Annotated in this window: 41 protein-coding genes and 1 tRNA gene (2 of these 42 running past the window's edge); 29 read left to right on the top strand and 13 right to left on the bottom strand. The window is 60.2% G+C overall.

Going from position 1 to position 57,671, the window contains the following annotated elements; all coding sequences use genetic code 11:
* The 3 genes from ACSSV3_RS09205 to ACSSV3_RS09195 form a co-directional block, all read left to right on the top strand.
* Positions 1 to 300, top strand: the 3' portion of a protein-coding gene (locus ACSSV3_RS09205) for a YbaB/EbfC family nucleoid-associated protein (RefSeq protein WP_354324149.1). The gene continues 42 nt to the left of window position 1, outside the view; 300 of the gene's 342 nt are visible here — the last part of the coding sequence; the start codon falls outside the window, past its left edge; its stop codon occupies positions 298 to 300.
* Positions 301 to 508: 208 nt separating this feature from the next.
* On the top strand, positions 509 to 2,917 hold the full coding sequence (gene lon, locus ACSSV3_RS09200) for an endopeptidase La (RefSeq protein ID WP_354324150.1): 2,409 nt from the start codon (positions 509 to 511) through the stop codon (positions 2,915 to 2,917).
* A 139-nt stretch (positions 2,918 to 3,056) separates the two neighbouring features.
* On the top strand, positions 3,057 to 3,329 hold the full coding sequence (locus ACSSV3_RS09195) for an HU family DNA-binding protein (RefSeq protein ID WP_354324152.1): 273 nt from the start codon (positions 3,057 to 3,059) through the stop codon (positions 3,327 to 3,329).
* A gap of 94 nt (positions 3,330 to 3,423) precedes the next feature.
* Here the strand turns inward: ACSSV3_RS09195 and ACSSV3_RS09190 are convergent, their stop codons facing one another.
* The gene (locus ACSSV3_RS09190; RefSeq protein ID WP_354324153.1) at positions 3,424 to 4,326 is read right to left on the bottom strand and encodes a hypothetical protein; all 903 of its coding nucleotides are present in this window, start codon (positions 4,324 to 4,326) and stop codon (positions 3,424 to 3,426) included.
* A gap of 49 nt (positions 4,327 to 4,375) precedes the next feature.
* Complete coding sequence (gene rlmB, locus ACSSV3_RS09185; protein ID WP_354324155.1) at positions 4,376 to 5,167, bottom strand: 23S rRNA (guanosine(2251)-2'-O)-methyltransferase RlmB; 792 nt, start codon at positions 5,165 to 5,167, stop codon at positions 4,376 to 4,378.
* Positions 5,168 to 5,335: 168 nt separating this feature from the next.
* Here rlmB and ACSSV3_RS09180 point away from each other — a divergent pair.
* Together ACSSV3_RS09180 and ACSSV3_RS09175 are read left to right on the top strand one after the other, a co-directional pair.
* A tRNA-Tyr gene (locus ACSSV3_RS09180) sits at positions 5,336 to 5,421 on the top strand.
* A 198-nt stretch (positions 5,422 to 5,619) separates the two neighbouring features.
* Entirely contained in the window at positions 5,620 to 6,831 is a 1,212-nt protein-coding gene (locus ACSSV3_RS09175; protein ID WP_354324156.1) for a tyrosine-type recombinase/integrase, read from the top strand.
* Between the two features lie 239 nt (positions 6,832 to 7,070).
* Here the strand turns inward: ACSSV3_RS09175 and ACSSV3_RS09170 are convergent, their stop codons facing one another.
* Entirely contained in the window at positions 7,071 to 7,727 is a 657-nt protein-coding gene (locus ACSSV3_RS09170; RefSeq protein ID WP_354324158.1) for a lytic transglycosylase domain-containing protein, read from the bottom strand.
* A 124-nt stretch (positions 7,728 to 7,851) separates the two neighbouring features.
* Between ACSSV3_RS09170 and ACSSV3_RS09165 the strand changes: the two genes are divergently transcribed.
* Genes ACSSV3_RS09165 through ACSSV3_RS09150 form a run of 4 tightly spaced genes read left to right on the top strand, consistent with a single transcriptional unit; the run spans position 7,852 to position 14,258 of the window.
* Positions 7,852 to 8,781, top strand: coding sequence for a DUF7146 domain-containing protein (locus ACSSV3_RS09165; RefSeq protein WP_354324160.1), 930 nt, complete (start codon positions 7,852 to 7,854; stop codon positions 8,779 to 8,781).
* Positions 8,782 to 8,821: 40 nt separating this feature from the next.
* Positions 8,822 to 13,063 carry a strawberry notch-like NTP hydrolase domain-containing protein gene (locus ACSSV3_RS09160; protein ID WP_354324162.1) on the top strand — a complete coding sequence of 1,414 codons (4,242 nt, stop codon included), beginning with the start codon at positions 8,822 to 8,824 and terminating at the stop codon, positions 13,061 to 13,063.
* A gap of 53 nt (positions 13,064 to 13,116) precedes the next feature.
* A complete protein-coding gene (locus tag ACSSV3_RS09155; RefSeq protein ID WP_354324164.1) occupies positions 13,117 to 13,530 on the top strand; it encodes an MbcA/ParS/Xre antitoxin family protein in 414 nt (137 codons plus the stop codon).
* Positions 13,527 to 14,258, top strand: a complete 732-nt coding sequence (locus tag ACSSV3_RS09150; RefSeq protein ID WP_354324165.1) for an RES family NAD+ phosphorylase — start codon at positions 13,527 to 13,529, stop codon at positions 14,256 to 14,258. Before ACSSV3_RS09155 ends, ACSSV3_RS09150 begins: the two co-directional genes overlap by 4 nt.
* 233 nt (positions 14,259 to 14,491) lie before the next feature.
* Here the strand turns inward: ACSSV3_RS09150 and ACSSV3_RS09145 are convergent, their stop codons facing one another.
* The 3 genes from ACSSV3_RS09145 to ACSSV3_RS09135 are packed head-to-tail and all read right to left on the bottom strand — an operon-like array spanning position 14,492 to position 16,776.
* Positions 14,492 to 15,898: an exonuclease domain-containing protein gene (locus ACSSV3_RS09145; protein WP_354324167.1), complete on the bottom strand. Its 1,407-nt coding sequence runs from the start codon at positions 15,896 to 15,898 to the stop codon at positions 14,492 to 14,494.
* 6 nt (positions 15,899 to 15,904) lie between these two features.
* Positions 15,905 to 16,426 carry an ImmA/IrrE family metallo-endopeptidase gene (locus tag ACSSV3_RS09140; protein WP_354324168.1) on the bottom strand — a complete coding sequence of 174 codons (522 nt, stop codon included), beginning with the start codon at positions 16,424 to 16,426 and terminating at the stop codon, positions 15,905 to 15,907.
* A 2-nt stretch (positions 16,427 to 16,428) separates the two neighbouring features.
* Positions 16,429 to 16,776, bottom strand: coding sequence for a helix-turn-helix transcriptional regulator (locus ACSSV3_RS09135; protein ID WP_354324170.1), 348 nt, complete (start codon positions 16,774 to 16,776; stop codon positions 16,429 to 16,431).
* Between the two features lie 156 nt (positions 16,777 to 16,932).
* Here ACSSV3_RS09135 and ACSSV3_RS09130 point away from each other — a divergent pair, with 156 nt between their 5' ends.
* The 10 genes from ACSSV3_RS09130 (at position 16,933) to ACSSV3_RS09085 (ending at position 27,582) form a co-directional block, all read left to right on the top strand.
* Positions 16,933 to 17,154: a DUF2188 domain-containing protein gene (locus ACSSV3_RS09130; RefSeq protein ID WP_286866191.1), complete on the top strand. Its 222-nt coding sequence runs from the start codon at positions 16,933 to 16,935 to the stop codon at positions 17,152 to 17,154.
* A gap of 76 nt (positions 17,155 to 17,230) precedes the next feature.
* Positions 17,231 to 18,370, top strand: coding sequence for a patatin-like phospholipase family protein (locus ACSSV3_RS09125; protein ID WP_354324171.1), 1,140 nt, complete (start codon positions 17,231 to 17,233; stop codon positions 18,368 to 18,370).
* A 12-nt stretch (positions 18,371 to 18,382) separates the two neighbouring features.
* On the top strand, positions 18,383 to 19,429 hold the full coding sequence (locus ACSSV3_RS09120) for a cyclic GMP-AMP synthase DncV-like nucleotidyltransferase (protein WP_354324173.1): 1,047 nt from the start codon (positions 18,383 to 18,385) through the stop codon (positions 19,427 to 19,429).
* The gene (locus ACSSV3_RS09115) at positions 19,422 to 21,260 is read left to right on the top strand and encodes a ThiF family adenylyltransferase (RefSeq protein WP_354324175.1); all 1,839 of its coding nucleotides are present in this window, start codon (positions 19,422 to 19,424) and stop codon (positions 21,258 to 21,260) included. Before ACSSV3_RS09120 ends, ACSSV3_RS09115 begins: the two co-directional genes overlap by 8 nt.
* 185 nt (positions 21,261 to 21,445) lie before the next feature.
* Positions 21,446 to 23,434, top strand: a complete 1,989-nt coding sequence (locus tag ACSSV3_RS09110) for a ParB/RepB/Spo0J family partition protein (protein ID WP_354324177.1) — start codon at positions 21,446 to 21,448, stop codon at positions 23,432 to 23,434.
* Between the two features lie 166 nt (positions 23,435 to 23,600).
* Positions 23,601 to 24,542: an ArdC family protein gene (locus ACSSV3_RS09105; RefSeq protein WP_354324179.1), complete on the top strand. Its 942-nt coding sequence runs from the start codon at positions 23,601 to 23,603 to the stop codon at positions 24,540 to 24,542.
* Positions 24,543 to 24,553: 11 nt separating this feature from the next.
* On the top strand, positions 24,554 to 24,976 hold the full coding sequence (locus ACSSV3_RS09100; RefSeq protein WP_354324181.1) for a hypothetical protein: 423 nt from the start codon (positions 24,554 to 24,556) through the stop codon (positions 24,974 to 24,976).
* 302 nt (positions 24,977 to 25,278) lie between these two features.
* The gene (locus tag ACSSV3_RS09095) at positions 25,279 to 26,223 is read left to right on the top strand and encodes a DUF2493 domain-containing protein (protein WP_354324183.1); all 945 of its coding nucleotides are present in this window, start codon (positions 25,279 to 25,281) and stop codon (positions 26,221 to 26,223) included.
* 230 nt (positions 26,224 to 26,453) lie between these two features.
* Positions 26,454 to 26,612, top strand: coding sequence for a hypothetical protein (locus tag ACSSV3_RS09090; protein WP_354324185.1), 159 nt, complete (start codon positions 26,454 to 26,456; stop codon positions 26,610 to 26,612).
* Between the two features lie 580 nt (positions 26,613 to 27,192).
* The gene (locus ACSSV3_RS09085) at positions 27,193 to 27,582 is read left to right on the top strand and encodes a single-stranded DNA-binding protein (protein ID WP_354324187.1); all 390 of its coding nucleotides are present in this window, start codon (positions 27,193 to 27,195) and stop codon (positions 27,580 to 27,582) included.
* A gap of 120 nt (positions 27,583 to 27,702) precedes the next feature.
* Here ACSSV3_RS09085 and ACSSV3_RS09080 read toward each other — a convergent pair whose 3' ends face one another.
* Entirely contained in the window at positions 27,703 to 27,933 is a 231-nt protein-coding gene (locus ACSSV3_RS09080) for a DUF6437 family protein (protein ID WP_354324189.1), read from the bottom strand.
* Between the two features lie 321 nt (positions 27,934 to 28,254).
* Here ACSSV3_RS09080 and ACSSV3_RS09075 point away from each other — a divergent pair, with 321 nt between their 5' ends.
* On the top strand, positions 28,255 to 28,491 hold the full coding sequence (locus tag ACSSV3_RS09075) for a hypothetical protein (RefSeq protein ID WP_354324191.1): 237 nt from the start codon (positions 28,255 to 28,257) through the stop codon (positions 28,489 to 28,491).
* Between the two features lie 99 nt (positions 28,492 to 28,590).
* On the opposite strand, the gene ACSSV3_RS09070 is transcribed toward ACSSV3_RS09075, so the two are convergent.
* On the bottom strand, positions 28,591 to 28,785 hold the full coding sequence (locus tag ACSSV3_RS09070; RefSeq protein ID WP_354324192.1) for a hypothetical protein: 195 nt from the start codon (positions 28,783 to 28,785) through the stop codon (positions 28,591 to 28,593).
* Positions 28,786 to 29,225: 440 nt separating this feature from the next.
* Here ACSSV3_RS09070 and ACSSV3_RS09065 point away from each other — a divergent pair, with 440 nt between their 5' ends.
* The 3 genes from ACSSV3_RS09065 to mobF are packed head-to-tail and all read left to right on the top strand — an operon-like array spanning position 29,226 to position 34,981.
* Positions 29,226 to 29,558 carry a hypothetical protein gene (locus tag ACSSV3_RS09065; protein ID WP_354324193.1) on the top strand — a complete coding sequence of 111 codons (333 nt, stop codon included), beginning with the start codon at positions 29,226 to 29,228 and terminating at the stop codon, positions 29,556 to 29,558.
* A complete protein-coding gene (locus tag ACSSV3_RS09060) occupies positions 29,548 to 32,019 on the top strand; it encodes a type IV secretion system DNA-binding domain-containing protein (protein ID WP_354324195.1) in 2,472 nt (823 codons plus the stop codon). The genes ACSSV3_RS09065 and ACSSV3_RS09060 overlap by 11 nt, the downstream gene beginning before the upstream one ends.
* Positions 32,020 to 32,056: 37 nt before the next feature.
* Complete coding sequence (gene mobF, locus ACSSV3_RS09055; RefSeq protein ID WP_354324197.1) at positions 32,057 to 34,981, top strand: MobF family relaxase; 2,925 nt, start codon at positions 32,057 to 32,059, stop codon at positions 34,979 to 34,981.
* A 35-nt stretch (positions 34,982 to 35,016) separates the two neighbouring features.
* On the opposite strand, the gene ACSSV3_RS09050 is transcribed toward mobF, so the two are convergent.
* The 3 genes from ACSSV3_RS09050 to ACSSV3_RS09040 are packed head-to-tail and all read right to left on the bottom strand — an operon-like array spanning position 35,017 to position 36,398.
* Complete coding sequence (locus tag ACSSV3_RS09050) at positions 35,017 to 35,325, bottom strand: DUF5818 domain-containing protein (protein ID WP_354324199.1); 309 nt, start codon at positions 35,323 to 35,325, stop codon at positions 35,017 to 35,019.
* A complete protein-coding gene (locus ACSSV3_RS09045) occupies positions 35,316 to 35,741 on the bottom strand; it encodes a thermonuclease family protein (RefSeq protein ID WP_354324201.1) in 426 nt (141 codons plus the stop codon). The genes ACSSV3_RS09050 and ACSSV3_RS09045 overlap by 10 nt, the downstream gene beginning before the upstream one ends.
* A 12-nt stretch (positions 35,742 to 35,753) precedes the next feature.
* Positions 35,754 to 36,398: a S24 family peptidase gene (locus ACSSV3_RS09040; protein ID WP_354324203.1), complete on the bottom strand. Its 645-nt coding sequence runs from the start codon at positions 36,396 to 36,398 to the stop codon at positions 35,754 to 35,756.
* 543 nt (positions 36,399 to 36,941) lie between these two features.
* On the opposite strand from ACSSV3_RS09040, the gene zorA reads away from it, so the two are divergent.
* The 6 genes from zorA to ACSSV3_RS09010 all read left to right on the top strand — a co-directional run bounded on the left by zorA (position 36,942) and on the right by ACSSV3_RS09010 (position 54,090).
* Positions 36,942 to 38,867 carry an anti-phage ZorAB system protein ZorA gene (gene zorA / locus ACSSV3_RS09035; RefSeq protein ID WP_354324204.1) on the top strand — a complete coding sequence of 642 codons (1,926 nt, stop codon included), beginning with the start codon at positions 36,942 to 36,944 and terminating at the stop codon, positions 38,865 to 38,867.
* Positions 38,867 to 39,595, top strand: a complete 729-nt coding sequence (locus tag ACSSV3_RS09030) for an OmpA/MotB family protein (RefSeq protein WP_354324206.1) — start codon at positions 38,867 to 38,869, stop codon at positions 39,593 to 39,595. The genes zorA and ACSSV3_RS09030 overlap by 1 nt, the downstream gene beginning before the upstream one ends.
* Positions 39,592 to 40,989, top strand: a complete 1,398-nt coding sequence (locus ACSSV3_RS09025; protein WP_354324207.1) for an EH signature domain-containing protein — start codon at positions 39,592 to 39,594, stop codon at positions 40,987 to 40,989. The genes ACSSV3_RS09030 and ACSSV3_RS09025 overlap by 4 nt, the downstream gene beginning before the upstream one ends.
* Positions 40,983 to 44,741, top strand: a complete 3,759-nt coding sequence (locus tag ACSSV3_RS09020) for an SNF2-related protein (RefSeq protein WP_354324209.1) — start codon at positions 40,983 to 40,985, stop codon at positions 44,739 to 44,741. The genes ACSSV3_RS09025 and ACSSV3_RS09020 overlap by 7 nt, the downstream gene beginning before the upstream one ends.
* 99 nt (positions 44,742 to 44,840) lie before the next feature.
* Positions 44,841 to 48,140 carry an STY4851/ECs_5259 family protein gene (locus ACSSV3_RS09015; protein WP_354324210.1) on the top strand — a complete coding sequence of 1,100 codons (3,300 nt, stop codon included), beginning with the start codon at positions 44,841 to 44,843 and terminating at the stop codon, positions 48,138 to 48,140.
* Positions 48,130 to 54,090: a DEAD/DEAH box helicase gene (locus tag ACSSV3_RS09010; protein ID WP_354324211.1), complete on the top strand. Its 5,961-nt coding sequence runs from the start codon at positions 48,130 to 48,132 to the stop codon at positions 54,088 to 54,090. The genes ACSSV3_RS09015 and ACSSV3_RS09010 overlap by 11 nt, the downstream gene beginning before the upstream one ends.
* Positions 54,091 to 54,175: 85 nt before the next feature.
* Here the strand turns inward: ACSSV3_RS09010 and ACSSV3_RS09005 are convergent, their stop codons facing one another.
* Positions 54,176 to 54,886, bottom strand: a complete 711-nt coding sequence (locus tag ACSSV3_RS09005; protein WP_354324212.1) for a M48 family metallopeptidase — start codon at positions 54,884 to 54,886, stop codon at positions 54,176 to 54,178.
* Positions 54,883 to 57,671 carry the 3' portion of a type I restriction endonuclease subunit R gene (locus tag ACSSV3_RS09000; RefSeq protein ID WP_354324504.1) on the bottom strand. Its footprint extends 448 nt past the window's final position, so 2,789 of the gene's 3,237 nt are visible here — the last part of the coding sequence; its start codon lies beyond the right edge, outside the window; its stop codon occupies positions 54,883 to 54,885. The genes ACSSV3_RS09005 and ACSSV3_RS09000 overlap by 4 nt, the downstream gene beginning before the upstream one ends.

The raw sequence follows: 57,671 nt of genomic DNA, 5'->3' as shown, positions 1-57,671 counted from the left end.
GCAGAAACGATCCAGAAGCAAATGAGCGAAATGCAGGTCAAGCTCGACAGCATCGAGGTTGAGGGTACCGCTGGCGGCGGATTGGTGAAAGTTCGTGCCAGCGCCAAGGGCCGCATTCTCGGTGTGGTGATTGACGACAGCCTGATGAAACCGGATGACAAGCAGATCCTCGAAGACCTGGTTGCCGCCGCCTTTAACGACGCGCGTGACCGGGCCGACCGGGTGTCCGAACAGCAAATGCGCGAGATGCAAGGTTCAATGGGCCTGCCGCCGGGGTTCAACCTGCCCGGCATGGGTTAAGATCAGAGAGCAAACGCAAAGGTTGGCAAAGCGCAATGGCTCCTGGTGGCCCGAAACCAGAGCTTCGCCGGGGTTCAACCTGCCCAGCATGGGGTAAAGTGCCGGCCAGAGTCCACAGCTTAGCCTGCGTGCACCATTGCGGGCCGCGAGCCTGCTACCCATATTCACTGCAAAGGCAGGCCCAATCGGCCGCCGTGGACACAAAAATATGACTCAGACTTTCCCTCTCCTCCCGTTGCGCGATATAGTCGTTTTCCCCGGCATGGTGGTGCCGCTGTTCGTCGGGCGCGATAAATCGGTCGCGGCGCTCGAAGCGGCGATGGCGGCATCCAAGGACATCGTCCTGATTGCTCAGCTTGATCCGGGCTGTGATGATCCCGAGGGCGATGACCTTTATGATGTCGGCGTGATTGCGCAGGTGCTCCAACTGCTGAAACTGCCCGATGGTACCGTGCGTGTGCTGGTTGAAGGTAAGACCCGTGCAAAGCTCTCGGCGCTGGTCGATGAAGGTTCGCACGTCGCCGCCGAAGTCGATCTTATCGATCCCGACACAGTTTCGGGTAGCGAAGTCACCGCGCTGATGCGGCAGGTGGTCGAACAGTTCGGCGAGTATGTGAAGCTCAACAAGAAGCTGGGCGAGGACGCCGGTGTAGACCTGTCCGATGTTGATGACGCGGGCCAGTTGGCCGATACCATCGCCGCGGCAATCAGCGCCAAGGTTTCCGACAAGCAATCGCTGCTGACCGAAACCAGTCCGTTGAAGCGGCTCGAACTGGTGATGGCCTTCATGGAAGGCGAATTGTCGGTCTTGCAGGTTGAACGCCGCATTCGCGGGCGCGTGAAGCGCCAGATGGAGAAGACTCAGCGCGAATATTACCTCAACGAACAGTTGAAGGCGATCCAGAGCGAACTTGGCGGCGGGGACGGTGAAGACGGCAATGAAATCGCCGAACTGACCGAGAAGATCGCAAAGACCAAGCTATCGAAGGAAGCCAAGGCCAAGGCCCATGCCGAGCTGAAAAAGCTGCGTGCGATGCAGCCGATGAGCGCCGAGGCGACAGTGATTCGCAACTATCTCGACGTGCTGCTCGGCCTGCCATGGGGCAAGAAATCCAAGCTGAAGAAAGACATCGCCAAGGCGCAGGACGTGCTTGATGCCGATCACTATGCGCTCGAAAAGGTCAAGGATCGCATCGTCGAATACCTCGCCGTGCAGGCGCGCACCAACAAGCTGAAGGGGCCGATCCTGTGCCTTGTCGGCCCGCCGGGGGTAGGCAAGACGTCGCTGGGCAAATCTATCGCGCGGGCAACGGGCCGCGAATTCGTGCGCCAGTCGCTGGGCGGGGTGCGTGACGAGGCGGAAATCCGCGGCCACCGGCGCACTTACATTGGCTCGATGCCGGGCAAGATCGTTGCCAACCTCAAAAAGGCCGGGACGAGCAATCCGCTTTTCCTGCTCGATGAAATCGACAAGCTGGGACAGGATTTCCGCGGCGATCCGGCCTCGGCGTTGCTTGAAGTGCTCGATCCCGAACAGAACGGCAAGTTCCAGGATCACTACCTCGAACTCGAACTCGATCTTTCGGACGTCATGTTCGTGTGCACCGCGAACAGTCTCGATCTGCCGCAGCCACTTCTCGACCGGATGGAGATTATCCGGTTGGAAGGCTATACCGAGGACGAGAAGGTGGAGATTGCGCAGCGCCATCTGATCGCCAAGCAGGTCGAAGCGCATGGGCTGAAAAATGGCGAATTCATCCTCACCGAAGAAGGCTTGCGCGACCTCATCCGCTATTACACCCGCGAGGCGGGCGTGCGCACTTTGGAACGCGAGATTGCCAAGCTGTGCCGCAAAAGCCTGCGCCGCATCCTTGAAAAGAAGGCTGCCAGCGTCACCATTACGTCCGAAAACCTTGGTGAGTTTTCTGGCGTGCGCAAGTTCAAGCACGGTGTAAGCGAAGACGAAGCGCAGGTTGGTGCAGTGACAGGTCTGGCGTGGACATCGGTGGGCGGCGAATTGCTGACCATCGAAAGCGTCACCACCCCGGGCAAGGGTGAGGTCAAAACCACCGGCAAACTCGGCCAGGTGATGAATGAAAGCGTTTCGGCGGCCTTCAGCTTCGTCAAAGCGCGCGCGCCCGCCTATGGCATCAAGCCGAGCCTGTTTCAGCGCAAGAACGTGCATATCCACCTGCCCGAAGGCGCTGTGCCCAAGGATGGGCCGAGCGCTGGGGTCGGCATGGTGACCTCGATTGTGTCGACGCTGACCGGCATCGCGGTGCGTCCCGATGTCGCGATGACCGGCGAGGTGACGCTGCGCGGACGGGTGCTGGCGATTGGCGGATTGAAGGAAAAGCTGCTCGCCGCGCTGCGCGGAGGGATCAAGACCGTCCTTATTCCGGAAGAGAACGTCAAGGATCTTGCAGAAATCCCGGCCAACGTAAAAGCGGGGCTGGAGATCATTCCCGTAAGCCACGTCGACGAGGTTCTGGCGCGAGCGCTAGTGGAAGCCCCGGTGGCGATCGAGTGGACCGAGGCAGATGACCTTGCGAGCCAGCCGGGCGCTGCCAACGCAGGAACAAATCTGTCTGCTACGGACGTGCCAACCGCGCATTGAGCCGCTAGAACTTCCCCACCAGACGTGATTCGCGGGCTATTTGCCTTTGACAGTCTTGGCAAAACGGTCTCAATTTGCGCGCTTTAAAATTAGCGATTCCCAGCTATCCCAGATTATCCAAAAACAAGGGGGTTCCCATATGAACAAGAACGACCTTATCGGCGCTGTTGCTGACGCAAGCGGTCTGTCTAAAAACGATGCATCTTACGCGGTCGAAAGTGTATTCGGCGCGATCACCAAAGCGCTGGCGGGCGGCGATGAAGTTCGGCTTGTCGGGTTTGGCACTTTTTCGGTGGCCAAGCGCAAGGCATCGATGGGGCGCAATCCGCGCACGGGCGAGCCAATGCCGATCAAGGCTTCAACGCAGCCCAAGTTCAAGGCTGGCAAGGGGCTGAAAGACGCGGTCAACTGATCGCGCCGGCTTACTAATTGCATTGCTAGCAGGGACAAAGGAAACCCCGTCAGCCGACAAGGCTGGCGGGGTTTTGTGTTGGTGGATCGCCCGATCAGCGCGCAGAGGCGATCAGTGCGGTGGGTGCCTGAGTGGTGCGTGCGGTAATGCGCCAGGTCAGCACTTCGCCGCCGTCGGTTGCTGCATCGGGGCCTTCATCCGTATTGTTGGCCAGAATGCGCATTCCCGGCGCGGTGCGCACGGTGAAGGTGCCGTCGATCACCGGGAACCCTGGCATTGTTCCAGCATCCTCGCTGGCGTCTTTCGCGCCTTCATTCGCGCCCATCGCAGCCAGACCGGCGAGTGAACCCATACCCATCATCGCGCCCATCCCTGCATCGGCATTCTGTGCGGCAAAGCCGGGTGCATCGATACGCACCTGACCGCCCTTGCGCTGGATCATCTGGACGAAGGGATTGGTCGGAGGAAAGTCCTCGATCATCGGGAACAGGAAATCATGCCCCAGCGTGCCCGACACGCGGTAGCTGATGTCGAACAGCCCGTCGCCCTTGTGCACCACGCGATCCCAGCCCTTCTGGCGCTTTAAAAGTGCGACCAGTTCTTCTGCTGCCTTGGGATCGGATGGATCGATACCACCCATCATGGCGGCCATCTGTTTGGCCTCAATCTTTTGCCGTTCGGCGCGTTCCTGCGCTGCGGCATCCCATTCCTCACGCTGCACGGCTTCTTCTTCAGGGGAGCAATCACGGCTTTCGTAGGTTTCATCGTCGTAACAGTTGGCGACGAAGGAACCGCCGGATGCTGCGTCCATCTGCGCGAGCTTCGACAGGGTGAGGAAGAAAATCTCGCCATCATAGCTAAAGGTGAAACTGTCCGGCCCGGTCAGTGCCAGTTCGGATGTAAACTTGCCCGGCGTCATGAAACAGCCCGACAATGCGAGCGCAAACCCCGCTAGCACGGCTGCTGTGCGCAAGCGGATGCTTGAAAATATGGTCATGGCAGTCGTCCCCCTCATTGGCGTTCAGCGCAGTCCCCGTGCGCGCCTTTTAACTGCGGGTGGCGACCGCATAAAGCGCAATCGCCGCAGCGTTCGACACATTGAGGCTTTCGATGGCTGACGAGATCGGCAGTTTTGCCAGCACATCGCAATGTCCGGCGATATTGGGCCGCATCCCTTCGCCTTCCGCGCCCAGCACGATGACGAGCGGCCCCGTTGGCATTACCTCGGCGAGCACCGCCTCGGCTTCCCCGGCCAGCCCGATGCGCCAGTACCCAGCTTCGGCCAGTTCATCGAGCGCGCGGGCGAGGTTGACCACTCTGATCCACGGTACGGTCTCCAGCGCGCCCGAGGCGGACTTGGCCAGCACGCCGCCTTCGGGCGGGGCATGGCGATCCTGCGTGACGATCGCGGCAGCGCCAAACGCGGCGGCTGAGCGCAAAATCGCACCGACATTGTGCGGATCGGTCACCTGATCGAGCACCACGATTGGCCGATCAGCCTCTCCCAATGCAACTTCATCAAGGAACCGGTCTTCGAGCGGGGCGCATTCGAGCACCAACCCTTGATGCGGGGCATCCTTCGCTACCAGCCGCCCCAGATCAGCGACATCGGCATATTCAACCGGGAAGCCTTCGGGCAACTCCCCATCAAGGCTGTCGATCCCCTCACGAGTCGCCCACAGCTTGCGGTGCTGGCGTTCGGGGTTTTTCAAAGCGGCCTCAACCGCGTGGCGGCCCCACAGGCGCACCTGCCCGGTTCCGGCCCGGCCCGAACCGCGCCCGCCCTTCATCCGGCCTGCGCGGCCTCTCAGGGCGCGTTTGCGTTCTTCCTTGGGCATCTTTGTTCCTTGCTCGCGATGTTGCGTGCGCTCCCCTGCCAGCAGGGCCATTGACAGGCAAGCACCGCTTCGCCAAAGGGGCGCCTCTCGGCATTGAGCTCGGTTCGGGCTTGTGCATTTTCAGAGCGTAGCGCGCTCAGGAACGCCCCCCGAAACAGGGGACTGTGTGGACAGGTGGCCGAGTGGTTAAAGGCAGCAGACTGTAAATCTGCCCGCGCAAGCGTACGCTGGTTCGAATCCAGCCCTGTCCACCACCCCCTTATCCGCAAGCATCCACAAAACCCCATGGAAATCCTCGTTTTCCTAGGGTAATTTGCCCTTATCTATCCGCACAAAACCGCTCCCGTTTGCACGCAGCCGGAGCCTAGTGTGGGGGTAATGTGGGGGTAAAATCGGTTACCCCCACACTTTGACTACCCCGGTGAGGGGGTAAAGAATGTGGGGGTAAATCGATGGGCAAACTCACAGCAGTTGCGGTCAAGGCAGCCTTGGCGAATCCCGGCACCTATCAGGATGGGGACGGACTTTTTCTAAAAGTGGATAAACGCGGCGGTGCGTACTGGAATCTTCGCGTGCAGCAGGATGGCAAGCGACGGGACATCGGCATCGGAAGCGCCAAGCTGCTGACACTGGCGGACGCGCGTCACAAAGCCGCCGACCTACGCAGGGCGATCAAGGTCGATCAGCGCGATGTTCTGGCGGAGAAGAAAGACGATGCAGCCGCCAAAGTGACATTCCGCGCAGCCGCGACCCAGTACCACTCCGAGAACGAGGCGGGCTGGAAAAGCGCTGTTTATGCGCGCCAGTGGCTTGCGAGTCTCGAGAACTATGCCTTTCCGAAGCTGGGTGACAAGCCGACCGGCAGCATCACCAGTCCCGATATCATCAACGTGCTGACGCCGATCTGGCAGGAAATCCCCGAAACCGCCCGTCAGGTGCGCAATCGGATTTGCACCGTGCTCGATTATTCCCATGCCAAGGGTTGGCGCTCGCGCGAGGCACCTTCTGGCAATGGCAGCCTGAAGGCGGGCAGGGGCCTTCCGCGACAGGTGAAGCAGGCGGAAAACCGCAAGGCCATGCCCTATGTCGCGTTACCCGGTTTCATGATCGCCTTGCGGCGCAAGCCTACTTACACGCGTCTGGCGCTAGACCTTCTCATTCTGACGGGCGTCCGCTCCCAGGAGGTGCGGCTTGCGACATGGTATGAATTCGATCTTGAGCAACGCCTCTGGACGATCCCAGCTGAACATATGAAACGCAACAGGGCGCAAATCGTGCCGCTCTCGGACGCGGCTCTGGCGGTACTCGCGAAGGCGGATGCGATGCGCCTTGAAGGAGCCGAGGTGGTCTTCCCCGGCATGACCGGCAAGGCGATGTCCAACATGACGCTGCTCAAGGTCATGCGCGACATGTGCGAACCCTACCACGTCCACGGCTTCCGCTCCACGTTCACCGATTGGGCCGCAAACGAAGGCTTCCCCGATGCCGTGGTCGAAGCGGCGCTGGCGCACAAGACGCCCGACGCGGTGCAGGCGGCCTATCGGCGCACAACCTATCTCGGCACGCCGGATCAGCCGGGCATGCGGGTGAAGTTGATGGAAGCGTGGGGGCGCTACTGCAATGGTGTGGCAGCTGATGCGGGCAACATTGCGCCGCCGGAGTGAGGGTGGGTACAGCTAGCCCGGAAAATGGCTGAAAGAGCCATACTTCAGATTTGCCTGTCACGGGAATGCTTGCGAGCATCGAATTTACTCTTCGATGCACCAATTCCCTCAGTTACGACCGTCTGGCAAGCATGGGCACATAAGGCCGGGTGAGAACTGCTTACCTTAGCTGACGCGCGACAACTGGGATGAAAGGCGAACTTTCATCGTGAAGTGCACTCGGCAATTTGGAGCGATTGCTAAGAACGCCAATGGCGAAGCACATCGCGGACATATTTGGGCGTCTCGCCATTCCGAGGTATACCGCCCGCGCGTTCGACTGCACCTGGCCCGGCATTATAGGCCGCCAAAGCGAGGTGGACCACTCCGAACTTGTCGAGCATCTGCCTCAGATACCGCGCCGCGCCGAAGATATTGGCCATGGGGTCAAATCGATTCGAGACACCGAGCTCTTGTGCGGTTGCTGGCATCAGCTGACCAAGGCCAGCGGCGCCTGCTGGGCTGACGGCGAGCGGATTGTAGCGGGACTCGGTCCAAACGAGTGCGTCGAGCAGGCCAGTGGGCAAAGAATACTTAGCTTCTGCCGCATATATGTGGGGCAGGTAGCTCGCCCGTCGGAACCCGGATGGGCCAGTTTTCTCCTTGCGCTCGGATTCAGATGGCAGGTTGACCCAGCTATTGTCTGCCACGGTCACGCTCGGTGCTGGGGCGACCTGCACGGATTGCCAGAGCCCATGCTCGACCAGCTGGAAGCCGTTTGATGCTTCGGCAATCCTGATGCCGTCGGAATACCTGGCGGGGACGTCAACTAATGCTGGCATCGGCAATTCCTCGGCATTTGCAGGCATGGCTGATGCGATGGCAATGCCACCCAACAGTAGAGCTCTTTTCATCATCTCTCGATCTTTCTGTAGTCGAATCGCGTGAGAACATATAAAGAACATAGAGCGTAGGAAAATGGTTTGGCGCTGGTGCAGAGCGGAGGCTGCACGGGGACGGCACCTCTATCGGAGTAGGTCGATGCCCCAGCTAAAGAATGCTCATCAACTCGAACGCCGTGCCCGCACGATTGTCGAACGCCTCAACGGAACATGGCGTCATGGCAAAGGCATGTGCTGCTGCCCGGCACACGACGACCGCACTCCCTCGCTGAGCGTGACACTGGGTCGGAAAGCGATCCTGTTTCATTGCTTTGCGGGATGCTCGAACGAGGATGTCATCGTGGCACTGGACCGCCAGGGTGTTCGCAGCCGTGACCTGTTCGATGGTTCTGGCGCGGTGGCCGCTGATCCGCAGGAAAAAAGAGACTTCAATTCCAACGCACGGCGTTTGTGGCACTCGGCGACGGCGATCTCCGGCAGCCCTGCCGAAAGATACCTCGTGCAGCGCGGTCTCCAGCGCGCATCAGACCAGTTCCGTTACCTGGAACGTACGCCGCTTGGGCCGCGCGGGGCGGTCCAATTTCTCCCTGCGATGTTGGCGGCGGTCACGACTGACATTGGCATACTCGCAATACACAGGACATTTCTCGACCTGCCCAGCGGCAAGCTGGTCGGCTTCGAGCGGCCGAAGCGCGCGCTGGGCAGCCTTGGCTGTGGTGCTGTCAGGATTGCGACTCCAGTGCAGGGGCGTCTGGGGCTCGCCGAAGGTATCGAGAGCGCACTTTCCGCAATGCAGTTGTTCGGGATCCCGTGCTGGGCAACACTTGGGAACGAGCGTTTCGGTCTTGTTGCGATCCCGGAGAGCGTGCGCGAGCTCTACTTGTTTATCGACAATGACGCCGGGGGCGCTCTTGCGGAGCAGCGAGCGCTGAAGGCCTACGCTGCGCCCAATCGTGTCATACATTTACGAGCGCCAGCCTCACCCGGTTTTGACTGGAACGATGAGCTAAAGTCCCGGCTTGCCCGAAAACCTGATCCATCGGGCAGAGGGGAGGGGGCCTTCGACTGATTGAGGCCTGCCCGCCGCAGGACCTCGTCAGGAGGTTACCATGTCCAACTCTTCCCTCGCTTTCGCTTTCGATCCACCGTCACCGCCAGTCGTTGTGATGGCGGCTCAGACCATGACTTCTGAGCTTGCCGCAGGCCGCGCGCTATCACGCGGCGACGTAACGCGTATCATGACTGAGCACTTCGGTGGCAGCGATGCTCTCGGGCGTTGGTCAGTTCGTGACGCTCACGCAGCGCTCGAGCTGGCACAGGTTCAATACCTGCAAGCGTTCGATCAAATCCAGCTCTCAACCCCGATCGACGAGGCGGAACAGTTCTTATGCTCCCTCGATGCACGACTTCCGACCCAGACCAACCGCAGCGACGAGCAGATCGAATGGCAGCAGTTCGCAACGCCGCCGCACCTTGCCTGGCTCGCTGCCCGGGCTTGCGCGCTGGCAACCGGCGAGCTTGTGCTGGAACCGTCGGCCGGAACAGGGATGCTCGCAGTCTGGGCCAACAAAGCCGAGACGCGCCTTGCCCTCAACGAGATTTCGCCGCTGCGTCGCGATTGCCTGAGCGCCCAATTCCCGGCTGCCCGTGTGACCGGACACGACGCCGAATTGATCGATGAGCTGCTCGATGTAGCCGTCGTCCCGAGCGTCGTGCTCATGAACCCGCCCTATTCTCACGGAATCGAACGGGGCCACGATGGTCGCACAGGGGCAAGGCATCTGCGCTCCGCGTGGAACCGGCTTGCCCCCGGTGGTCGACTTGTCGCGATCATGCCCGAATGGTTCGACTGCGGGAGGTTTCTAGCCGGCGTGAAGGGGCCAGTTGCGCTGCGGCTCAATGCCGCAGTCGAACGCGCATTCATCAAGAGCGGCACCGGGATCACCACGCGGCTTCTGGTTCTCGACAAGGTGGAAGGCGGCAACGAGCCTGTCGCTATCCGCACGGACGACTTGCGCCAGCTGGCCTATCTTGTCGATGCTTTACCGGCTCGCGCCAGCCTGGAGGCCGCTCCCGAGAAATCTAGCCTTCCGGCTCGTGCTCCATTTCGTCTGGTGGCCGCGCCGCGCAGGCCGCTGCCTACACCAGCCAGGATCACTCCTTCAGCCTCTGCCATCGGGTCGCTCACCTACCAGTCGCTTGAAACCCCTGCGCCGCTCGCCCCTCAGGTCGGCCACTATCTGCCCTATCGCCCGAGCAGGATCGTGATTGATGACGCTGCCGGGCATCCCACGCCTCTCGTTGAGTCCGTCGCTATGGGGTCGATCGCTGCACCAATTCCCGAAGCTGTGCCCCAGCTGCCCGACGGGCTGATTGCCAAGGGACTGCTATCGGCTGCCCAGGCAGAGACACTCATCTACGCTGCAAGCGCCCATGCGCGCGATCTGCCCGGCCGGTTCGAACCCGAGGACAAGGGCTGTTCACTCAAGGCATCTGCGGAAGGCCAGACCTACCGACTGGGATATTTCCTCGGGGACGGAACAGGTGCCGGGAAGGGCCGTCAGGTTGCGAGCGTCATTCTCGACCGCTGGGTGCGCGGGGAACGCCGCCATATCTGGATTTCGAAGAACGAGGCGTTGCTCGAAGACGCACGCCGCGACTGGGCCGCCCTTGGCGGTCTCCCAATCGACATCCAGCCGCTGGCGTCCTGGAAACTCGGCACCCCCATCGCTATGCGCGACGGGATCCTCTTCGTGACCTATCCGACGCTGCGTTCGGGTCGGAGCGACGCAACCCGGCTCGACCAGATCCTCGCCTGGGCTGGTGAGGATTTCGACGGTGTCATCGTGTTCGACGAAGCGCACGCCATGGCCAACGCAGCCGGCGGTGAAGGATCGCGGGGCAAGGTCAAAGGCTCAGAGCAGGGCATAGCTGGAGTCCGCTTGCAAAACCTCCTGCCGCGAGCGCGCGTGCTCTATGCCTCGGCAACCGGAGCGTCCGACGTTAACAACCTCGCCTATGCGACGCGCCTCGGGCTCTGGGGGCCGGAGACCGCCTTTGCCAATCGCGAGGCTTTCGTTGCAGACATTCGCGACGGCGGCATCGCCGCGATGGAACTGGTCGCGCGAGATCTCAAGTCGCTGGGCCTATATACCGCGCGTGCACTCTCTTTCGCGGGTGTCGAATATGAAATCCTCGAGCATTGCCTGACCGAGGATCAGATCGCGGTCTACGATGCCTATGCCGAGGCTTGGGCGATCATCCACGCCAACCTGCGCGAAGCGCTGGAGGCCACGCGGATTGTCGACAGCGAGACCGGCGGGACCCTCAACTCGGGTGCCAAGTCCGCAGCGCTGTCGATCTTCGAGGGAACCAAGCAGCGCTTCTTCGCGCAGCTCCTTCTGTCGATGAAGCTCCCCAGCCTGCTGCCTGCGATCGATACGGCTATTGCCGATGGTTACGCTGTGGTCGTCCAGCTGGTCTCGACGGCAGAAGCCATGCTCAACCGCCGGCTCGCTGACCTCTCGGACGAGGAACGCGAAGCGCTGGAGATCGATCTATCCCCGCGAGAATATGTGATCGACTATCTCGCCAAGAGCTTTCCCGTCCGCCTAATGGCTGTCTTCACTGACGAAAACGGCCATCCTCGCTCCGAGCCGATGAGCGACGAAAACGGCGCGCCGGTACTGTGCCGCTCTGCGCTTGCCGCGCGCGACCGGATGATCGAGCAGCTTTGTGCCCTTCCACCGATCGCGACAGCGCTCGACGCCGTCATCGAACGCTTTGGCGTCGACCAAGTGGCCGAAGTCACTGGCCGCACGCGCCGGCTCATCGTTGGCCGCGATGGTCGTCAGAAACTCCAATCCCGTTCGCCGCGTGCCAACGTCGCTGAAACGCAGGCTTTCATGGACGGTGCCAAGCGCATCCTGGTGTTCTCCGATGCCGGGGGGACGGGGCGTAGCTACCATGCCGATTTCGCGGCCAAGAACCAGGCCCGCCGAGTTCATTTCCTGCTCGAGCCGGGCTGGCGGGCTGACGCCGCAATCCAGGGGCTTGGACGGACCAATCGCACCAATCAGGCATCGGCTCCGCTGTTCAGGCCGGTGACCACCGATGTGCGCGGCGAACGCCGGTTCATCTCGACGATCGCACGGCGGCTCGACAGCCTCGGTGCCTTGACGCGTGGGCAGCGCCAGACCGGCGGACAGAATCTGTTCGATCCGGCCGACAATCTCGAAAGCATTTACGCAAAGGAAGCGCTCCATCGCTGGTTCGGCCTCTTGTTCACCAGAAAGCTCGAGGCGGTCAGCCTTGGGCGCTTTCAAGAGCTTACGGGCCTAAGGGTCGAAGCACCTGATGGTTCAATGGACGATGACCTGCCGTCGATCCAGCGGTGGCTCAATCGTATCCTCGCGCTGCCTATCGCCCTACAGAACGCGATCTTTGACGAGTTCATGGGGCTGGTCGAAGCGCGCATCGATGCCGCCCGTCAGGCTGGGACACTCGATCTTGGCCTTGAGACCATTGCGGTCGAGGACTTCACGGTCTTGTCTGACACTTTGCTGCGCACCGATCCGGCCTCGGGCGCCACCACTCATCTGCTCGAACTGGAAATCGCTAGAGCTTTGAAGCCGCTCACGCTCAAGCGGCTCGAGGAGGTTCACGGCCTCACCGGCCAGCGGCAGCGGCCGGTTCGGAACGCTCGCTCTGGTCGGGTCGCCCTTCTTGTGCCCGCCCGCAGTATTCTTGCCGATGACGGTACGCGCGTGACCCGCTTCGAATTGCTGCGTCCGCTGGGGCGCGGTCACATCACCGAAGATCAGTTGGCTGAGAGCAGCTGGGAGGACATTGCCATCGGCGCTTTCCGCGAGGCGTGGGCCGCCGAGGTGGAAGAGGCGAGGACGAGCCACAAGCGCGAACGTTTGTATCTTGCGACGGGTCTCCTGCTCCCGGTCTGGGACAAGCTCCCTTCGGACTTCGTGAGGGTGAGCCGTATCTCGGCGGCGGATGGTCGCTCGTTGCTCGGCCGTGAGGTTCCTGTCCATTGTGTTTCGGACCTCTGCCTGGCCCTCGGCCTCGAACGCGAGCAAACGCTCTCCGCTGATGACATCGTCCAGACCGTCCTCGCGACGGGCCGAGCCATGGAAATCGCTGGCCGTGAGCAGCTTATGGTCAAACGCAGTCTGGTCAATGGTTCGCAGCGACTTGAACTCGCTGGTTGGAGCGCCGCCCGCCTCGACTGGTACAAGGCCCAAGGGTGCTTCACGGAAATCATCCGCTACCAGACCCGGCTTTTTGTGCCGATCGATGGCGCAGCGAGCGTGATTGCCAGACTGGCATTATCGGTATAGCTCCTTGCCAAATGGCATCATTCAGAATATATGCTGCCATATGGAGAAATGCCATGCTGGCTCTGCAACCCGTTGATACTGCCGTTACCGCCTTCCGGCCCGATCCGATTACGCAAGACGAGGCAGCTGCCATGTTTCGGGCGGTCCTCAATCTGTTTGGCAAATGGGAACTGACCGACGAGCAGGCTGCAACCCTGCTCGACATGCCAGTTCGCTCCTATCGCCGCTGGAAGGCGGAAGGGCCCGGGCGTATTTCGCGCGACGGGCGTGCGCGTCTCTCCAACCTCATGGGCATTCACAAGGCGCTTCGGATCATCTTCTCGGAGGCGACCCGCGGGTATGCTTGGATAAGAGCGGCAAATGAAGCGTTCGGCGGAGCCAGTGCGCTCGACGTGATGATGGGAGGCGAGCTAACCGACCTTATGCGGGTGCGTCGCTACCTCGACGCGACACGCGGTGGCTGGTGAGCGGAACGGCGGATATCCCGGTTTCTCGAGTTGAGTGGAGGGGCGCTGTTCGGATCATCCGGAGCGCCTTTCCGCCAATCGATCTGTTCGAAGATATCGCTGATCCAGCTGACTGGCCGCTGCTGATTGCGGCAGAGCAGAAGACCAATCCCCGCATCATGACGACGATTGGCAATCTCGACCTGGTCCCGGTCGACCGGCGCGCGGGAGGGGCGGGGGCCTCCTACCTTATGGCGCCATTCACCCACGTCAGCACCGACAGGCCAAGCCGCTTTACCGATGGCAGCTACGGCGTTCTCTACGTTGCCGACCGGTTCGAGACCGCGCTGTTCGAGAAAATCTACCACCATGCCCGCTTCATGGCGCGGACCAAGGAAGCCCCTGGTTGGACCTCCCAGTTCCGCGAAATCGTCATGTTAGTTGATGCAGACCTGCATGACCTCCGACATTTGGTGGGTGAGCCAGTTCCGGCGCTCAATGCCGACAGCTATGCTGCGTCCCAAGCGCTCGCGCACCAACTCAGGGGCGCGGGATCGGACGGGATCGCCTACCCGAGCATTCGGCATCCTAGCGGGGAATGCGTTGCACTCTTCTACCCGGACTGCGCGTCAAATCCCGTCCAGGGGCGGCACCTCGACTATCACTGGGACGGCGAGAGCGTCGACCTCGTGCGTGAAGCCGGCTCAGGGGCTGTTTTTCGTATCGTCGATTTGCCAAGCAATGACTGAATAGGAAGCGCCCCCCTTACATGCCGTAAACCCTGCTTCTTTTTAGCCTAGTAAAGGCTGCCATACACCCAGCTCTCGCAAGATGATGCAAATGGGACTTTCGAAGACAAGCCGATCTATGACGTCGAGGATCGACTAGTGGTCGTTGAATGATGGTTGATGTGAAGACTGCCTCCACCCAACCTTTGCGACTGCATGATCCACAGACGCGCAATATTGCGGGAGGAAAAAATTCAAAACCCCATCTGCGCCACCAAAGTGGCAGCCCGTGCGCTACGATCCTGCAAGTAGTTGCGATAGCGAGTGAGAAGGCCGTCGTGATCTGCTCCTTCCTCAATTAACTTCTTCGCTTCCGTTAGAGCAAGCTCGTATGTGAGACAGCCGGATCCATCTCCCGCCAATTGATTTACCAAGCGGAGCTCTATTTCGCCTCTAACCGTTGCGGGAAGAACGCTTCGCGCTTCGGAGTATATCAGGCGTAAGCCAAACCACCGCAGACGCTCGTCTTCTAAGCCTTGTGCGATTTCGAGGCGATCCGGCCATAATGCTTGGTGAAAAGCGTTCATGCGTCCCTCGTCTTCTGGCCCGGGGAAGCCGTCGTAAATTCGCTCCTCCAGATGAGGCGAGAGAGGAAACGGCTCGCGAACAGCGTTGTAAGCCGCGACAAGCCTTGCACGTAGATGCGAGTCAGCCTTTACGCGCCGGGCCTGGCCTTCAATGAGGCCAATCGAACCACCATCCAACATATGTTCGGGAGCATCGAAGAAAGCGGTCAGCGTGGGTGCCGCATTGACCCTGAAGCGACGAATCGGACTGGGCTTTTGCGTGAGGTGGGCCTGAAGCTCGAAATCGCCCATCGCAGCAAGATAGTCTATGTCTTCATTGAGGTTGAGGCAAATTCGGCCGTTTGCTTGGTCAGGGTCAACACCGATACATACAACCGGCGCGTGATAAGCCTGTCCGCCATAGAACTCCGTCAGCACGAAACCATCTTCGGTGTCGACGAAATCCGAAACAGTTGCCTTGTTCGAAAACCGCACGAACCGTTGCCAAAGCTCCGGAGACCGTTGCCGAACCAGTCGGCAGAGCTCGACCGTCGCAAGCACATCTGACATCGCGTCATGCGCTCGAGGATGAGCGACTCCATTCGCCGCTGCCAAGTGTTGCAATCGAAATGTCCTTCGGCCCCCATCGTTGATTGGCACAACGAGCTGCGCTGGCGAGACCGCATCAGCGGCCATCATCAGGCTGAGCGCATCGGCCCTGCAGTTGCGGTGATAGCTTGTTAAATAGGGAGGGTAGAGGCATTGAAAGAGTGCATTGCGCAGCATCTCCTCGTCGAAGCGGATCGAATTAAAGCCGATGAATACGGCCGGACTCCAAGCCATAAGGTTTCGACGAATGTCGCTAACCATCGAGTAGTGCGACGGCAGGTTCGTGTCCGTCAGCCAATCGATCGGCAACCCGTTCGTCCGCAATGCCGAGGGATGGGGTAGCACATGGGGCTGGAGGCGCGAGCGCGCTTCGAAGCGCCCTAATTCATTCAGGTCTCCGTCGGTGCGAACAGCCGCGAAATGGATTATCTGATCGAACCCGCGCTTGAGCCCCGTCGTCTCTGTATCGAAGAATACGAAGCTCAAGGCGCGCTACCAACGAGTTAGCCGAAAGCGCATGGCAGCCGCGCTCACTCTGAACCGACGGGCCAACGCTTCGATCGCTGCCTCGTCCTCTAGATCGACGCCACCGCCTTCCAACGCAACAGCCAAGAGATTGCCGGGGATCAGAAGCTCTGAAGCGAACGCGTTGGCCTCGATTTCCATCGGCTCAGTCCCCAGCGCTGACACATCGTTACGGAATAGGACGCGAATCCCCTTATCGACATGCACGGCTTGGCTGATCGCAGGGGCATGGAGTATGTGATGTGCTAGCTCATGAGCCGCCGAGAACCGCTGTCGGTTCGGATGATGCAGCGCGTTAACTCCGATGATACCGACACCATCTTTGATGTACGCCATGCCCGAGAGGTCCTCGTCGAGCGGTGCATACTGAAGAACGATTTTCCGCGATTTAATTATTCGTTCGATCGGGACTGGTGGCGTCGATACGCCAAACTCCTCGAGGATCGAACGCGCAGATGCACGCGCCCGATCAAAATCCGCATCCGCCATAATCAGGCCTTACCGCGTCGAGGCTGCAACGCGGTTGTGATCAGGTCGGCGACTTGTGCTTCAGCGTGTTGCGAAAGCGTCTGCTGATTGGAAAGCATCATCTTCAGTCCATCCCCTAAAGGCTTTTGCGGCGTCGGCGGCAGGAGTTCCGCCACCTTGGAAAAATCGAGTGCGGCGGCGAGCGCGTAAACGTGATGCAGCAGGATGTTCTGCCTGCCGCTCTCGATATTGGCGATCGACGCACGCGACATCTTCACCTTCCCAGCTAGTTCCGCTTGGGTGAGGCCAAGCGCCTTCCTGCGGGTCGAGACCGCACTGCCAAAAGCCTTGTAGAGCGCTTCGCTTGCCATGGCCGCTGTTTGCGCTGCGTTCTCAAGGATGTCAACGTCGCAAACAAAGTGTGCTTTATACAAACATAGTAACGTGCTCATGACTTGACATATCGGGCAAACTGAACGATCTACTTCGCGAGGGCGCGGTGCCCAGAATGAATCAAAGGATCAACAATGTCGAAAAGGATTCACGTAGTGCCCCACGGCTCGGGATGGGCCACGCGTCGTGAAGGCGCCACCCGCGTGGGGTCGACCCACAGCACCCAAGCAGATGCAACGCAGGCCGCGCGTGGCACCGCCGTTCGCGAACGCGGCGAAGTCATCATTCACCGACCGGACGGTCGCATCCGCGACGCCAATTCGTACGGCAACGACCCCTTCCCGCCGAAGGGCTGACTGGGCACCTCGGAGGCACGCAGGCTCCGGCACGGGGATAGGGCAACTAGGTCGTTACAAAGGAAGCATCGTGTAAATGGGGAACGGCGAAAGACAGTACGGCGCTGAGCGACCATATCGCGTGCTCAGCTTGGACGGCGGAGGGATGCGGGGCATTTATACGGCCGCGTTTCTTGCGCGCCTGACTGATCAGTTCGCGCGCATTCGCGGCGAATCTGCCCTCGATCTGGGACGCGGTTTCGACTTGATCACCGGTACCAGCACCGGCGCGATTGTCGGCTGCGCGCTGGCCGTTGGGCGCCCGATGACGGAAGTGGTGGCGCTTTATCGCGATCACGGCCCCAAGATTTTCCCGCATCGGATCACGGGGAAGCGGAGTGCGATCTACCGAGCGAGCCAAGGCGCACGTTTCGTGCGCGGGGGCGACGAGGCGCTGCGTAAGGCGCTGCGCGGCGTGCTCGACGACATCACTATGACGGACGTGTTCGAAGGTCGCGGCATCTCGCTAGCAATCCCGACCGTGCTGATGAGCGAACACCGCGCCTGGGTCTTCAAGAAAACTCCCAAGAGCGGGGTGCGCGACGATCGCTATCCGTTGGTGGACGTTTGCATGGCGACGAGCGCCGCGCCAATCTACCGCTCGCTCGCCGCCATCGATGACCCGAACGCGCCGGACGGACCCAAGCAGGTGTTCGCCGATGGGGGGCTTTGGGCCAATAATCCGATTATGGTCGGGCTCGTCGACGCGCTGACGGTGGCGCCGCCCGATCGTCCGATCGAGATCTACTCACTCGGAACATGTCCGCGCCCCGAGGGTGATCACCTCGACGCAGAGAGCGCGCACCGCTCCATGCTCGACTGGTCGCTCGGCGCTGACGTCGCGCCTCTTAGCATCTCGGCGCAGGAGTTTGCCTTCGATCACATGGCGAGGCTGTTGACGAACGCCATTAGCAACTGCGGTCGCTCGATCCAGCGCGTGCGCTTTCCCAACAAGCCGGTGCCGGCAAGTATGATGCCGTACCTCGCCCTCGACGACACTCGGCCAGAGGCGATGGATCGGCTGGTCAGCCAGGCGCACACCGACGCCGATCTGACCAAGAGCACTTGCGATGATCCCAACAGCGCCGACGGGCGCATGATTCGCCAACTCATGTTCGATCTACCAGCGATGCCGACCACCGGTGCCGTCTGGCGTCCCGCTTCCACCGATATGTAGAAAGGATAGGTGATGTTCGACTGTGCCAAAGATGTTCGTGCCTACCACGACCAGAATGTGACTCTGCCCAAGAGCGAGCAGGATGCAATGCGCGACCGACGCAACTCCAACCGGACGCGGCTGCGGAACGGGCTGGAGAAGGCCGGCAAGCCCAAGCCGATCGAGTTCGTCAAACAGGGCAGCTACGCCATGAAGACGATGTGCCGCGACCCAGACAACGACTATGACATCGATGACGGGGTCTATTTCCACAAGAAGGATCTGGTCGGTGATCGCGGGGCCGAGATGACGTCTCTACAGGTGCGATGGATGGTGCGCGATGCGGTCGACGACGGCAAGTTCAAGCGTGCGCCTGAGGTGCGATCAAACTGCGTGCGCGTCTTCTATGAGAAGGGTTATCACGTCGATTTGCCGGTCTACCGCCGCGTCGTCACAGAAACCGTCTTCGGCGAAGAGGTGCATTACGAGCTGGCGGCGAGCAGCGGCTGGAAGCGGTCTGACGCCCGCGATGTGTCGAACTGGTACGAGGACCAACGCGCCGCATCAGCCGACGGCATCCAGCTGCGCCGCATCAATCGCGACCTGAAGAAATACGCCCGCAGCCGCTATAGCTGGCGCGGCTCGATCCTAAGCGGCTTTGGCATCTCGGTTCTGACGACCGAGAGGTTTAGCACGAACGACCGCGAGGATCGCGCGCTGTATGACACTATGGTTGCCATCCGTGATCGGCTGAACTGGAACCTCGTCGTCGCCCACCCAGTAACACCAGGGGACACCATCACCAGTGGGGGCGACGATGCCAAGGCTCGCTGTTTCCGCGAGAAGTTGACTGAGGCAATCGACACGCTGGCGCCGCTCTTTGAAGCCGACTGCACACGCGAGAAGGCGCTCAAATGCTGGGACAAGGTGTTCGCGACGACTTTCTTCAGCGAGCGCTTGGAAGATGAGCAGCGCGCCTGTCTAGTTGCTCCGTCGATTATCAGTTCGGCTGCACTGTTGGGCGCGACGTCGGCGGCGGCAAGCGCAGTCAGCAGCGCCGGCGGTGGTCGCCATGCCTAGTGATGCCTTACCACTCGGTTGGCGACACGCAGCGCTTCGTCTTGAAGCGGCCTTGCGCGAGCATGCGGGACAGGCGCCAGAGCGACTCGACGCCACGACGATTGGCGCAGACTATCCAACCCGCGATTGGATCGCGGCCGGTTGGCGGATCAGCGTTGCCTTCTCTGACGGCGTGATCCGACGCATCGACTTGCTGGCGGGAAGGCATTTTCCGACGACGCCGGTGAGAACGGCGCTAGTTGACCACCCTGAGGCACTGACTTGGCCGCATGTCGAGAGCGACGGCGTCCTCTGTCTGCTGCCCAATATGGCCGAGTGGGATCCGGACGATCCGTCGGCGGTCGCTCTGGGCCTCCTTCATCGCTCGATCATCTTGATTGGGGAACTGCTGGAGGGCGGCATAGTCGAGCGCGATTTCCGCGAGGAATTCGTGACCTACTGGGGCTACAAGGCGCATTCACAAGGCAAATCGCTGTTCAGCTTGATCGTGCCAGGTCCGGTCTCGCGGGGAGTGCGGATTTGGCGCGGACAAGGCCTCGAGGTAGTTGGAGAGGACGAAGAATCCTTGGCCGCCTGGGTCCGTCATCGCTTCGGGGACAAGACGCCGATCAAGACTGAAGCGGCGGCCTACCTCTGGCTGGAAACACCGCCCTTGCCGGTCGAGTACCCGGAAACCGCTGCTGATCTTTATCGGATGGCCGAACGAATCAACGATAACGCGCGGATTGTTCTTGAAGACGTGGCGAGCGACGAGCCCGACGAGTTGTTAGCGCTATTGGGCGCGGTCGGGCGCGGCGGCGCTGCGTTGATTGGAGTGAAGGCGCTTAATCCGAAGCGACGCAAAGGCCGGCCACGCGCGCCCGACGAGCCGCTGTCGATCGGGTTCCGACCGGGCGATACGCCACAACCTCTTCTTTTCAGACGCTTCTTCGGCGCGCTTCCGGTCGTACGGACTCAGGTTCAGCGCGCCGACGCTGCTTGGGTGCATGGTCGTGCTCAGGATTCTCGCACGCAACATCTGCTTGGCGCAACGGTTGTCGTTGTCGGCTGTGGTTCGGTCGGCGCACCCGTCGCGTGCGCTTTGGCCCAGGCTGGAGTCGGGCGGATGGTGCTAGTCGATCCTGAGATTCTGGGATGGCCGAACGTCGGCCGTCATCCGCTTGGTGCCACCGATGTAGGCCGGAACAAAGCCGAGGCTTTGGCAGAGCGACTTCAGACTGACTATCCGCACCTCACCGTCGAACATCGTCCGTCGGGTCTCCATCAACTCATCGCGCAAGATGGGGATGTGCTCGCGGCGGCCGATCTGATCGTCGCCGCGACTGGCAATTGGGGTGCTGAAAGCGCCCTCAATCGGTGGCATATCGCGCAAGGCCGCGCGCGACCCATTCTTTACGGGTGGACGGAGGCCCACGCCTGCGCCGGCCATGCGGTCGCTATCGGCGCGGGCGACGGATGCCTGCAATGCCATATCGGACGGACCGGTGCGCCGGATGTGAAGGTGATCGAGTGGTCGGAAGGGGGCGACGCCACCCTAGAGGAGCCAGCGTGCGGCGCACATTTTCAACCATACGGTCCGATGGAACTGGCCTATGTGACGGCGATGATCGCAGACGCGGCGATGGACTGCCTCCTCGAACCGCCTGAGCATTCATTTAGTCGCGCATTCGTCGCTTCGGCGCGCCGTATTGCAGCACTTGGCGGACAAATGACTGAAAGTTGGCGCACTGCTTTTGGCGAACTTGTAGATAGTATTCAAACGGTCGACCGGCGTTGGCCGTCCGCCAGCTGCGCTGCTTGCGGGCCTGGGCTTTTGGACGAAGCTGCCTAGAATTTTGCGGAATTGCCATTCGACGGGAGATCGCGCGACAGTGGTCAACTGCGAACACTTGGTTTGGTTCACGAATTGAAGCGAAATGTGCTTCGAATGGACGAGAGGGGAGCGGGCTTTGCCCTGATTGAGCCAGTTGGGCGTCGATGGTCGGCGTGCCGGGCTCACAATCAGGAGTGTGTCCCATGATCAAGTCGATCCCGCTGAACAAGCTCGTTCAGTCGCCCCGCAATGTCCGCCGCCACGGTGACCCGGCAGCAGATGCTGAGCTCAAGGCCAGCATCGCGGCCCGCGGTCTGCTACAGAACCTCATCGTCAGACCTGCTGCCAAGGGCAAATTCGAAGTCGAAGCCGGGGAACGTCGCCGCCGCGCTATGCTCGCGCTGGCCGAAGAGAAGCTGCTCGCCCGCGAATATGAAGTCACGTGCCTCGTTCTCGAGGACAGTGCTGAAGCGGCCGTAGAGACCAGTCTCGCGGAGAACTTCCACCGCCTCGCCATGAACCCCGCTGACGAAGCCCAGGCCTTCGCGGCGCTCGTTTCAGGTGGGGCGACTGTCGAAGAGGTTGCCCGGCGCTTCGGTCTGACTGTCCGCTTTGTCGAGGGCCGTCTGCGTCTTGCGACGCTTGCGCCCGTCGTGTTCGAGGCGCTCGCCGCCGGAGAGATCACCCTCGACATTGCCAAAGCCTTCGGTGCAACTTCGGACCAGGAAATCCAGACCCGCGTCTTCGAGCAGGTGTCCTCGGGCTACTATGCGCCCAACCCCGACAGCGTCCGGCGCATGGTTCTGTCCGGGACCGTCAGGGGCAGCGATCCACGTGCCCGCCTCATTGGCCGCGATGCCTACATTGCCGCCGGCGGGCGGATCGAGCGTGAGCTGTTCGACAACGACGACAGCGAGTCCTGGGTCGATGTCGCGCTGCTCGAAAGCCTCGCAGCGGCAAAGATGGAAGAGCAGGCCAAAGCCCTCGCCGCCGAGCAGGGTCTTGCCTGGGTCAAGCCCACACTCGATCCCTATGCCAGCCATGATCTGGTCGAAGGGCTGGTCCGGCTTCCAGCCGAACCGGCGCCTTTGTCCGAAGCCGAGGTGGCTAGGCTCGAAGAACTCGATGCGTCTTATGACGAGCATGCGGCGATCCTTGAAGACGAGGACAGTGCCGAGCATGCCGTGGCTGCGGCTGAAGCCGCAATCGCGGCGATCGAACGCGAATGCCAGGAAATCCGCGCACGCCCGCCAGTTATCGCGCCCGAGCTCAAGGCCGAAGCAGGCATGGTGCTGGTGCTCTCCCGCGATGGTACGCCGGTTCTCCAGCCGGTGTTCTACGGCGAGCGTCAGGCTGATCCCGCCGACGCCGACAGCGAGATCGAAGTCGTTTCGGGCGAGGAAGGTTCAGAGAAGCGCCGGACCACCTTGTCCAAGCGCCTGGTCGACGAGCTCGCCATGCAGCGCCGCGATGTTCTGGCGTTGCACGTTGCATCCGACCCCGGGCTCGCGCTCGACATCATGGTCTTCACGCTCGCCGATGCCGATACTCACGACTGGCGGGCGCGCCCTTCGACCACGCTGCGCGCGCCTGTTCCGGCAGGCCCGATCATCGGCTTCGAGGCCAAGGATGCACCTGCAAGCAGCGCGCTTGCCGAGCTCAGGTCCGGTCTCGACGAAAGCTGGCGCGCCGGTGCGGATGCAATGTCCCGCTTCGACCTGTTTCGGGCGCTGCCCGATGAAAGCCGCGTGGCCTGGCTTGGATATGTCGTTGCCCGGTCGCTCGAGGCGAGCCTCAACATGACCGGTGAGCGCCAGCTGCCGTTCCAGGATCATCTCGGCAGCCTGATCGGTATCGAAATGGCGCAGTGGTGGCGCCCGACCGCAGCCAACTACTTTGACCGGGTGCCCAAGCAGGTGATCCTCGACGCGCTGACCGATATCGGCGGCCTCGAGCTCTCCTCGCGCTTCGCCTCGGTCAAGAAGGGTGACCTCGCGATGAGCGCCGAGCGCGTCTTTGCGGGCACCTACATCACCGAGGTCGAGGTTCGCGAGAAGGCCTTGGCGTGGGTGCCTGATGTCATGCGCTTCGCTTGCCCTGCGCCGGATTCAGACGAAGCTGAGATCGACTCCGCTGGAGCGGAGCAGGGCGGTGACGACGAACATCAGTCTCCCCGCGAGCTGGCCGCCTGACCTCCTCCTGACAGGCACCGCCACTCGCACCTGGCGAAGCGGTCCTTCGGCTTATGCCGGAGGGCCGCTTCTCTTTTGGAATGAGAGCAGAGGGGGCTCGGGAACCTGTGGCACTGACCGGCGAGCCCGTCGCCTACTGTCAAATGCCTCAATCAGGAGAACCATCATGGCCTATCGCAAGGGGCAGGGCAGCGGCCAGTCGCCCACCACCCGTATCACCCAGGAAATCATCGCCCGTCTGGAAGCAGGCACTAAGCCGTGGATCAAGCCATGGCGCGGTGTCCCGGTCTCCCGGCCCTTGCGGGCCTGCGGAATCCCGTACCGCGGCATAAATGTCTTTTGGCTCTGGATGGTCGCCGACATGTGTGGCTACGGCTCGCCATTCTGGATGACCTACAACCAAGCCAAGTCGCTCGGCGCCCAGGTCCGCAAGGGCGAAAAGTCGACCATCGCAATCTTCTACAAGAGCTACACCAAGGAGGTGGAAGCCCCCGATACCGGCGAAAAGACTGATGAAGCGCGACGGGTGCTCAAGGCCTATCCAGTCTTCAATGCCGATCAGGTCGACGGTCTGCCCGAGCGCTTCCATCCGGCTGCAACGCTGGAACTGGTCGAGCCCGAAGGGCGCGAGGCCGAACTCGACGCCTTCTTCGCCGGCATTCCCGTCAATCTGCGTCATCAGGGTTGCGAGGCTTACTACGAACCTACCGCTGATCGGGTCACGATGCCGCCGACGAGCCTGTTCGAAGGCTTCGATCACTACTACGCCACGCTCGCCCACGAGCTGTCGCACTGGACGGGCCATGCCAGCCGCTTGGGACGCGATCTCAAGAACCGCTTCGGCACAGCGGCCTACGCTGCTGAGGAACTCGTCGCCGAGCTCTCCAGCGCCATGCTTGGCGCTGAGTTGGGACTGCCGGTGACCCATCTCGACAACCACGCGAGCTACATCGGGCACTGGCTCAAGCTGCTGAAGGACGACGACCGCGCTATCCTGACAGCTGCCGCCAAGGCCGAAGAAGCCTCGAGCCTGCTGCTGAAGCTCGGCGGAAGGGTCAAGCCTGAACAGTCTGACGACGCGTCAGACGATGCTGCGCTTGCGGCCTGAGGGAGGGTGTCATGGGCAGATCGGTCGGCTATCCCAGCGGCGCTATCGTCGCCTTCACGGTGCTCGAGGTCCAAGCCGAAGACGATTGGGAATTCGAGTACGAATGGCTGCGCGAGGACTTGCGCGAGCGGGCCGCCAAAGCCTTCCCTTCACTGATCCCGCATGACGGATGGCGTGGCCAGGAAAACCGGATCCTGCTGCGCAATGCCTATGCGGATTTCGGCGTATCGGTCTACGGCGGGCTGGTGGCCGTCTGGATCGTGGAGCGCGATGACGGGGCCTATTGGGACGCCGATTGGCGCACGGCGCGGTCGCCGCGGGCACAGCGCTGGCTGTCCCAGATCGCATCCCGCTTCGATGCCATGTTTGGCGACTATGACTGCCTCGGGCACATGTCGAACGGCGAGGGAGTCTACACCAAGCGCGCAGCTTGAGCTCCGCGAGTTGGTCACGCCCAGAGCTTTGGGTTGCCATCCCTGACTAAGCTTTGCCGGCCGCTCATGGTCTGTCGCCATGCGAGAGAGGCCCTGGGCCAGCCGCCAGCCTTGCGCAACCCGGGCTAAGCGGGCCCGTGTTGGCCTTGGCCCTTCGAGCTCAAGGCCTGCCCGCGCCAGCCCGCCAAGCCGGGTTCCCCCTGACGGGTGCGCAACCCTGCCTGAAGCTGGCCCTGACGGGCTCTCGCTGGCGCAGCCATGAACGGGTGCGTCGGCCTTACGCCAGTCAGGAGGACAATCCCATGCACACGTCATTTGCCGATCAACTCGCCGGGCTCGACCTTGCCGGCTTCTCGATTGGACCGGCTCCCGTATCGACAAGCGATTTCCCAGTCCGCGACGCGGTGGTCCAAACCCTCGAAGCGGTGTGGTCCGATCTCTTCGCCATGGTCTCCGGCACCGCGCTCGAAGCCGATGCCGAGGACCTTGGCTGGGCCTTCGTGAACATCTTTCACCGCTCTGCGACCCGCAAATCGACTGCCCTCGACCGGGCGACCGACGAGGTCCGCGCGCTAATCGCCACCGCCGATGGATCCGAGGTCCACACCCACGACCTCGAGACCCAGGTCGAGCGGGCGCAATGCGCCGAAAGCGCGATGCTGGCGCTCGAAGAGATGCGCGAAGTTGCAGCCACCCTGTATCTCAACGAGTTCGGTTCCTCATGGAAGCCGGTCTCCAGTTCGCGCTTCAATCACAGCGCCATGATGACTTCTGCGCTCGTCGAAGGTCGCGATTTCCTGCGTGCCCGTGCCGAGGCCAAACGCCGTGCAGCCGTGCCCGAAGGAACGCCCGTCGTGTTCGCGGGCGGGCGCACCCGGCATGCCACCGAAGTCGATGCACTGACCTTCGGCAACAATGTCTGGGCGACGCTCGACAAGGTCCGCGACCGTGTTCCCGACATGGTCCTTATCCATGGCGGCGACACCAAGGGCGTCGACCGCTTGGCATCGAGCTGGGCGGAACGCCGCGGCATCCCGCAGGTCACGTTCTCGCTCGACATGCGGCTCGGTGCCCGTGCCGGGTTCAAGCGCAACGAGCGGATGCTCTCGCTCGATCCCCGCTATGTCGTCGCCTTTCCCGGCAATGGAGTGCTCGAACGTCTGGTCATCGAAGCCAAGGCTCGGCGGATCACTGTTGTTGATCGCCGTGGCCCGCTGGGCACGTCTCCAAAAGCGCCGCCCGGGTGAGCGGTCAAGCATGTAGCAAACGGATATTTCGTTTCGATACTGTGCGACTGGGACCTCGAATGGACCTCGAATACCCCCTTACATGCTATGACATCCTGATCATTGATCTGACTAGAAGTTACAGCGCAAAGGGACATCACTCCGCCAGATCACGCCGTAACCGCTTGACGCCGACGGTCCGTGAGCGCTTCATCGCGTGAGTTTCGCAATGAAGTAAGATGGAGGGCTCCATGGCCAAGAAGGATGACGGAATTCCGCCGATTATTATTCCGGTTGCTCCTGTCCACGGAGGCCATGCCTCACGCAGTCGCGAGGACGCAGCGACAGAAAAACCGGCTCTGGGCGATGACGATAAGGCCCGTTCGAACAACAAGGCCGACCGGCCTTAGTAGTCAGTTCTACGAATCGCTGATGCTTGCGATGGTGGGATCCCGCCTATCGTCAATGGTCTTCCAATGCGCTTGCATCAGGCCGCATTCGTTCTTCCCTTTGGAAGGGTGGACGACGGCAAACATGGCCTGAACGCAGGCCCTCATTCAGCTTTGGCATCGTCGGGAAGGCGCTCCGCTGGCACGATGAGAATGCCGCTCCTGACGTGGCAATTGCGTCAGTAAGTGCACCCGTTTCCGTGCGGAAAAAGTCATTACCACCATCAAAGATAGAGACCACTCGTTGGGCTCGGGTGCAAAATCAATCAGGCCAAGGTCGTCGGCGGCATGGGCAGGGCAAACCTGTTCAAGGCATCCGGCTCCACCCGGCTTCGATACAAACCTTCCCTGAAGCACCCCTGTCGAGACGCGCAACCCCGATCAGGTCCGGCCGAGTTGCCGGTCACGTCATGCTGCGTGCCCGGCTGCCCGCTCCACCCGAACCAGATCGAGGTTTCCCTTCGGTGCGCTTCGCCATGGGCGCTTCCTAGTCGGGTTTGCAGCCGGGATGGACCCGGAATGCTCGATCAGGAGAAAGCCCATGACCAATCTTGTTATCCTCGTTGGCCGCATCGCTCGCGACCCCGAAACCCGCACCACCCAAGGTGGAACCAGCATCACTTCGATCTCGGTTGTGACAGACCGTCCCGCCCGCAAGGACGGCAAGACCTACAAGGACGAAAACGGCTACACCGCCAAGGACAGCGAATTCCACCGCGTGACCTGCTTCAACGGCCTCGGCGAAAATGTCGCCAAGTACTGCACCAAGGGCCAGCTGGTCTCGGTCGAAGGCCGCATCCACTATACCCAGTGGGAAGACGAAAGCGGCACCAAGCGCTACGGCTGCGAGATCATCGCCGACAAGGTGGACTTTCTCACCAAGGGCCGCAGCTCGAACAACGAAGACGCCCCTGACATCGACGAGGACTGAACGTCATCTCGGTTACGACGAGGCCCCGGCGGCACGCGCCATCGGGGCCTTTTGTTGTGCTTACCGGCGTGGTGCGGCGGGGAGGGGCATTGAGCCCACACCCCGCCGCTGTAACATCGATCAGCCGGGGGAGAGGCGCTTGAGGGATTGCTCAATCCCTGTCGCCAGCGCAGCGCGGATCAGCAGTCTCAGCTGTGCAGGTTCGATCACCTCACCGCCGCATTCGAGCAAGACATTGCCTAGCTCTGCTGCTGCATCAGCGCGCAGCTTGGTCTCCTGGGCGTCGAGTTCATCACGCTGTTCGCGCAGCTTCTTAAGCGCGCCAAGAGCGCTCGATTTGGACCTGGCCATATGACATTCCTTCTGTAGGCCGTTGGTCCCCTCCGTGTAGGATAATCCCAATTCAAGGCCGTGTAGGAAAGTGGTTTTTGCCGCGAAGCGCGTTCTTCTTCGGCTGACGTTGGGGGTCTCTCTCGCAGACTTTTGAAGTGTGATGCGGGCTTTGGGGCCGCGTCAAGGACGACGGGGCCCCACCATTTTTATAGGGCTCGCCCTGTAAAAATCGTTTCCCCCATCGCCGCTGCGCGGCCGCTTGCGCGGTCCCTGACCCGGCCCGTCACCCACATCCTGCCGATCCCTGATGCGACGCATCGAACATCAGGAGGAAAGATCATGTGCACTTCACTCAGCTTTGCCGCTCAGGGGTTCAAATCCGATCAGGAGGCCTTTGTTGCCGCCCTCGATCAGGCTCATGCCCGGTCCTATCATAGCTACTTCACGCAATATATTCTGACCGATAATGAGGCAGGGTACATCGCCGTTGATGAAGGTGATTATGGAGCCTTGCCCAGGGCACTGCAGGACCGGGTCATCGACACCGTGCCAAGCAGGCTGAGCGATGAATTCTGACGGCCGACGCGAGGAGGAAGTCCATCAGGGCTTCCTCCTATTCTTTTGCTCGTACGCCCAGGCTCAATCATTTGGCAGCGCGGTGCCGCTTGCAATGTTTCAGGCGTCGAGCTCGGATCGGTCGAGTTCATCGAGGCGTTCTGGCATTTCAAGCACCTTAATCGCCGCTGCCGCAATGGCTTCCGCAATCGTCGAAAAGGTCTCGGCAGAGCTTATCGAGACACCGTAAGAATAGGTGATCGTCCCTTGATAGCCATTGCCTTTGGGTGTTGCGCTCAATGTGACATCGACCATGTCCTGGCTCCCGTCTTCCGTTGCCGTCATCGCCGATCATAGGCTCCGAAGCGACCGATGACCATGCGGCTTTTGCCAGCCGCTGCGCGTCGCGATCCCGCCGAAAATGACGTGGCAAATCTCTCCATCCGATACAGGTCAGATCACGGGTTTCGACCTCGCAGTAGGGAACAAGTAAGGGCACACCGTACGCGACAGGTCGCAGCATCTATGCGGAATATAATCACCAAATAACAATCGGGTAGTCAGAATCTTCCGATATGGCAGCTTCTCAATCAGATTTGGATAGGCCGGAATTCGCCAATCATTTTTGATTGAGCCGCATCACAAATAGCAGAATTCTGCCAATCTCGATGTTCTTGACATGTTCTCAATTCTGATGTAGATGGCACATGCCTTTCGCAGTGCGTTCCGGGCTCCTCATCACAAGGAGTCCGTGCATGACACGGCCAAAATCCCTCCAAGTCCATGTCTCGATCGAACTCGCCGATCGGGTTCGTAGTGCGGCTGAGCGCCGCGATATCAGCGTAAGCGAATGGATCAGATCCCTGTTGCAGCAAGCCTGCGACGAGGATGATCTCAAGGCCGGCCTCAGCGGCTGGATGAACCGGCTGAACCGCCAGTCTGTCTTCACGATGGTTGGCGTCGATGCGCTTCTTGCCGGCCATGCCGATCATGATCTGCGTGAACGTGCGCACCAAGCCTACGCCCGCAAATGCAAGGAACTCGGCCTTTCCCAAAATGCCAACGAGGGAGGCTCAGATGAAGCGTAACCTCGCCAACTTCACGCGCGGTAGCCAGCTCCTCGGGCACTTCGGCTTCATGTTCGCAGCTGGCCTAAAGGGCCCGCTAATCATTGCTGCCGTGGTGATCTCCGCGACGTCCTGGTGGACCCTGTCGTCGGCTCTCACCGACTATGAGATCTACCTCATCTGGATGCGCGTCTATGCTGCGATCTACGGCTTCATGGAGTTCGATCCCGACAAGCGCGTTGCCCTCGAAACGGTCTTTGGCGGCAAGATAGAGATCCCGATCAGCCTTCTTGGCACATTTCCTCCCGTGGTCCGTGCATGGGATCATATGACCGAGCTGCTGGTCAGCGCCGCGTGGCGTTCAGCACTGTTTCTCGTGCCCGCCTTTGTCCTGTTCTACTGGTTCGCCGCACGCTTCGGCGGCAAGGCCAAGGAACGCAAGCACGAGCGCGGCGCGCAGCTTGTCGAATTGGCGGAACTGGTCGGGCTTCTGCGTGAGCATAACCGGGAGCAGCGCAATCGTGAACGCAACGCAGTCATGGGGTGGAAGTGGCGGCTTTGCATGCCCTGGGAGCTGGCGCGGGTCTTTCCCTATCGCCCGGCCCATCTTGCCGGGGTTGTCTATCCCTGGCGGCTTGAACAGAGCCACGCCATGCTCATCGGCACGACCGGTACTGGCAAGACGGTAGCCATCTCGGACATGATCGCAGAGGCCCGCGCCAAAGGTCAAAACTGCGTGGTCTTCGATCTAACCGGCGCCTTCATCGAGCAGTTCTACGACGCGCGGCGCGACATCATTTTGAACCCGCTCGATGCGCGCTGCCCCCAATGGAACCTGTTCGATGAATGCCGCACCGAAGCCGATTTCTGGACCGCAGCCGATGCTCTTGTGCCGCATGATGGCGGCGGCGAAGCGCAGTTCTGGGTGCTTGGCGCCCGCGCGCTGTTTGTGAAGTTTTGCGTCAAGCTTGTGGCCGAAGGCAGGGGTTCAAATGCGGCGCTCGCCCATGAACTGATGACCGCCGACCTCTCCGAGGTCCACGAAATGATGCGCGGGACGATCGCTGATCCGCTCACAGCGCCCGAAGCTGCGCGCATGGCAGAATCAATCCGGGCCGTGTTCAATGTGAACGCCAAGGCGCTGGAGATGTTGCCAACCGAAGGTCGGCGGTTCTCGGTGCGTGAATGGATCGAAGAGGCTGCCGAAAGTCCGGCAGGGAGGGGCTCGATCCTATTCATTTCCTCCCGCTACGTCGACATGAGCGTCGCTTCGCAGATGCTGACGCTTTGGCTCGACACAGCCATGAACACGCTCATGACCACTGAGCGGACCCGTGATCTCAAATGCTGGTTCTTCGTTGACGAGCTTGGTGCATTGCACCGCCTTCCGGCCCTTGAAAAAGGGCTGCAGACGGCGCGCAATTTCGGCGGTGCGATTGTGCTTGGCATCCATGCCTATGCCAAACTCAAGGAAGTCTACGGCGAGAACATGGCGGCGACCCTGGCATCGCTGGCGCGGACCAAACTGATCCTTTCGGTCGCCGAGCGGGATACCGCAATCTGGTGCAGCGACTTTATCGGCCACGAGGAAGTGGTCGATATCGATGAGGGTTACACCTTCGGGTACAACAATGCCCGCGACGCTGTCAGTCTCAGCCGGCGCACGACGATCAAGCCACTGCGGATGCCCGACCAGCTGATGAACCTGAAGAGCCTCCATGGCTACATCAAGTTCCCGGAAGGCTTTCCTGCAGCCTTTATCAAGCTGCGCCCAGTCAATCGGTCCAAGGTCGCCGACGCCTTTATCGGGCGCGGAGCGAACCGCCCGCCTCCGACCACCGAAAGTGGAGCTCCCAAGCCGCCGCGACCGCAACCGGGATGCCCTCCGGCGCATGCGGGATCAGACCATCCCTCGTCGAACGATGATGGGGCTGGGAAATCTACCGCCCGCAAATCTGCTGCAGGGAAACAGGGAGAATTGGCGTTCGATCGCGGCCAGCGTGGTGGTCAGCAGGCAGATCGCCGGGTAGACCCGGAACAGGGGCTTCGCCTCGGCGCTAATAAAGCAGGAAAGACTGCTCCAACCCGCTCCCAAAACGGTCGTTCTGGCCTCGGTAAGGACAGCAAAATACCGGCAGGGAAAAGCGAGGAAAGCCGTGCTGCTGCAGCATCGAAGGGCAAAGGTACGCCCCAAGGCGCTTCCAATCCCTCGCCCCAATCTGGGCGGAAGACGAGCGACGATGCGATCGCGCAAAAGCTGTCGCTACGAGGGCAACAGTCGGAGCCTGGCGCCAACAAGAATGGTGAGATCAAGGCGAAGTCTGACGATCCCAAGCCCAACGATACGAACACCCACAAGGGTAACGCACAGGCAAACCGGCAAAGGGCCTCGGACGCTCGCAAGCTGATGATCGAAGACGGGCTGCCCGAGCGCAGCGAGCCTCCAAGGGACGGTCCCGATCTCGGCGATCTGGAGCTGTAACGTTGTTGCCCTGTGCCGCTCAGCTAGAGGTAGCCCCGTGCTTTCCGTAGCCAACGTCCGCACGGCCGGCGGCGCAGCCAACTATTTTGCCGCTGACAACTACTACACCCGGGCCGATGCTGATCGGTCCGGGGCGTGGTTCGGCAAGGGCGCCGAAGAGCTCGGACTATCGGGCGCTGTCGATGCCAAGACCTTCGAAGCAGTCCTCAAGGGATTTCTGCCTGACGGGGGCCGCGTGGGCAGCGATAATCGTGTTCACCGAGCAGGCACAGATCTCACCTTCTCCATGCCGAAAAGCTGGTCGCTTCTAGCCCTCGTCGGCGGCGACACGCGGATCCTCGATGCTTACGGCGCCGCGGTCCGCGAGACGCTCGCCTGGGCTGAAAAGAACCTTGCCGAGACCCGGATGGAGGTGCGCGGCAAGGAGCGGGTGGTCGCAACCGGCAACCTTGTGGTGGCTCTGTTCCAGCATGACACCAACCGCAATCAGGAGCCCAATGCTCATTTCCACGCCGTGATCGCGAATGTCACTAAAGGCCCGGACGGTAAGTGGCGGGCCCTGCGCAATGATAAGCTCTGGGAGCACAACACTCTCCTCAACGCCATGACCATGGCACGATTCAGGCTCGGCGTGGAGAAACTCGGTTACGAGGTCGGCGAGTTCGGGAAGCATGGCAATTTCGAGGCGGCCGGCGTGCCCAAGGCGGTGCGCGATGCCTTCAGTTCGCGCCGCGCTGAAATCCTCGGGCAGCTTGCGACAATGGAAGGGACGGGGCTTGCCGCTCGCAATGCCGCGAACCTCATGACCCGGGCTAAGAAGGAGGGGATCGAGGACCGCGCTGCGCTCACACAGCAGTGGAAGGACACCGCGGAAAAGCTCGGCTTCGATCCGGCGATGGTCATTGGAAGAGCCAACGCGCGCAGCGCGCAGGACCTCGGCAATGTCAGCGGACTGGGGTCATCGGTTCGCAAGGTGGCCCAGCAGGGGCGAGATCTTGCCCACGCTTTTGCCGAGCGCCTCGGGCTCGTGAAGGACGATCCCTTGATACCCTCGCGGATCGGTCGCCGCCGCGCCGAAGAGGTCGCCGCCATCCATGTGGTCGCCTCGGCGATCCGCCATCTGGGGGAACGCGAAGCGGCTTTCACAAAGGCCGAAATCTATCGGACTGCGCTTGGCTTTGCCTTGCCAACTGCCTTTGACAATATCGAGCGGCGCGTCGATCAGCTCATCCGCCAGGGATACCTTCAGAAGGGCAAGGGCGCGGACCGCGAGCTGCTCACCACCCGCGATGCCATCAGCCTCGAACAGCGCATCATTGCCGGCGTCGATGCGGGGCGGGGCGCTGCACCCGCCATCGTTCCGGCCGATATTGCCGGGAGCCGACTGCAGGCGCTTTCGCAGCTCAAATACGGCCTGACACTGAACGCAGGACAGGAGGGGGCAGGGCGTCTACTGCTCGGATCCAACAACCGCATTGTCGCGATCCAGGGCGTTGCCGGTGCTGGCAAAAGCACGGTTCTGAAACCCGTGGCCGACATTTTGCGTGAGGAGGGCAAGGCCGTGCTGGGGCTCGCCGTGCAGAACACGCTGGTACAGATGCTCGAGCGCGAAACCGGCATTCCCTCGATGACGGTCGCGCGCTTCCTGAGGCAACATCAAGACCTGCTCAAGGGCGAAAGCGGTGCCCGTCTGGCCGAAGCGCGGGCCGAAATGCGCGGGACCGTCGTGCTGCTTGATGAGGCATCGATGGTCGGCAATGCCGACAAGGAGAAGCTGGTTCGTCTTGCCAACCTTCTCCAACTTGATCGCTTTGCCAGCATTGGCGACACCAAGCAGTTGGGGTCGGTCGATGCAGGCAAGCCCTTCGATGTCATGCAGCAGGCTGGCATCGAAACCGCGGTGATGAACACCAATCTGCGCGCGCGAGACGATGCGCTGCGCAATGCCCAACGCGCGGCCCAAGGCGGCCAGATCAGCGAGGCGCTCGCCCATTTGGGAGACAACGTTGTTACTGCTGGCGAGAATTCCGCCGTGGACGCTGCGGCGGCATGGCTCTCGCTGTCTCCGGCAGAGCGCGAGGTGACATCGATCTACGCCTCGGGCCGGGCCTTACGTGGGCAAGTCAATGAAGCGGTTCAGACGGGTCTCAAGGCGAACGGCGAATTGGGGCCTGGTTCATTGCAGCTCGAGGTGCTCTCCCGCGTCAATCTGACCCGCGAGGAACTGCGCTATGCGCGAAGCTATGCCCCAGGCATGCTGCTTGAGGTCGATCGCCGGCAGAGGGGGCAGGGCCTCGCAAAGGGCCAATATGAAGTGGTTGCAACCGATCCATCGCGCGAGCGGGTGACCCTGCAGAACGAGCGCGGACGGCAATTCGAATTTCGTCCTAGCCAGCTCCGCCCCCAAGGCGAAAAGGATCCGCTGCAGCTGTTCGAACGCCGCCAAATTGAAATCCATGATGGCGACCGGATCCGCTGGACTGCGACCGATCACAAGCGCGGGCTACTCAACGCCGATCAGGCGCGCGTTGTGGCGGTCGATGCCACAGGTGTCGCGGTGAAGACCTCGCTCGGCGCAGAGCACCGGCTCGCCGCCAATGATCCTATGCTGAGGCGCCTCGATCTCGCCTATGCGCTCAATGCTCATATGGCGCAGGGCCTGACCTCTGACCGCGGCATCGCCGTCATGGATAGCCGGGAACGCAATCTTGCCAACCAGCAGACCTTTCTGGTGACCATCACCCGGCTGCGCGATGGGCTGACCCTGTTTGTCAACAATCCCGGCAAGCTTGAGGCTGCTGTCGAAAACAATCCCGGCATGAAACGCTCTGCGCTCGAAACCGTGAACCTTCTGCGCGACGCGGCAGCCACCGGTGAGGCCAAGGGGAGAGCGCCTGCTCCCGAGCGCAAACCCCCGGAACTCGACCGCTCGATCACCAAGCCATTTGAGATCGGGCTTTAGCGGCTCGCATTCGATAGATGTCGCGCGTGAGCAATTCAGATCAGGACTTTGATCAGCCAGCCAAGCATGGCTGCGTACCCACCAAGCACCAGAGCTCCCACAAGCAGCGCCTCCCATTTGATGGCTCGTAATTTCGGGCGGGGTTCGTTGGTGGGCCACACAGCTTCGCACATGATTTCATTGAAACCTGTGCGCTGCCCCAAGACATTCACGTCACGCCCGATCAGAGATGCTGCGCCAGTGGGGGTGATGAGCTTCCACTCCCCCCCATCCACGCAGAGCACGAGATCGTGATTTCTCTTATTTAGCCGACCGGAGAGGTTTATCTCGGAGCCTAACGGCATGCTGGACCTTTCCAGTAGCGGTCCCAACGCAGCACCGTGCGCGTGCGGATCATGGCACAGGACAGATCGGCGCCATTTGGTAGGCTGCACCAAGCTGCCGTCCGATTTCCTCCCGCTGAACCTTCAGACCGACAGGTGAGTGTGGGGCCGTTGACAAGCACATGTCCGGTTGAGGCTGTTCCGCGCGCACCGCCGAGGATTTGAACCAGCGCATCGCGCGCTTCGATGGCAGAGCTTTGCGGGCACGGTTGATTGGTGCGGCAGGTGCCGTCAATTTCGCGGGCAGCAATACCGGCAATTCTCAGGCGGGGACCTTCCTGGCACCAAACCGGCCCGTCGCCATCCCAGACATGGGTCGGTGTGCAGGTAAAGGTTTGCCCTGCGGCAACCACGGATGCGGCGAGAAGTGTAAGCATTTCAACGCAGCCTTAGCGCAGTGCGCGGCCAAACCAAAGCACGCGGCCGACAATATTAAGCGCGCGCCTTTCAAGTCCGGGCCAACTTGGGAAGGTGGGATTGTCGCTGAGGACTGATACGCGCTTGCCCTGCGGTTCGATCGCGATGCGTTTGACGCTCAGCATATCGTCCATGCGCAGCACATAGATGCCGTCGCGTAGCCGCGCCTGACCATCTGCAAGATCAATCATGACCTCATCGCCGTCGTGCAAGGTCGGTTCCATCGAGTCCCCGAGGACCCCGATAATCGACAGGTTCGAGGCCTTGCTCGAGGTCAGGCGGCGCAGCCATTTTTCATCGAACCCGAATTGCGCGGATTTGGATTCCATCTCGGCAAGCGCGCCGTGTCCGGCAGAAGCCTCCACGTCGAGTATCGGCACCAGCGCCAGTTCGACCACGGGGCCCGCACGGCGGGCCGGGGCGCCGAGCACCTTCTCGTCCACGCCGAAAAACCGGGCAAGGACCGCGCGGTCCTGTTCATCCAGCTGCTTCGGGCTGCCGCGCCTGATAAATTGCTGGATGTAGGCTGCGTTGCGCCCGATTAGTCTGGAGATCTCGGAATAGTTGCAGCCTCGTTTCTGGATCAATTCGTCCAGGGCTCTACGTGCATCGTCCATGCTACCGCTCCTACCTCATCCATCTAGGAAATTCGATCCTAGACTCTAGGAAGGCTCCCTAGTAAGAACATATCAGGAACACAAGCAAAATGCGAGTCGTTGGTGATGGAGCTACTGGAGCAAATCGAGGCCTATCTTGAGGAGAGTGGGGTGTCGCCCAGCACCTTTGGCCGAATGTCTGTCGGCGACCCACGACTTGTTGCTGACCTGAAAGCAGGGCGTCGTCCGCGGCAGAGAACGCAAGATCGGTTAACAAGCTTTCTTGACGGCGCGGGAATCCCACATCCAAACGAAGCTGCAGATATCAAGACCGATTAGTGGAGCTTCGCAAGGCTGCTTGCCAGCAACGAAACTCCTTTCGAGAAAATTGAGTTATTCTGGGAATTTGAGGGTTGCTCGTCGCATCGTGACTTGGCGTAAGCTGCACGGTTCGATACCACTAGAGACCTCGAGCTCCTTCCTCGGGCGTACCTCGTAAGCTCGCCTTACCTGCGCACCGTTTACTTGGAGCTCCAAATCACTCGATGTGTTCAAGGGGGCTCCGTGGAAATTACAGAATGGCTCGGTCAGGGTCTGATTTATTTCTTCACCGAGATTCCGCTTATCGGTGACGCGATGGCTGCGTTTCTGGCGATCGTGTTGATAGGAACCGCCTTCGCGATATCGTATAGATATCAAAGCAAATATCACGCACCGCTGGCAGAAGCGATTGACGCGCGTGTCCGACTGCTCGACGAAGTGACTGGCGGCAGCATGACCGATGTCGATGAAGCGCGCATAGGCTTTGCAAGGCGCTTCCACGATATCGATGCACAGATGATGGATGCAAGTCACGCCGAGGCGATGCCACTTCGCAGGACCTGGGAAGAGTATCGGGAGACCATCGTCGATCCATCAGCCGATATTTTGCAGAATTCAGCGAGGCCTGAACATTTCTTTGTGAGCCTCGGAGACCGCCATCGCGGATTAAACTGGTTTGCGAATATCTTTATTGCAATCGGACTGCTGATCACTTTCCTTGGCATTATTGCAGCCCTGTCGACCCTCGACTTCAGCGGCGGTGTCGACGTCATGCAGGAACGTCTTAATGAACTCATGAAGGTCGCAGGCGCTAAGTTTTGGGCCTCGGTCGGCGGTATCGTGGCTTCGATCGTCCTGCGCTCTTACGATTATCGTTTTGGCAAACGCATTGACGACGGTCTTTCCATGCTTTGCGACAAGCTTGAGCATGGCATGGCCTATCTGCCACCGCAGCGCATCGCGAGCGATCAGCTTGAGCAGCTGAAAGAGCAGACTCCGGCTCTCAGGACCTTCTCAGAGCAATTGGCGGCTGCACTCGATGGTGCGCTGGAGAAACAGATGGCGCCAATGATCACCCATCTGGGTTCTATCCAGCAGGGCATCGACAAGATCAGCGGTGGCGGCGGTGAGGCCGTCCGGGATGCAATCGCATCGAGCGCGGGCGCCGAAATGGCGGGCCTTGCGAACGCCATCGGGGCGATGACCGCGTCCATGGCTTCGATGTCAGACCGACTGGAGAAGCAGACGGGTGAGGCTGACCGGCAAATTGAAGAGGCGGTACGCCGGTTTTCCCAAGCCTCCGAAGAGATGCGCACTGCGTTCGGCGAGCTTAACCGGAATTTTGGCGTGGTTGCCGACCGCATGCGAGAGGAAAACGAGCAGGCAAGCGCACTGGCACGCCAACGCATGGATGAGCTCCTCAGCAGCCTTGGCTCCACCCTTGACGACATGAAGGCAGGCCTGGCTGCGGCGGCCACTCAACTTGGCGAAGCATCGAGCAACGCCGCAAATGACGCGGCTCGCATTGGCCAGGAGGCAATGGAAAGATCCTTCGCGGAGTTCGTGGAACGCTTTAACGGAGCAGGCGCGCCGCTAGTCACGAGCATGAAGGACGCCGGCAGTGCAATTTCTGTTTCAGCTGATCGGCTATCTTCCGCTCAGACTGCGATCGGCGACCACGCAAGGGCCATCGAGCAGGTCGCCGCTCGCTCGAACGATCTGGCCACAGCATTCGGAACTGTTGCCAATGATGTGGAAGCGGCGGCCGGTCCAGTCCGCCAGTCTGCGGTATCAATTGCCGAAGCCGTGAAATCGGTTGAAGCTGTTGTCACGAAGAATGCGCAGTCGTCCGAAAGTGCCCGTGAAGAGATGCGGCAGCTCGCCGTATCGTTGAGCCAGACGGCGGCCGCTGCCTCCTCTGCCTGGTCTGAGTATCGGGCCAGATTCGAGGAAGTCGATCGATCACTCGGAGCCGCGCTTGAGAAGATCACCGATGCGGCAGGAAGTCACGCGACGAACCTTAATGAACGCGTTGGCCAAGTCGATCGTGCCCTTGGCGAGGGAGTTGCGCAGCTGGCCGGTGCGCTTGAGCCGCTTACAAACCTGCGGGACACTGTTGAGGAGCTAGCCGGAATTCTTGCGAACCAGAGCAGGGAAGCAGCTGAATAATGGAAGGCACCGTTCGCAGAAGACCTCCTGAAGAGGGGGAAAGCTACTTCATGTCGATGACAGACATGATGGTAGGCCTCCTGCTCATCTTTATCATCCTACTGGCTTACTTCGCACTGAATTTGCAGTCGAAGACTGAGGAGCTGACGGGCGCAAATCGAACCCGAGCAGAAATCCTCAATGACCTTCAGCAGTCGTTGAAGGACAAGGGTCTGCAGGTGGAAATCGATACGAAGACGGGCGTGCTGCGTCTGCCAGACGACGTGCTCTTCGACAAAGGCCGCTGGGAGCTGAACGACTTAGGGCAGGCCGCAATCAGCAAAGTCGCCAGCGCCATGGTAGAGGTTCTCCCCTGCTACACCACGTCGGACCTTTGCAAAGATGAGCGCTCCAAGCACCTCATCGACGCCGTCTTTGTTGAGGGACATACTGATTCCGATGCAATGTACGGAGGGATGAACAACTATGGCCTTTCGGTCCGAAGGGCCGAGACGACATTCACCATGCTTCAGCTCAATCAGCCGGCCCTACGAGAGTTCCTAAACAGGCCAGCTGGAGAGCCAGGTTCTGCACCAATCCTGGGTTTGAGCGGCTACGGACCGGATCGACCTATCGCACAAGGTGATAGCGAGGCCGCAAAAAAGCGTAATCGGCGGATCGATTTGCGGTTTTTAATGACCACACCCAGTGCCGGGTTGGACAAAGACATTTTAAGGCAGAAGCCATGAGCTTTCTGCGCGCAGCAATCGATCGGATGGACGCACTCGCCTCTGCCGGGCTTGCAAAGCCCCCGACGACGAAACCTGACTTACAACGGCAGCTTGCCAAGCTTGACGAGAGCATCGGTGAGGCTGAGCCCGTTGTAGAGTTGAAACCCTTTCTGCGCAGCGCGGCCGAGAAGAGCGCAGAGGCGCTTCCGCGCTTTAAGCTCAACCGGGTTCTGCGCGGGGCATGGTGCGATCCGGAGTTCGATACGCTTGGGTCAGCTGCTCTCGACCGGGCCCTCGCGGACCAACGGCGCAGTTCCGATCAAGCCATGATCGATGGTTATCTCACCTATTTTCCTTTCGGCCGGCCAATCATGGAGAAGCTCGCAGGGGCAGCCTCGAGCGCTGCCCAGCGGCACGAGTGGGCATGGCGAGAGAGGTCTCGGAACTGGAACCTATTTGCTCCCTCGCATGGTCCGGCAAAGGTGGCCCAAGCTTTGGTCACCCGCGATCACGATGAGATCTTCCAGCTGATGCGGGAAGTCGGATTGGGAGGAAATTTGGCGGCGAGCGGCTTTGGACAAGCAACCTTCGCCCGATTTTGCATTGCGACTGCAGAGTTGGCGCCTGGCAAGGCAGTCCAGGCACAGCGGAGCCTCTTGCGGCTCTTCGACCAAGAGGCGCTCGCAGGACAGATTGAGCTCGTCGTGCGCGCGCTGCTGGAACCTTGGGTCAATGAAAAGCCCGAGCCCGAGCATCGCAAGGCCATTTCCGGGTTTCTGCTCGACCAGGTTGGTGACCCGCGCCTTCAGCGGCCACGCTGGGAGAGGATTATTCGGTCTCTGGCCGAAAGCATTGGTGAAGAACGCGCACTAACAATCACACAGGTCTTCAAGCGCTGGCTCACAGAAGTCGCAATGCGCGAATTCTTTCGGGCTATCGCCAAGACAACTGATCGGCCCGATCAATGGGCGCAACGTGAAAAGTTCTGGATGGCCTATCTCGACGCAGGCTTGGTTAGTGACGCGTGGCCAGCCCTTGGCATCCGCGCGCGCAACCAGATCGAAGATATCATTCGGCAAAGTGGCGAACGCCCGGAATACGGCATCATCCGAGGAGGGCCTCCGTCCTCTTCCTCGATCATCATGCAGATCGGTGATCTCAGGATTTCTGAATGGAGCGACAATGGGTTATGTAGATTTTGGGCGAGTGATGATGGCAAGGCACCTGGCCTGTATCTAAAATATTACGAAGGTGGCAGCCTTAGGGTAATGACCGGTCGTAGTGACTTTGAACACGCCATGCACAGCTCAAGTTGGCAGGGAAAGTTTGCCGCTCTAATATTCCGAAGAACTTCGATTCAACATCCAGAGTTGGGTCGAGGGACAGTTCGCAGTTGGAATAGCCGGTGGTAGATACAAAGTTCATCGCGACCCAGAAGAGCGATGGCCGCGAGGCCATTACGCTCTTACGCGATCTGCCGGGTGGGCTGTTCAAGCGGGCGTCGAGCGAAACTGTACCGGTCACCGATTGGCCGAGATTTGCTCCAGAGGCTGGTCAGGCGGCGTTGGCGCTCGCCCGCTCATTCGATCAAGAGGGACAAATTCTCGAAGAGGAAGGGGAGATAATCCTTCCCCCTCATATTGCCGCGCAATTGGACGAGTCCGATGCCTTTGCGCTCGGCTTCCCGCCCACCACGCCGCTGACCCTTCAGCTGAATTCGACCGGATCGCTCGCGGAGGGTACCATTACGGTCAATCCGAAGTGGGTTCGTCGCGGCGGCGCGCCTGTTCGTGCTGATGTCGTTGGCGCTCGTGTCCGAGAAGGCGGGCGGGTTAGCCGCATGCCTGAACCAATGTTTTCCGTGTTCCAAGCTGCACAAGGCGTAAAGTCGGCAACTGAGTTCGACGAGCGAAGAGCGGCCTTTGCAGAGCTCCGCGCACTGCTTGGCGATAAAATGGGCGCAGGGATAGAAGCCGATGGTTTCCTCGAACGCATTCGCATAGCTTATGCTGCCAACTTCTCGTTGAACGCGAAGACCGATCACGGTCGCTTCGACTTCGATCCCGTGCTCTTCTCGCGACACGTGGGGGAGACCTCCGAGGGCGACCTCGTTGATGAGCGTGAAGCGTCATTGCTGACCCCGCAGGACAACGCGCACTTCCAACTCAGATTTCGGAGCCAGGAAGGAGGACGCCGCAGTTATCTCCTTTCAGACGGAACGCTGCTTTTCCTTGACCCATTGCTGGGCAAGGCGCTCGACGTAGTCCGTAAAAAACAGGCCGGAAGCTCACAGGAAAAGCGGGAGTTCCTGCGCTCACCTCAGCGGGTTTTGCGCGAAGAACTGAAGCTCGATGCTACCGGCGATGACGAAGCGGCCGACCGCCTGTTCATAGAAACGCAGCAGTTCTCGGAGCGGGTCAGCGGGATCGAGGTCTGGCAAAAGCCGGTCCTGCCCTGGATAAAACCGAAACCCAACAGCTGGCTGCCTGAAAGCTTTGGCCTGCGGATCGGTGATCCACCGGATGCGCGCCACATCCCGCTGGCTCCCGGCGAGGCCGAAGTGCTCGTTGGCGAAATCGAAACAGCCATCGAAACAGGGAACGAGACCGTCGCATGGCGCGACGAGAGGATTCCCGCTACCACAGCGACCCTCCAGGCAACGCGCGGGATTGCCGATCTTGAACGGGAAATTGCCGCAGAAGCAGGCGGCCGTTCGCAATCTGAGAGTGAACGTGAACCGGTCGAGACCTTCTTCCTGCAGGTCGGAGAGAATTTTGAGCAGCTCGATTATGCCCGTTTGCCTCGGGCACAGTTTGTTCACGAATCATTCGAGGTTCCGGCGCTTCCAAAAGGACTGAAGTCCGAGCCAAAGCCTCATCAGTGTGATGCGTTTGCCTGGCTGACGGAAGCGTGGGAACGTAGGTTGCCGGGCGTCCTGCTCGCCGATGATATGGGATTGGGGAAGACATTCCAGGCACTCATGTTCCTGCTATGGTTGCGGTCCAAATCGGCGCATCCCAAACCCGTCCTAATCGTCGCCCCGACAGGGTTGCTGAGGAACTGGCAGGCTGAACTGGCACAGCACGTGGAGGCCGGCCTCATCGGGCCCGTGATCGAAGCGTTCGGCACAAATCTACGCAATTATCGACTGGAGGCTGGAAGCGATATCCGCGGCGGCACCTCTCGGCTAGATTCCAGTGCGTGGGAAGGCGCAGGGATCGTTCTTACGACCTACGAGACGATGCGCGACTATCACATGAGCTTCGCACGCATCCCGTTTGACGCGATCGTATACGACGAAATCCAAAAGCTTAAAAATCCGGCCAGTCAAATGACTCGGGCAGCCAAAGCGCTTAACGGCCGCCTGCAAATTGCAATGACTGGTACACCGGTTGAGAACCGCCTTCAGGATCTCTGGTCAATCGCAGACACCGTGTATCCGGGCTTCCTCGGATCAAGCCGGGAGTTCGAAAGCTGCTACCCCGCCAACGATCTGGAACGTCTTGAAGACCTACAGCGGCGCTTAGTCGAGCGTGACGACGACCTCCCCCCTTTCATGCTGAGGCGCATGAAGGACGAAATTCTCACCGGTCTGCCAAAAAAGACAGCCCGCAAATACTCGGTCGAAATGCCGCCTGTCCAAGCTCAGGCCTATGACCTCGTGCTGGCAAGAGCTCGCGCGCTTCGTGAAAGCGGAGAACAAGGCGCGATGCTCAAAGTACTGCACATGTTGCGCGGCACGTCGCTTCATCCTTCGGCGCCGCGAGGCGTCACCGACATTGGTGCCTATGTCGCCCAGTCGGCTCGCCTGACAAAAACGTTCGAGATTCTGGCTGACCTCAAAGAGCGCGGCGAGAAAGTCCTATTGTTCTGCGAAGATCTGGAAATGCAGGCCTTCTTGGCCATGGCCATCCAGGAGCACTTTGACTTGCCTCACAGGCCGATGTGCATCAGCGGAAAGGTAGCCGGGCACAAGCGGCAAGAGATGGTGAACGCATTTCAGGCCTCCCCGTCTCCCTTTGATGTTCTCATCCTGTCCCCCAAAGCAGGCGGAGTTGGCCTCACGATCACCGCCGCCAATAACGTAATCCACCTCTCGCGTTGGTGGAATCCGGCGGTGGAAGATCAGGCAACTGACCGCGCCTACAGGATCGGTCAGACTCGTCCGGTCACGATACACATCCCGATGGCCATTCATCCGGATGAGGCGATCGGTCCGTCGAGCTTCGACCAGCGCCTTGATGTTCTGATGGAGCGCAAGCGCTCACTGAGTCGTGGTCTGTTGATGCCACCCGAGAGCGAGCGAGACGTCGAGGACTTGCTTGCCGATGTGCTCGATGGGAAGCGGGCCGAGCAGCAGGAGCAGTCTTCAACTGGTCCCATGAAGAGTTCCCCATCCTCAGGTGAGGGGATCATTTACGCTAGTGAGCGCCCCGCTTCCTCGGAGGCGCAGATCAAGCATGAGAGGCTCGACTTGCCGTCAGCCGAGTCTCTGCCTAGCGGGCCCAAGGAGGCAGCAACTCCAGCTTCGGCTGCAAGGCAAGAGGCGCAACCCAGGGAAGAGGCTGAGGACTTCTCGCCAGCGAAGATCGACCGGCCCGCAGTTGGTCGTCCGATCCTCTCGGTGCGATCTCCTATCGAAGCCGCAGAAGCGCGAGCCTCCTACGTTCAGCGAGTGGTCTTCGAGCAGTATGGTCAGCGAGACTGGACCATCTTTGAGCAATATGCCCGCGACGCGCATATCACGCTGCTGGAAATCCAGGATCCGTATTGCTGCGCCGATGGACAAGCGCGCGGGCGGCTTATCAATTTCATAGGTCGCTTTGGTCAGCTCGCCTCAGAAATCACATCTGTCCATATCGTGACCTTTGATGCGGATTCGGTTCAGACCCGAGAACCCGAAGGTACGAACGACCAAAGAAAAGACCTTGAGCAACGCTGGGAACGCATGCTCGCTTCCGTGCCGTTGCGCCTCGTGCAAAAATCACGCCGTTCGGCAGGCGATCTGCACGACCGCTATGTCAAAGCACATCTTTCCAGCGGAGGCTGCGTGATCTGGGATTTGGGACGAGGAATTGATGGCATCATGAACGCGAAGTGGTCGTGCGTGGTCAACGCCTTCTACGATGACGCCCAGCCGCGCTCCTACGCTGTAAACTCGTGAACCTGGCTTCTATCATTGAATCTAAAGCTTTAAGCGTCATCAGTCGGCAAACAGTGAGTGAATGACATCAGTTAGCGCTGAATGTGCGGGGGCAATTCGTTGATCCAGGAACGCGATTACAAGGCTGAGATCGAAGCCGCGCGCGAAAATCCCGTTCAGCTACGCAAGATCGCTGCCGACATTCACCAAGCGGGTGGCCCGCAAATTCTCATGATCCGGGCAATCCAGCTCGCAAAAGCTGCCGAAGCCGGTCCTCATCCGCTTGGTAAAGTGAGCGAAGCTCTGGGCCTGCCGAGGCCGAGTGGCCTGCCACTTTACCGCTATAAGCTAGCGCCTGGAACATTCGAGCGCATTGAGAGAAAGTTGTCGACGGGTCTGCAATCCGAACTGCAACATCCCGCCCTTGCCCCTGCATTTGTTCTCTGGGCCGCAGACTGGTTTCGCCGTTCATATCAGGGCGGGCTTCAGCGGTGGGCGGATATCGAAAATGCCTTAGGACTGCGGCTACCTCAGGATGTTTGGCGCGACCTTACAGACAAGGGGTTCCGCGTCTGGAAAATTGAACCTCTGATCACCAACCATGGGAATCAGCGGCTGTCCAACCTTGCGCGTCATGGCGGATTTCCGGCCGCCGCGATGGCAAACGGAGCAAGCTGGCCCAGAAAGTTTCTCGAACGGGTGATTGGCGAGCTTCTGGGCTCAGACGCGCAAGACATCGGTTCTGCTGTCGTCACTTGCGAGAGGAACGAATACCTGCTCCCGCCGATTTGGCGTAGTCCGGAGATGTACGCAATCTGCGGTGAGCTGGCACTCAAGATCGTGGAGTTGCGGGCTTTCGCTGACAAGGAAGGCCCCGCAGACGACCGCCCCTACTCAGCGCGTCTGGACGAAGCCTACGAAGACTGGCGCGATGAGCTGCCAATGACTTTGGACGGGGCGGCGGCGGCTTTGATCGATACGCTGCTGGAAGCGAAAAAGCTCTCAGGCAGCGGCAGCATCCGCATTGCGCGGGTCATGTCTGCAGATGGTGAAGATTGGCGAGAGTGCCTCGAATTCCATCTCGACGGGCGATGGGACGATAAAAATCAGTTGCTTTCACCAGAGCATCACAGTCGCATATTTCTGCAGCCATCTGATGGTTTGGCTGACAGAATTTCCGGCAGACTTGCTTACCTTGAGCACGAGGATGCGAACCGCTGGATCGCCAGACCGATGCGAAGCGAAGCCGCAATCGCGTTTCCATTCGAACTTCCCGTAACGGCTGAATTTCATGCGCGCGGCGATCGGCTGACACGCAGTTTTGTACTCCCTGGCGGCAAGCCCGTGGGCGCGGGGCTGCGTGTGTTCGAACGACGCGGCACAGATGACCAACGCCCAGCCTTTGCTCTGATTGGTCAGGGCTCCGGCGCCTTCCGGGCGGAGCCTGTTTTTATCGATGCTCCTCAGGACTGGTCGTTGCGAGGAAAGGACGGCAACGCCGAGATCGAGGTCGAAGACTTTGCTTTTGCGCCAGGACGCTGTCTTTATAGGTGTGCGGGCACAATCATCGCTCGGAAGAACAACGGGGACCGCTTCCTGATCCGCACCGGGCAAAGCGCAGATCGCAAGGATCGGCTCTCAGTGATCGCCGAGACGGTTTCTGGGCTTCAGACGCCAGATGGCGAGCAGCTCTACAGGCACCCGCTCCATGCGCAAGTGTCGGACGGCGTTTCACGCCGCGTTGCCTCTCGCGGCGAGGTTCGTTGGCGGATTGCCGGCGACCGTGAATGGTGTGAAAATCTGGACGCTGCGGGACCAGGCTTGTGTGAATTTGCGTGGCTCGATGGATCAACAGGCCATGTGCGCGATCGGCTGACCGCCTTCGTGCTGCCCGCTGCCTTTGCGCTCACCCAGCGGAACAACGGGACTTTTGCCGAAATAGAACTGAACGGTTGGGACGGTGAATCTGCCCTTGGCGCAGAAACACCCTGCTCAAGGCACAGCTGGAGGATCCGGATTGATCCGCCACGCCGGGCGTTGCTGACTTTGCGCTTGGCTTCCGCGTTTGCTCCTGCCTTCGATCTGATAGTTCCGATTCGATCAAAGGAATGGCTCACAACATGGGACGGAGATCTACTTCCGCGCGACGCAGTTTTGGGCCTTGCCGATCTTCGTGACGCAGTGGCACGCGTGCCGTCAACGTCGACTCTTTTGGGAGAAGTGCGCCAACATACTGGTGCTGCATTAGAGGCAAGCTGGCGGATCGACAGTCAACTTGGTCTCTCGGCCCTGCGAACAGATATTGCAGCACTGATGCGCCCCCTTGGCATCGATGCCCAGGTCCGGCTCGATTTTCATAACGGGAGCAACGACCACTGGTATGTCACCGAGTTTGGGAATGCCCTCGAACGGGAGCCAAACGGAGGGTTGCGTCCAAAAACAGCGATAGTCGGGGAGGATGTTAAAGTCTGCGGACGGTCCCTCGGGACTCCGGAGATAGAAGTAGAATTTGGCAGTTACGACGGCCTGCAGAGCGGACTTGGTGGGCAAATGATTCACTTGCCGCGTCTCAAAGGTGATTGGCTGGTCTACCTCCGTGAGGGTGCTCGCGTTCTTACGCGACCCAAGTTTGTCGCAGGTGACCCCGATCACGAAGTTCCGCAACACCGGCTCGGAAGAGCAATGGCCCAACCGCTCGAACTGGCTCGGGAGGATTTACAAGCACTCGTCAGTGAAATTGTTCAAAATCCGACTACGACAGATGCTAACCAGACGATACAAGCCGTCTTAAAGCTCGCCCTGTCACTCGACGGACTCCCGCCCCAGACTTTCGAAATATTCGGCCAATTTGAGCAAGCGGGGGCATTGGCCCCGCTGCTACTCTACCGCTGCGAAGAACAACACCTGTCGACCATTCTCGAATTGTTCGATGGTCTTTGCTCAAGCTGGGTTCTCTTGCCTTATGGAGCATGGGATTCTGCTTTCCAGGCTCAGGGGCACTATCTTGTTAGCCGCCTGGATGATCCCCAATGGGCGATAACGAGGCTAACAGAACGGCAGAATGAAATCGCTGCGCGTGCGCCGCAGTTAGCACCGCTGATTTGTCGCGATTTTTCCCCGGTGACTTGGGAGGAGGTGCGCAGTCACTTCACCGGGCACACCAGCGAGGGCATCAGCACAGACGCGGCTGGCTTCAACCCTTTCCGTCCCGCCTTTCGCGACCTGCTCCCGCAAGAAAACTTCCTCGAATCCCTGATGCGGGTCCTTGACGCGCCATTTGCCGCAGCCTTCGCGGCGATGGGTCGCATCACGCTCGACAAGATTCAAATTCTTACGGTGAAAGACGTCGAGCGACGTCATCTCGCATATTTTTCAAAAGCCTATGGCTACGCCCTCACGGAGCTCAAGAATGACCGCTGATCATGTCTCCCAGCCTGCTCGTCTATCGCCGATGGATGTCCATCGGCGCTTGCAGGCTGGTCTCGCAGAGGCGGTCGTGTCTCGGGCTGGCATTAGGCATGAGGGCCTCAATGCCTTCCTTCGGCACCATCTCGCAGGCACTGATCTCTCCAACGGAGCCCTGCTATCGGAACAGCTCTTTCAGGCGGCACCCGGCTATGTTTCATCAGGCAAACGCCCTGCCGAACTAACCCAGCTGCTCCACCCCCGAACAATTGAGGCAATCGCGCAAACGCCTGACAGCGCCTTGCGATTCGATTATCCTGCATACGCCCACCAGCTGAGAACTTGGGAGCTGCTCGGCAGTCCAGACCCTCAATCTGTTTTGGTGTCCAGTGGGACAGGTTCCGGTAAGACTGAGTGCTTCCTCGTTCCGCTGCTCGATGATCTGGTGCGTGCATCTGAAGCGGAGGGCCAGCTGACAGGCGTGAGGGCGCTCATGCTGTATCCGCTTAACGCGCTGATCGCGAGCCAGGAAAAGCGCCTCACGGCCTGGACGAAGCCGCTCAAGGGCGATGTACGCTTCGCTCTCTACAATGGCATGATGGGGACGGCGCGGAAATCAAGCCGCGACAAGGCCGAACACGAAATCCCACATCAGGTTCTCTACCGCGAAACTCTTCGCGCGAACCCGCCACCAATCCTGGTCACGAACCAGACGATGCTTGAATACATGACGATCCGGCGCGAGGATCGTCCCATACTCGATGCCTCACGCGGAAAGCTGCGCTGGATCGTGATTGACGAGGCGCATAGCTACATCGGTTCGGCGGCTGCGGAGCTCTCACTGTTGCTGCGCCGCGTCATGAATGCGTTTGACGTGACGCCCGATCAAGTGCGCTTCGTGGCGACGTCAGCTACGATTGGGTCGGCCGATGAAGCGGAGGCGGTCGCTTCATTGCAGCGGTTCTTGTCCGATATCGCCGGCGTTCCCCTTGATCGCACGCATGTGGTGATCGGTAAGCAGCAACCGGTCGATCTTTCGAAGGTACTGACTGCATCGGACGATCCGGCAGCCAGCGCAGTGGCTGAGATGCTCGAACAAAAGCCGCAGACGATCAAGATGCTGTCGTCCATGACAGCGTCCGCCGAAAAGATCCTTCTCGACCTGTCTGCGCACAATGCCCAAGAAATGAGGCCGATTTTGCCAATGCGCGCGCACAGCTTCACGCGCGCCATTCCTGGCCTTTGGACTTGCATCAACCACGACTGCACGGGGGGGACACGTCCAAAAGACTGGCCATTCGGCCCCATCCTTTTCGATCAGAAGGACAATTGCCCCCACTGCCAATCACTTGTTTTCGAGATCCACAGCTGTCCCGACTGTGGCGAGCCCTTCCTCCCTGCCGACGACCTCGGGGACCGGATCTTGCCGCGGCAGAGCAACCAGGACACCGACGAATTTCGCGAAAACAGTTACCGCGATCGTGATCATGAGGACGACGACGAGGAAGCGCAGCAAGCAGATGGGATCGCGCATGCTCGCCTGATCACAGTCAACGCGCCGGCACAGGGGACCCCTGTAGGATTTGAGGTGATCACCGGAGAATTGAACGATAGCGAAAACCGGTTTTCGATTACGCAGCTAAACGAAGGGCGCTGTCCTGCCTGCCTCAGCAGCAAACGCCACGGACGGCCTGCAATGCTGCCCTTCCGCTTTGGCACCCCGTTCCTGACCCAGAATGCAGCCCCAATTCTGCTCGAAGGGGTCTCTCCGCAAGATGCAGAGCATGCCCTGCCATTCGATGGTCGTCAGTTGATTAGCTTCTCCGACAGCCGACAAGGGACCGCCCGGTTCGCAGCCAACATTGAAACCAATGGCGAGCGCGGATTTGTTCGCGGCTTCATCTACCATGCCGTCCAAAAGGCAGCTCAAGGCGGCGCTCTCTCCGATAAAGACCGGCAGGAACTGCTTCAAAGGCGGGCGCGATACGCCAAATTTGTTCAAGAGGATCCGTCGTTCATAGACGACATCGCGAAGATCGACGCCGAGCTTAGTGACGGAGGTTCTGCAGGAATACCGTGGAAGGATCTGGTTGCGGCACTCGCTGCAGAGCCCGCCATTGGCATGATGGCCAAAGTCTGGGATTTGGATCGCAGCGAGCGCTTTCATGACAACCGGGAGGCACTCGCTCGCTTCATGCTTTTGCGCGAGCTCGCTCGCCGACCGCGAAATGCCAACGCGATGGAGACGCTTGGACTTGCGCGGCTCCGCTTCCCAAGCATCGAGAAAATAGGTCAGGAAAAGCTGCCCGAGGTCGTGGCCCAGAGGGGCTACACGATTCAGGATTGGCGCGATTTTCTCTATTACATGGTTGACTACCTGCGCGGTCAGTTCGCCCTTGAGGTCGACGACGGCGATGCTCGGTGGATGCCGGGACGCGCTCGCCCCCGCAATGTGATCGGCCCCGATCAACCACCGGGTGCAAAGCGCGACGTCTCTTGGCCAACGGTCAATTTGAAGGGGCGGCAGCCCGATTCCATTCTCCTGCTCGCCGCTGTCCTAAATCTGGATCTCTCCTCGCAACGGGATTGTCACGAAATCAACCAGCTCATGCGAGTGGCATGGGGTCAGCTCGAGCCGCTATTGTCGGGAGTTGGCGGAACGTACAGCCTGCGTCTCGAGAAGACTGCTGAAGTCGAGGCGGTGACCAAGGCCTGGCAGTGCCCGCTTACCCGCCGTGTTTTGCCGCGACTGGTTTTTGGCAGGTCGGCTAATCTGGTCAGCGCAGGGAAGGTTTTTGCAGGCCTGCCCGTCAGCGAAGTGGAGTTCCCGCGCCTTCCTGCGACGAGGCCATTCTCGGCGGAAGACCGCAAAAGAATAACAACGTGGCTTGATGCAAGCGAAGCGGTATCGATGCTGCGGGAGCGCGGGATCTGGATGAACTGGCACGATCAGGCCGCGCTCGCGACCCCTTATCTGCGCGCCGAGGAACATAGTGCGCAGCAACCCCCACACCGGCTGCGCGATTTTGAAGAACAGTTCAAGCAGGGCGATATTAACCTCCTCGCTTGTTCGACGACGATGGAGATGGGCGTCGACATTGGCTCGATCGAGGCGGTCATGATGACCAATGTGCCTCCTTCGATTGCCAACTACAATCAGCGTGCCGGTCGTGCGGGCAGACGAGGCCAAGGGTTTTCGACAAGCCTGACAATTGCGCGTAACACACCTCTCGATCTGGAGACTTTTGCCGATCCCGCCAGCTACCTCGCTCGCAAGCTTGCTTCGCCGCGGGTGTCTCTGGATTCGGACCGCATCGCTCAGCGCCACGCGAATGCCTATTTGCTCGCGGAGTGGTTTCGAGAGGTGGATGGTGAGTTCGCCCGTACCAAGACCGGCGACTTCTTTGGATGCAGAGCCGATCTCCAACCGTTCCAGGGCCTGGCTCCTGTGGACGCCTTTTGTGAATGGGTTCGCCTGCCGAGCACTGCACAGAAGGCGGAAGCTGGTCTTCAACGTCTACTGAAAGGTACGGGTCTCGCATTTGACAGCGAGGTCCGGGAGCACGCAGCGGCCAAATTCGAGGAAGAAGCCGCGAGCTTCCGGCAGACCTGGCAACGATTGAAGGATGATATCGATGCCCTCGATGGTCCCGCAAAGAAGGCGATCGAATTCCAGGCACGGCGCCTGTGTAAGGAATACTTGCTGAAGGAGTTGGCCAATCGCTCGTTGATCCCAGGAAGCGGCTTCCCGACAGCCGTTGTTCCGTTCGATACGTTGTGCGCAGAAACCCAGAAGGCGCAGGAGCGCTATCGCTCCGACGAGGAGGGTACCCGGGATCGTCGCTACGAATGCCCCACCCGTAACGCCGACATCGCCATACGAGAATATGCACCGGGCGCTGAGGTTGTGGTCGATGGGCTTGTCTGGAAGTCGGCAGGCGTAACCCTGAATTGGTTGAGCCCGATCGATAGCGGTCAGCGCGAGCCGCAGAACTTGCGTTGGGCCTGGTGGTGCGATCAATGTGGCGGAGCCGGCTCCGACCACCAAATGCCCGAACGCTGCGGCCATTGTGGCGAGCCGAACGTCAAGACTGAACAATTCCTCGAACCGGCAGGTTTCAGGGTCGACTGGAACGCGCAACCCCATGCGGACACCGATCAGGCTGTCTACATCGAACCGAAGTCACCAAAAGTCAGCGTCGGGGACGTCTTCTGGCAGCCTTTGTTGCAGCCGGAAACGGGTCGCATTCGCGCATCGCACGATGGCTACATCTACCACCATTCGCGCGGACCCAACGACAAGGGCTACGAGATTTGCTTGGAGTGCGGACGGGCCGGGGAAGCAGGCGCCGATGCGCTCAAGGATCACTGGCCGCTGACGCCGCGCGACCGCAAGGTCATCGATCGCTGTCCGGGTAACGATCAAGGCTACGCGATTGCGCGGCCCTTGGCCCTGGGGCATCAGGTACTGACTGACGTGGTCGAGATCCAGTTGCCAGGGCTTGAAAGCGATGGCGCGGCTTGGGCAGCAGGGGCGGCGCTGCGTGAAAGTCTCGCGCGCTGGCTCGGCATTGAGCCGCGCGAACTTGGTATCTCAGTCGCTCCACGGGAAGGCCAGTTGGGACGGCGTGTGCCCTCGATCTATCTCTTCGACGAGGCGTCGGGTGGTGCTGGATATGCGCCAAGACTACTCGACGATATCTATTATGTTTTTGAACGAGTATCTCGTGTTCTCGATTGCCCCAAGGAATGTGAAATGGGGTGTTCGGCCTGTGTTCTTGCGGCCGATCTCTACAAGCAGCAGGGTCAACTAGACCGGCGGGCAGCGTTGATCGCCGTGCAGGCTTTTCTCGCGAAAAACGCCGAACTGCCCGCGGAAGACCGCGCGGTTCCAGACGCCAAGGCAGTCAACGACGCGGCCAACGCCATTCTATTGCGCGCCCGCAGCGGAGATCGCGTCACGGTTTTTGCACCTGATGCTTTCGATCTTGCTCAGCTGTCCTCAATCAAGATGCGCTCGTTCTTCTCGTCCGCCTCAGCACGCGGCGTTCCGGTCACGCTCGTTTTAACCCCGAATTCATTGAACAATCTGGCAGAGGTGGAACGCCGGTCCCTGCGCGACGCAGCCATCCGCAATGACTTTCAGCTTGCGCTGGGCGAAGCCGAAAGAGGTCACTTCGGCAGCCATCGTATCGCCGAACTTGTCTCCCAAAACAGCGCCAAAGGCTTCTTTTCACGCGACGAAAATGCAGCGCAGCCCGGCGAGAGGTGGGGCGTTGGTGAAACACATGCTGTCGTTGCCGGTGGCGTCAATCCGCCGACGCCCTTCACTCTGATAGCTGCTGACGATCTCGAGCGCCAAGTCGCTCCCGGGGACAAAGTGGAGGTTATGCTTGGATTTGGCCAATGCCCGGTGGGGCAGTTCGGCAAACGTTTCGGCGCAAAGTTGAAGCAGCATATCGAGGCCGCAGGCGTCTGGCATGCGGGCCAGCTGGTCAGAATTTCCTATTCCGATCGCTATCTCAATGCCCCGCTGCCCATGCTTTTGTTCCTGCGGACCTGTGAGTTTCTTGCCGCCGAGCTGAAGGCTGGCGACACAGTTGAAGTCGACATCGTGGTGCAGCCATTGAAAAAGGACCGTCCACACTATCGAATCTTTGACGACTGGGAGCACGAGGACGACCGCGCGGACGTGGCGCAATTCCTAGGCGAGAAGCTCAGTCTCGACGTTGCGTTGGAAGTGACCGATACCGCCATTCACGGGCGGAAGCTCGAATTAGAATTCGCGGATGGACGCAAAGCCCTCGTGCTTCTTGATCAGGGTTTCGGGTACTGGCGTATCGTTGGTAACTTACCCCGCTATGATTTCCGCGCTGCTCCAGCTGCACAAGCTGGCGACCTTTATCGATCAAATGCTGCGGTGTCGGGGACTGGGGAAAGCTATTTTGCTGTGGCGCGTCGGTGAGGCATCAGCCTAATGGATGGCGGTGGTTGCCTCCACATCGATGATCACTGCGTTCTGCGGATCGATGAAATAGTTGCTGGAACAGCTACGTGAATACGATTTCCAGCTTGGCCTTACGTCGCGCATGATCAGGCATCAGCTTCCCTAGCAGGCGGGCAAACTCTGGCCCGTGATTTGGGTATGGAAGGTGGCAAAGCTCATGGGTGATCACATAGTCGATCAGTGGCACCGGCACCTGCACCAGAACATGGTTGAGCACCAAGCTGTGCGACGTTGGAACATAGCTGCCCCAACGCCGCTCCATTTCGACAATCTTTAACTTGGGGCGTTCGAAGTCCGTGCTGAATGGCTGAATGCACGCCGATAATCGTTCAGAAAAGATACGATAACCCTGAACCTCATACCACCGCATCAAGCGATTTCGGATTCTACGCGGTTCATCTGAAGGCACGCCGCCAACAATGATCCGATCGTCCTCGCGGCGGGTACCACGCGCCTCAGGTTCAATCCGCAAACGGTATTGCCGACCAAGAAAATAGTGGGTTTCACCCGGGATGTATCGGCGAGGGGGCAAGGGCGGAGTTCGCAAGGCAGACTCATCGACCTTGTCGAGAATCCATGAGGCTCGCTTGCGGAGAATAGCTTCAATCTGCCTTGCTTCGGCAGCCTCAGGGGCAGTGACAACGACGCTGCCGTCCGGCTTTACAGAGATTCCCAGGGTCTTTCGCGCAGATCTGCGGAGCGTGTAGTCGAACGCTTCCGTGCCGATTTCCAACCGTCCGGCCACCTCGGTCATTGAGCCGCTAGCTTTCTGGCGCGGGCAATGGCCTGATCGAGCATATTGTCGACCAGATCGAAATCTAGGCCATACTGACCGCGCTTGTTCTTGATTTCATCGATGAGAAAGTCGTCCATGTCCTGCCGCATCAGCTTTTCGACGTCTGCGTCGTTGGTCCAGCCCACGCGGGCGTGCTGTCCAATGATGTTCGCGAACTTGAGAGCGATGAGCGATGCCATTTCTTCGGCCTGGACGCCCGAGACTTCACGCATGGAATCGGCGGCCTGCCGGTAAAGCGCACTGGTCAATGGATTGCCACGCACAGCTTCGGGCAGGTCACCGCCACCCTCACCCTGAGCCTCGCGCACAACAGTGGCACGCACATCCTGCGCCTGGTTCAGATACTCAACCTCGCTCAGACGCCCCTCGCGGAATGCGTCGATGATTTCCTGAACCATGCGCGAGAAGCGGACATAGAGCGCGGGGTCTTCCTCCATTCGCTCATTGATGGTGCGAGTTGCCGCCGAAAGAATGGTGTCGGCAACGGAAGCGGGGCTTCCGTTCTGTCCTTCGACCACCTGCCGGAAACTCTGATCGTCGAAGATATCGACGGGGGGAACCACGGACATCAGCTCGCTGGCATCGATATGCTTGTCGAGCAGGGCACGGATAGCCGCCTGATAGCGGCGATAGTCGTAATCCTCGTCAGCATCGCCGTAACGAAGGCGGACCGCCCGGCGCAGCTCCTCGAAGCGCTTCAGGTCCGCCTTGTAGTTGGCAATGACCCGCTCGTTGGTCTCAGCGATCCATTGCTGGCACGAGAACGCAGTCTGCAGCGTGCGGGCGAACGCGCTCAGCCTTTCATAGAAGCGCCTTCGGGTCAGTTCCTCGCGCAAATGGAGCTGGTAGGCTTCCATGTCGAACGCATTGCCGATGCCCTTGAACATGTCGAGCAGCGCGGCATGCCGGTCTGGCAGGAGCTGTGCCTCATCGTGGAGCGAAAGCATGGCCTCGGCGACGTCACTTTCGTCGTAGCCTGCGAACTCGCGATAGCTGGTCAGCGCCTGATCGAGGTTGCCGAGGCTCCCGACATAATCGACGATCCGGCCATATTCCTTCTCGTGCAGCGGGCGGCCCATTTCGTCCTCTTCGCTTGACGAGAACAGCCGGTTCACCCGCGCAATCGCCTGCAACAGCTTATGCTCACGCAGTTCCTTGGCGAGGTAGAGCGTCTGGTTGCGCGGCGCATCGAAGCCGGTGAGCAGCTTGTCGACCACGATCAGCACATCAACGCCAGTGCTTGCGATGAATGCCCGGATCGTGTCCTTCTCAAAGGTCTTGAGCGGCTGCAACGCCGTCACCTGCTTGAGGTATGCCTTGACGACATCATCCTCATCCTCGGCACCCACAGCGTCGTGGCCCTGCCTGTCGTCTTCTTCGGATATGATGACTGCGCTGGTCACGAGCCCGGTTTCGTCGAGCAGTTTCTTGAGCATCACCGCTTCCCGCTTGAACGGTGCGACCAGCTGCGCCTTGTATGGCGTGCCACGCAGGTTGCGCTCGAAATCGTTGGCGACGTCCCAGGCCACTTCCTGAAGCCAGGGCTTCACTCCCTGCACCACCTGCGCCCGGGCCATGCGCTTCTTGAGATCGGCGCACTGGTCGGCCGAAAGTTCGCGCGTCACGCGGTCGAACCACTTGTCGAGCGGGGCCTGCTGCACCGCCATGTCAACATGGCGACCCTCATAAAGCAGCCGGACCACCGCCTTGTCCTCAACGGCGCGATCAATCTTGTAGTCGTGGATCAGCCCGCCGAAGCGGTCGAAAGTGCTCTTTTCCGACTTGAGCAGGGGCGTTCCGGTAAAGCCGATATAGGCAGCCCGCGGCAGCACCTTGCGCATCTGGGCGTGCAGGCTGTCGATGTCAGTCACGGCCTGACTGCGATGGCTTTCGTCGACCAGCACAAAAATGTCCTGATCATCGTCCACGAACTGACCCGCAGCGGCAAGGCCCGAGCGGAACTTGTGGATCAGTGTCGTGACCACCGCGCGCTTTTCCCGGAGCAACCGGATCAGCTCTTTGCCCGTAGCGGCCTGTTCGGGCGATTTGCCGGTGTCGCGGAAGGTGCCGGTAAGCTGGTCGTCGAGATCGACCCGGTCGGTCACCAGGATCAGCCGCGCACGGGGATAGGCCCGCTCGATCGCGCCCGCCAGCATCACCATGGTGAGCGACTTGCCGGACCCCTGCGTATGCCAGATCACACCCCCGGCGCGTTTGCCTGCCTTATCGACCTGTGCCACGCGATCCAGCGTGCGCTCAACGCCGAAGAACTGCTGGTAGCGGGCGACCTTCTTCACGCCATTATCGAACAGGGTGAAGCCGCGCACGATCTTGAGCAAGCGCTCGGGCGTGCAGAGGCCGATCAGCGTGCGGTCGAGTTTGGTGGGCAGACGCCCGCCGCTGCCTGCATCCATCAGACGGTCATGGGCTCGGCGGAACGGGCTGAAATCGGTCCAGATCCGCGCTGCCTCTTCCGGGTCGAGCCCGCGATTGACGCGCGTGTGCAGCTCGCCCTCGCCAAAGCCTTCCTCGCGCCAATGCGCCCAGAAGGGGGCGGGGGTTCCAGTAGTGGCATAGCGCGGAGCGCTGTCATTGGCGGCGATCAGCAGTTGCGCGGGCACGAACAGCCGGGGGATTTCGCCGTCCGGGTTCTGGTTGCGGATCATCTGGCTGACGCCCTCGGCGGTGGCGACGGCGCTCTTCTTCACTTCGATCACCACCAGCGGCACGCCGTTGACGAACA

It is taken from the genome of Porphyrobacter sp. MBR-49, assembly GCF_053628655.1.
This window is presented reverse-complemented; position numbering and strand designations above follow the sequence as displayed.

Bases quoted from the DNA above. Each gene is read 5' to 3' on its own strand.
- ACSSV3_RS09025 (WP_354324207.1), top strand. From the start codon at position 39,592: ATGAGCTTTCTGCGCGCAGCAATCGATCGGATGGACGCACTCGCCTCT.
- ACSSV3_RS09100 (WP_354324181.1), top strand. From the start codon at position 24,554: ATGGGCAGATCGGTCGGCTATCCCAGCGGCGCTATCGTCGCCTTCACG.
- ACSSV3_RS09010 (WP_354324211.1), top strand. From the start codon at position 48,130: ATGACCGCTGATCATGTCTCCCAGCCTGCTCGTCTATCGCCGATGGAT.
- ACSSV3_RS09130 (WP_286866191.1), top strand. From the start codon at position 16,933: ATGTCGAAAAGGATTCACGTAGTGCCCCACGGCTCGGGATGGGCCACG.
- ACSSV3_RS09155 (WP_354324164.1), top strand. From the start codon at position 13,117: ATGCTGGCTCTGCAACCCGTTGATACTGCCGTTACCGCCTTCCGGCCC.
- ACSSV3_RS09060 (WP_354324195.1), top strand. From the start codon at position 29,548: ATGAAGCGTAACCTCGCCAACTTCACGCGCGGTAGCCAGCTCCTCGGG.
- ACSSV3_RS09160 (WP_354324162.1), top strand. From the start codon at position 8,822: ATGTCCAACTCTTCCCTCGCTTTCGCTTTCGATCCACCGTCACCGCCA.
- lon (WP_354324150.1), top strand. From the start codon at position 509: ATGACTCAGACTTTCCCTCTCCTCCCGTTGCGCGATATAGTCGTTTTC.
- ACSSV3_RS09075 (WP_354324191.1), top strand. From the start codon at position 28,255: ATGTGCACTTCACTCAGCTTTGCCGCTCAGGGGTTCAAATCCGATCAG.
- ACSSV3_RS09115 (WP_354324175.1), top strand. From the start codon at position 19,422: ATGCCTAGTGATGCCTTACCACTCGGTTGGCGACACGCAGCGCTTCGT.
- ACSSV3_RS09090 (WP_354324185.1), top strand. From the start codon at position 26,454: ATGGCCAAGAAGGATGACGGAATTCCGCCGATTATTATTCCGGTTGCT.
- ACSSV3_RS09190 (WP_354324153.1), bottom strand. From the start codon at position 4,326: ATGACCATATTTTCAAGCATCCGCTTGCGCACAGCAGCCGTGCTAGCG.
- ACSSV3_RS09105 (WP_354324179.1), top strand. From the start codon at position 23,601: ATGGCCTATCGCAAGGGGCAGGGCAGCGGCCAGTCGCCCACCACCCGT.
- ACSSV3_RS09080 (WP_354324189.1), bottom strand. From the start codon at position 27,933: ATGGCCAGGTCCAAATCGAGCGCTCTTGGCGCGCTTAAGAAGCTGCGC.
- ACSSV3_RS09040 (WP_354324203.1), bottom strand. From the start codon at position 36,398: ATGGACGATGCACGTAGAGCCCTGGACGAATTGATCCAGAAACGAGGC.
- ACSSV3_RS09045 (WP_354324201.1), bottom strand. From the start codon at position 35,741: ATGCTTACACTTCTCGCCGCATCCGTGGTTGCCGCAGGGCAAACCTTT.
- ACSSV3_RS09175 (WP_354324156.1), top strand. From the start codon at position 5,620: ATGGGCAAACTCACAGCAGTTGCGGTCAAGGCAGCCTTGGCGAATCCC.
- ACSSV3_RS09135 (WP_354324170.1), bottom strand. From the start codon at position 16,776: ATGGCAAGCGAAGCGCTCTACAAGGCTTTTGGCAGTGCGGTCTCGACC.
- ACSSV3_RS09095 (WP_354324183.1), top strand. From the start codon at position 25,279: ATGCACACGTCATTTGCCGATCAACTCGCCGGGCTCGACCTTGCCGGC.
- ACSSV3_RS09050 (WP_354324199.1), bottom strand. From the start codon at position 35,325: ATGCCGTTAGGCTCCGAGATAAACCTCTCCGGTCGGCTAAATAAGAGA.
- ACSSV3_RS09170 (WP_354324158.1), bottom strand. From the start codon at position 7,727: ATGATGAAAAGAGCTCTACTGTTGGGTGGCATTGCCATCGCATCAGCC.
- ACSSV3_RS09030 (WP_354324206.1), top strand. From the start codon at position 38,867: ATGGAAGGCACCGTTCGCAGAAGACCTCCTGAAGAGGGGGAAAGCTAC.
- ACSSV3_RS09005 (WP_354324212.1), bottom strand. From the start codon at position 54,886: ATGACCGAGGTGGCCGGACGGTTGGAAATCGGCACGGAAGCGTTCGAC.
- ACSSV3_RS09085 (WP_354324187.1), top strand. From the start codon at position 27,193: ATGACCAATCTTGTTATCCTCGTTGGCCGCATCGCTCGCGACCCCGAA.
- ACSSV3_RS09140 (WP_354324168.1), bottom strand. From the start codon at position 16,426: ATGGCGGATGCGGATTTTGATCGGGCGCGTGCATCTGCGCGTTCGATC.
- ACSSV3_RS09195 (WP_354324152.1), top strand. From the start codon at position 3,057: ATGAACAAGAACGACCTTATCGGCGCTGTTGCTGACGCAAGCGGTCTG.
- ACSSV3_RS09120 (WP_354324173.1), top strand. From the start codon at position 18,383: ATGTTCGACTGTGCCAAAGATGTTCGTGCCTACCACGACCAGAATGTG.
- ACSSV3_RS09165 (WP_354324160.1), top strand. From the start codon at position 7,852: ATGCCCCAGCTAAAGAATGCTCATCAACTCGAACGCCGTGCCCGCACG.
- rlmB (WP_354324155.1), bottom strand. From the start codon at position 5,167: ATGCCCAAGGAAGAACGCAAACGCGCCCTGAGAGGCCGCGCAGGCCGG.
- ACSSV3_RS09125 (WP_354324171.1), top strand. From the start codon at position 17,231: ATGGGGAACGGCGAAAGACAGTACGGCGCTGAGCGACCATATCGCGTG.
- ACSSV3_RS09065 (WP_354324193.1), top strand. From the start codon at position 29,226: ATGACACGGCCAAAATCCCTCCAAGTCCATGTCTCGATCGAACTCGCC.
- ACSSV3_RS09110 (WP_354324177.1), top strand. From the start codon at position 21,446: ATGATCAAGTCGATCCCGCTGAACAAGCTCGTTCAGTCGCCCCGCAAT.
- ACSSV3_RS09070 (WP_354324192.1), bottom strand. From the start codon at position 28,785: ATGGTCGATGTCACATTGAGCGCAACACCCAAAGGCAATGGCTATCAA.